This is a genomic window from Vibrio mytili, from assembly GCF_000830505.1.
GTDB classification, from domain to species: domain Bacteria; phylum Pseudomonadota; class Gammaproteobacteria; order Enterobacterales; family Vibrionaceae; genus Vibrio; species Vibrio mytili.
Map to the genome: position 1 here is coordinate 115,343 of NZ_JXOK01000026.1, position 53,351 is coordinate 168,693.

43 protein-coding genes, 6 pseudogenes and 1 riboswitch (1 of these 50 cut by a window edge) are annotated in these 53,351 nt (G+C 43.7%); of the genes and pseudogenes, 22 read left to right on the forward strand and 27 right to left on the reverse strand.

Translation table 11 applies throughout. The features are described 5' to 3' along the window. Window positions 1-361: pseudogene (locus tag SU60_RS08740) on the forward strand (LysR family transcriptional regulator) (it extends 532 nt beyond the left edge of the window). Window positions 362-498: 137 nt separating this feature from the next. On the opposite strand, the gene SU60_RS08745 reads toward SU60_RS08740, so the two are convergent. From SU60_RS08745 to SU60_RS08760, 4 genes and pseudogenes are all read right to left on the reverse strand, one after another. Further along, on the reverse strand, window positions 499-942 hold the full coding sequence (locus tag SU60_RS08745; protein ID WP_041155230.1) for a DoxX family protein: 444 nt from the start codon (window positions 940-942) through the stop codon (window positions 499-501). Window positions 943-1,176: 234 nt separating this feature from the next. Further along, entirely contained in the window at window positions 1,177-1,725 is a 549-nt protein-coding gene (locus SU60_RS08750) for a sugar O-acetyltransferase (RefSeq protein ID WP_041155231.1), read from the reverse strand. A gap of 21 nt (window positions 1,726-1,746) precedes the next feature. Next, a pseudogene (gene galM, locus SU60_RS08755) lies at window positions 1,747-2,825 on the reverse strand (galactose-1-epimerase). 288 nt (window positions 2,826-3,113) lie between these two features. Continuing rightward, entirely contained in the window at window positions 3,114-3,317 is a 204-nt protein-coding gene (locus SU60_RS08760) for a hypothetical protein (RefSeq protein ID WP_041155181.1), read from the reverse strand. A 265-nt stretch (window positions 3,318-3,582) separates the two neighbouring features. On the opposite strand from SU60_RS08760, the gene SU60_RS08765 reads away from it, so the two are divergent. After that, window positions 3,583-4,950, forward strand: coding sequence for a DNA-3-methyladenine glycosylase 2 family protein (locus tag SU60_RS08765; RefSeq protein WP_041155182.1), 1,368 nt, complete (start codon window positions 3,583-3,585; stop codon window positions 4,948-4,950). Further along, the gene (locus SU60_RS08770; protein WP_041155183.1) at window positions 4,947-5,429 is read left to right on the forward strand and encodes a methylated-DNA--[protein]-cysteine S-methyltransferase; all 483 of its coding nucleotides are present in this window, start codon (window positions 4,947-4,949) and stop codon (window positions 5,427-5,429) included. Before SU60_RS08765 ends, SU60_RS08770 begins: the two co-directional genes overlap by 4 nt. A 130-nt stretch (window positions 5,430-5,559) precedes the next feature. On the opposite strand, the gene SU60_RS08775 is transcribed toward SU60_RS08770, so the two are convergent. Both SU60_RS08775 and nhaD read right to left on the reverse strand, forming a co-directional pair. Further along, window positions 5,560-6,168, reverse strand: a complete 609-nt coding sequence (locus SU60_RS08775) for a DUF6198 family protein (protein WP_041155184.1) — start codon at window positions 6,166-6,168, stop codon at window positions 5,560-5,562. A gap of 200 nt (window positions 6,169-6,368) precedes the next feature. Continuing rightward, window positions 6,369-7,796, reverse strand: coding sequence for a sodium:proton antiporter NhaD (gene nhaD / locus SU60_RS08780; RefSeq protein WP_052481516.1), 1,428 nt, complete (start codon window positions 7,794-7,796; stop codon window positions 6,369-6,371). Window positions 7,797-8,211: 415 nt separating this feature from the next. Here nhaD and SU60_RS08790 point away from each other — a divergent pair, with 415 nt between their 5' ends. After that, window positions 8,212-8,802 (forward strand): TetR/AcrR family transcriptional regulator, encoded by a 591-nt coding sequence (locus SU60_RS08790; RefSeq protein ID WP_041155187.1) that lies wholly within the window; start codon window positions 8,212-8,214, stop codon window positions 8,800-8,802. Between the two features lie 118 nt (window positions 8,803-8,920). Next, on the forward strand, window positions 8,921-9,784 hold the full coding sequence (locus tag SU60_RS08795; RefSeq protein ID WP_041155188.1) for an alpha/beta hydrolase: 864 nt from the start codon (window positions 8,921-8,923) through the stop codon (window positions 9,782-9,784). 179 nt (window positions 9,785-9,963) lie between these two features. Here SU60_RS08795 and SU60_RS08800 read toward each other — a convergent pair whose 3' ends face one another. Further along, window positions 9,964-12,513 (reverse strand): glycosyl hydrolase family 18 protein, encoded by a 2,550-nt coding sequence (locus tag SU60_RS08800; RefSeq protein ID WP_041155189.1) that lies wholly within the window; start codon window positions 12,511-12,513, stop codon window positions 9,964-9,966. A gap of 367 nt (window positions 12,514-12,880) precedes the next feature. Further along, the gene (locus tag SU60_RS08805) at window positions 12,881-13,324 is read right to left on the reverse strand and encodes a DUF2850 domain-containing protein (RefSeq protein ID WP_052481517.1); all 444 of its coding nucleotides are present in this window, start codon (window positions 13,322-13,324) and stop codon (window positions 12,881-12,883) included. A 274-nt stretch (window positions 13,325-13,598) separates the two neighbouring features. Here SU60_RS08805 and ppnP point away from each other — a divergent pair, with 274 nt between their 5' ends. The 3 genes from ppnP (at window position 13,599) to SU60_RS08820 (ending at window position 15,976) form a co-directional block, all read left to right on the forward strand. Continuing rightward, the gene (gene ppnP / locus SU60_RS08810) at window positions 13,599-13,883 is read left to right on the forward strand and encodes a pyrimidine/purine nucleoside phosphorylase (protein WP_041155191.1); all 285 of its coding nucleotides are present in this window, start codon (window positions 13,599-13,601) and stop codon (window positions 13,881-13,883) included. Between the two features lie 225 nt (window positions 13,884-14,108). Next, the gene (locus SU60_RS08815) at window positions 14,109-14,390 is read left to right on the forward strand and encodes a hypothetical protein (RefSeq protein WP_041155192.1); all 282 of its coding nucleotides are present in this window, start codon (window positions 14,109-14,111) and stop codon (window positions 14,388-14,390) included. Between the two features lie 245 nt (window positions 14,391-14,635). Further along, on the forward strand, window positions 14,636-15,976 hold the full coding sequence (locus SU60_RS08820; RefSeq protein WP_041155193.1) for an MATE family efflux transporter: 1,341 nt from the start codon (window positions 14,636-14,638) through the stop codon (window positions 15,974-15,976). A gap of 49 nt (window positions 15,977-16,025) precedes the next feature. On the opposite strand, the pseudogene SU60_RS08825 reads toward SU60_RS08820, so the two are convergent. Then, a pseudogene (locus SU60_RS08825) lies at window positions 16,026-17,704 on the reverse strand (RluA family pseudouridine synthase). Window positions 17,705-17,953: 249 nt separating this feature from the next. Between SU60_RS08825 and SU60_RS08830 the strand changes: the two are divergent. Continuing rightward, window positions 17,954-18,757: a Cof-type HAD-IIB family hydrolase gene (locus SU60_RS08830; RefSeq protein WP_041155194.1), complete on the forward strand. Its 804-nt coding sequence runs from the start codon at window positions 17,954-17,956 to the stop codon at window positions 18,755-18,757. Window positions 18,758-18,857: 100 nt separating this feature from the next. On the opposite strand, the gene SU60_RS08835 is transcribed toward SU60_RS08830, so the two are convergent. The 4 genes from SU60_RS08835 to SU60_RS08850 form a co-directional block, all read right to left on the reverse strand. Next, window positions 18,858-20,015, reverse strand: coding sequence for a GGDEF domain-containing protein (locus SU60_RS08835; protein ID WP_084735709.1), 1,158 nt, complete (start codon window positions 20,013-20,015; stop codon window positions 18,858-18,860). Next, window positions 20,012-20,470: a putative pterin-binding protein gene (locus SU60_RS08840; protein ID WP_041155195.1), complete on the reverse strand. Its 459-nt coding sequence runs from the start codon at window positions 20,468-20,470 to the stop codon at window positions 20,012-20,014. The genes SU60_RS08835 and SU60_RS08840 overlap by 4 nt, the downstream gene beginning before the upstream one ends. A 322-nt stretch (window positions 20,471-20,792) precedes the next feature. Beyond that, a complete protein-coding gene (gene fghA, locus SU60_RS08845) occupies window positions 20,793-21,632 on the reverse strand; it encodes an S-formylglutathione hydrolase (RefSeq protein WP_041155196.1) in 840 nt (279 codons plus the stop codon). A gap of 87 nt (window positions 21,633-21,719) precedes the next feature. Further along, complete coding sequence (locus tag SU60_RS08850; RefSeq protein ID WP_041155197.1) at window positions 21,720-22,868, reverse strand: S-(hydroxymethyl)glutathione dehydrogenase/class III alcohol dehydrogenase; 1,149 nt, start codon at window positions 22,866-22,868, stop codon at window positions 21,720-21,722. A gap of 230 nt (window positions 22,869-23,098) precedes the next feature. Here SU60_RS08850 and SU60_RS08855 point away from each other — a divergent pair, with 230 nt between their 5' ends. Further along, window positions 23,099-23,968 (forward strand): LysR family transcriptional regulator, encoded by an 870-nt coding sequence (locus SU60_RS08855; protein WP_041155198.1) that lies wholly within the window; start codon window positions 23,099-23,101, stop codon window positions 23,966-23,968. A gap of 134 nt (window positions 23,969-24,102) precedes the next feature. On the opposite strand, the pseudogene SU60_RS08860 reads toward SU60_RS08855, so the two are convergent. Both SU60_RS08860 and SU60_RS08865 read right to left on the reverse strand, forming a co-directional pair. Then, window positions 24,103-24,875, reverse strand: a pseudogene (locus SU60_RS08860) (siderophore-interacting protein). Between the two features lie 187 nt (window positions 24,876-25,062). Beyond that, window positions 25,063-25,647 (reverse strand): LysE family translocator, encoded by a 585-nt coding sequence (locus SU60_RS08865; RefSeq protein ID WP_041155199.1) that lies wholly within the window; start codon window positions 25,645-25,647, stop codon window positions 25,063-25,065. Between the two features lie 653 nt (window positions 25,648-26,300). Here SU60_RS08865 and xylE point away from each other — a divergent pair. The 3 genes from xylE to SU60_RS08880 all read left to right on the forward strand — a co-directional run bounded on the left by xylE (window position 26,301) and on the right by SU60_RS08880 (window position 30,344). After that, window positions 26,301-27,728, forward strand: coding sequence for a D-xylose transporter XylE (xylE, locus tag SU60_RS08870; RefSeq protein ID WP_041155200.1), 1,428 nt, complete (start codon window positions 26,301-26,303; stop codon window positions 27,726-27,728). Between the two features lie 40 nt (window positions 27,729-27,768). Then, on the forward strand, window positions 27,769-29,259 hold the full coding sequence (locus tag SU60_RS08875) for an L-fucose/L-arabinose isomerase family protein (protein ID WP_041155201.1): 1,491 nt from the start codon (window positions 27,769-27,771) through the stop codon (window positions 29,257-29,259). Window positions 29,260-29,330: 71 nt separating this feature from the next. Continuing rightward, window positions 29,331-30,344 (forward strand): aldose epimerase family protein, encoded by a 1,014-nt coding sequence (locus SU60_RS08880; RefSeq protein ID WP_041155202.1) that lies wholly within the window; start codon window positions 29,331-29,333, stop codon window positions 30,342-30,344. A gap of 442 nt (window positions 30,345-30,786) precedes the next feature. On the opposite strand, the gene xylA is transcribed toward SU60_RS08880, so the two are convergent. Then, window positions 30,787-32,106 (reverse strand): xylose isomerase, encoded by a 1,320-nt coding sequence (xylA, locus tag SU60_RS08885; RefSeq protein WP_041155203.1) that lies wholly within the window; start codon window positions 32,104-32,106, stop codon window positions 30,787-30,789. A gap of 314 nt (window positions 32,107-32,420) precedes the next feature. On the opposite strand from xylA, the gene SU60_RS08890 reads away from it, so the two are divergent. The 3 genes from SU60_RS08890 to SU60_RS08900 all read left to right on the forward strand — a co-directional run bounded on the left by SU60_RS08890 (window position 32,421) and on the right by SU60_RS08900 (window position 36,039). Continuing rightward, window positions 32,421-33,812: a glycoside-pentoside-hexuronide (GPH):cation symporter gene (locus tag SU60_RS08890; RefSeq protein ID WP_041155204.1), complete on the forward strand. Its 1,392-nt coding sequence runs from the start codon at window positions 32,421-32,423 to the stop codon at window positions 33,810-33,812. 388 nt (window positions 33,813-34,200) lie between these two features. After that, entirely contained in the window at window positions 34,201-34,641 is a 441-nt protein-coding gene (locus SU60_RS08895) for an Lrp/AsnC family transcriptional regulator (RefSeq protein ID WP_041155205.1), read from the forward strand. Window positions 34,642-34,860: 219 nt separating this feature from the next. After that, on the forward strand, window positions 34,861-36,039 hold the full coding sequence (locus tag SU60_RS08900; protein WP_041155206.1) for a lytic polysaccharide monooxygenase: 1,179 nt from the start codon (window positions 34,861-34,863) through the stop codon (window positions 36,037-36,039). An 80-nt stretch (window positions 36,040-36,119) separates the two neighbouring features. On the opposite strand, the gene SU60_RS08905 is transcribed toward SU60_RS08900, so the two are convergent. Beyond that, window positions 36,120-36,431, reverse strand: a complete 312-nt coding sequence (locus SU60_RS08905; protein ID WP_041155233.1) for a cupin domain-containing protein — start codon at window positions 36,429-36,431, stop codon at window positions 36,120-36,122. Between the two features lie 292 nt (window positions 36,432-36,723). Here SU60_RS08905 and ompW point away from each other — a divergent pair, with 292 nt between their 5' ends. Beyond that, on the forward strand, window positions 36,724-37,368 hold the full coding sequence (ompW, locus tag SU60_RS08910; RefSeq protein ID WP_041155207.1) for an outer membrane protein OmpW: 645 nt from the start codon (window positions 36,724-36,726) through the stop codon (window positions 37,366-37,368). Window positions 37,369-37,550: 182 nt separating this feature from the next. On the opposite strand, the gene SU60_RS08915 is transcribed toward ompW, so the two are convergent. Further along, on the reverse strand, window positions 37,551-37,883 hold the full coding sequence (locus tag SU60_RS08915; protein WP_041155208.1) for a DUF4144 family protein: 333 nt from the start codon (window positions 37,881-37,883) through the stop codon (window positions 37,551-37,553). Window positions 37,884-37,898: 15 nt separating this feature from the next. Beyond that, window positions 37,899-38,435 (reverse strand): DUF924 family protein, encoded by a 537-nt coding sequence (locus tag SU60_RS08920; protein WP_041155209.1) that lies wholly within the window; start codon window positions 38,433-38,435, stop codon window positions 37,899-37,901. Window positions 38,436-38,995: 560 nt separating this feature from the next. Here SU60_RS08920 and SU60_RS08925 point away from each other — a divergent pair. Both SU60_RS08925 and SU60_RS08930 read left to right on the forward strand, forming a co-directional pair. Further along, window positions 38,996-40,090, forward strand: coding sequence for a NapC/NirT family cytochrome c (locus tag SU60_RS08925; protein ID WP_041155210.1), 1,095 nt, complete (start codon window positions 38,996-38,998; stop codon window positions 40,088-40,090). 22 nt (window positions 40,091-40,112) lie between these two features. Beyond that, window positions 40,113-42,560, forward strand: coding sequence for a trimethylamine-N-oxide reductase 2 (locus SU60_RS08930; RefSeq protein WP_041155211.1), 2,448 nt, complete (start codon window positions 40,113-40,115; stop codon window positions 42,558-42,560). Between the two features lie 159 nt (window positions 42,561-42,719). On the opposite strand, the gene thiE is transcribed toward SU60_RS08930, so the two are convergent. The 7 genes and pseudogenes from thiE to thiD form a co-directional block, all read right to left on the reverse strand. Then, entirely contained in the window at window positions 42,720-43,334 is a 615-nt protein-coding gene (gene thiE / locus SU60_RS08935) for a thiamine phosphate synthase (RefSeq protein WP_041155212.1), read from the reverse strand. A gap of 67 nt (window positions 43,335-43,401) precedes the next feature. Beyond that, window positions 43,402-44,199: a hydroxyethylthiazole kinase gene (thiM, locus tag SU60_RS08940; protein WP_041155213.1), complete on the reverse strand. Its 798-nt coding sequence runs from the start codon at window positions 44,197-44,199 to the stop codon at window positions 43,402-43,404. Between the two features lie 12 nt (window positions 44,200-44,211). Further along, on the reverse strand, window positions 44,212-44,880 hold the full coding sequence (gene tenA, locus SU60_RS08945; protein WP_041155214.1) for a thiaminase II: 669 nt from the start codon (window positions 44,878-44,880) through the stop codon (window positions 44,212-44,214). Window positions 44,881-44,898: 18 nt separating this feature from the next. Continuing rightward, entirely contained in the window at window positions 44,899-45,849 is a 951-nt protein-coding gene (locus SU60_RS08950; RefSeq protein WP_128814644.1) for an ABC transporter substrate-binding protein, read from the reverse strand. Window positions 45,850-45,873: 24 nt separating this feature from the next. Continuing rightward, the gene (locus SU60_RS08955; RefSeq protein ID WP_041155216.1) at window positions 45,874-46,674 is read right to left on the reverse strand and encodes an ABC transporter permease; all 801 of its coding nucleotides are present in this window, start codon (window positions 46,672-46,674) and stop codon (window positions 45,874-45,876) included. Then, window positions 46,667-47,418, reverse strand: a pseudogene (locus tag SU60_RS08960) (ABC transporter ATP-binding protein). Before SU60_RS08960 ends, SU60_RS08955 begins: the two are co-directional and overlap by 8 nt. Next, on the reverse strand, window positions 47,408-48,280 hold the full coding sequence (thiD, locus tag SU60_RS08965) for a bifunctional hydroxymethylpyrimidine kinase/phosphomethylpyrimidine kinase (protein WP_041155217.1): 873 nt from the start codon (window positions 48,278-48,280) through the stop codon (window positions 47,408-47,410). Before thiD ends, SU60_RS08960 begins: the two are co-directional and overlap by 11 nt. Window positions 48,281-48,379: 99 nt before the next feature. After that, window positions 48,380-48,489: riboswitch (TPP riboswitch) on the reverse strand. Between the two features lie 303 nt (window positions 48,490-48,792). Here thiD and SU60_RS08970 point away from each other — a divergent pair. Both SU60_RS08970 and SU60_RS08975 read left to right on the forward strand, forming a co-directional pair. Continuing rightward, window positions 48,793-50,178 (forward strand): TldD/PmbA family protein, encoded by a 1,386-nt coding sequence (locus tag SU60_RS08970; protein WP_041155218.1) that lies wholly within the window; start codon window positions 48,793-48,795, stop codon window positions 50,176-50,178. Next, window positions 50,178-51,520: pseudogene (locus tag SU60_RS08975) on the forward strand (TldD/PmbA family protein). The gene SU60_RS08970 and the pseudogene SU60_RS08975 overlap by 1 nt, the downstream one beginning before the upstream one ends. Window positions 51,521-51,602: 82 nt before the next feature. On the opposite strand, the gene trmY reads toward SU60_RS08975, so the two are convergent. Continuing rightward, complete coding sequence (gene trmY, locus SU60_RS08980; protein ID WP_041155219.1) at window positions 51,603-52,202, reverse strand: tRNA (pseudouridine(54)-N(1))-methyltransferase TrmY; 600 nt, start codon at window positions 52,200-52,202, stop codon at window positions 51,603-51,605. Window positions 52,203-52,358: 156 nt separating this feature from the next. Here trmY and SU60_RS08985 point away from each other — a divergent pair, with 156 nt between their 5' ends. Continuing rightward, window positions 52,359-52,883 (forward strand): DUF3087 family protein, encoded by a 525-nt coding sequence (locus SU60_RS08985; protein WP_041155220.1) that lies wholly within the window; start codon window positions 52,359-52,361, stop codon window positions 52,881-52,883. Window positions 52,884-53,351: the final 468 nt, after the last annotated feature.

Below are 53,351 nucleotides of genomic sequence, written 5' to 3' on the forward strand. Positions count from 1 at the left end.
TGAACATAAATACGTGTACGTCGACTGGGGCACTCGTTTTGCTTCTGAACACTCGGAAAGACATCCTAAAATTCCTGCGCCATATCTGCGTACCTCGACGGCCCGTATAGCCCTAGACTTTATCTTAGAGAAGGGTGGGGCGGCATACTTGCCAGTGTCACTTGTTGAGCCGTTTATTGCGAATGGCCAGCTTTACAAGGTATCTGAAGTGGAAGATTGGCAACGACCTATTTATTTAAGTTACCGCAAGGCCAGCTCTTCGGTGGATGCAATAAAGCAAGTGGAAGAAATCGTCAAAGAAATCGACCCGTTAACCGCATATAGCTTGCAACAAATAGGCTCTGGTTTGCCTGAAGAGTAAAATCTCTCGACGTTCAGATTTCTTGAACTGAAAAAGACCCTGAGTGTTGTCAGGGTCTTTTTGCTTTTACTGGTTGCTGCCAATATATTCATCAATCCTGATGTGGTAGGCAGTGATATTGATCGTTGCTTGAACGATTATGAAAGCTTTTTGTTCAGCAAGTTGTCCAGTCCTACTTTACCTGCACCTGAAAATGCCAGTGAGACGCTCGCGGCGAGTAGCGCTAGACCAAACTCGTAACCGTTGTTCGATAGGAATAACCCGTTTTCGAAGTGAACGGAGAAGATCGCAACAACCATGGTGAACGCTGTGACAGCTGCGGCTGGTCGAGTGAGTAGACCAAGCAAAAGTAATAAGCCACCAAAGAACTCTCCACTACCCGCTAAAAAGGCCATTAATATGCCCGGGCCTAAGCCAATTGAATCTAGCCATTGTCCTGTGCCTTCTAAGCCATAACCACCGAACCAGCCAAACAACTTCTGTGAGCCGTGCGCCATAAAAATGATTCCGATAGGGATGCGCAGTGCTAGTGTGCTGAAGCCCGCATTTGATGTCGTGATTGTCTTAAGTAGTGCTTTCATCATTCTGTCCTCAATGGCAATTTTGATACGTAGGAGTGATTCTCCCCTTACTGTTGAGTACAGTTTAAGCACCTTATACTTGGATAAACATAATAGGTTCCCGATTAACTAGTTCGAAAAATTAGAATATAATTATTTATTTTATTTAATCAAATAGTTAAGTTTTTATTTTTAGTTTTAATAATGACATATTCGGACTTTATTTAGGTATTAGTATTATTTTTTTGATGTTGTTTATGAGACAGGCGTGTTGAGGCTGCGCTTGGGTCTGCATGGGTTGCCTACGGCGAGCGTATCTTTTGGGATGTCTTTCGTGACTACACTTCCGGCACCAATCACGGCGCCATCTCCAATTTTTACGCCAGGTAAAATCACACAGTTTCCACCTATCCATACATTGCTGCCAATTTCTACCGGCTCTGCATAACCAATATGTTGATTTCGAGTCTGTGCATCCAGTGGATGGTGAGCGGTGTAAACCTGCACATTGGGACCGATAAAAACGTGATCGCCAATCGTGACTGGAGCACAGTCAAGGAGAGTGAAATTGAAGTTGATAAACACGTGGTTACCAATTGTCGTGTTAATACCGTAATCGATATTGATGGACTTCTCCATATGGACATCTTCGCCAATACTGGCAAAAATCTGCTTGAGTAATTGACGTTGCTGCTGACGATCGCTGCGGGCGGTTTGGTTGTATTCCGCCGCTCTATCACGTGTTGTATCTCGAACTCGAATTAATTCTTCATCGTTAATATCATAGTGCTCGCCTGACACCATTTTTTCATACGCTGTGGTCATTTATTTGTACTCGAATTGATAACTGGTTTGATATTGATAAAGGGATTGTTTGGCAATAAACCTTCGATTCTCTTTGGGCCAGTTTTCATGATTTGGGCAATCAGGCAGAAACTGAGTTTCCAGCGCTACGCCTGATAGTCATCGTACTCTCCTTGTCGAGAAGGTGTCCCTGCTAAGAAATTACCGCTGTAGAGTTGAATGGCTGGCTTATCGGTAAACACCGACATAGTGACTTGCTTGTCGGAACTCATCAGTCGAGCGATGGCTTGGCAGCCATCAGTGAGTTCGTTCGGTAGAGTAAACGCATGATCATAACCTTTCGCTCTTTTTTGGTCCTCATCTTGAAGTAACTGCTCTCCAATACGATGAGCACGATTGAAATCAAAATGAGTCCCCTTTACGGACCTCAGTTCCCCGGTTGGAATTAAGGTCTCATTGGTTGGTAGGTACTCATTAGCGCTAAGTTGCAGTTCGTGATTAAGAATGGTTTGTCCTGATTCTGCACCATCCAAGTTAAAGTAGGCATGGTTGGTTAGGTTTATCGGGCAGTCTTGATCACAAATTGCAGAGTATTCGATGCGAACCTGGTTATTGTCTGTCAGTGTATAGGCAACTTCAGCGGTTAGGTTTCCTGGAAAGCCTTGATCGCCATCGGGAGACGTCAGGCAATATGTAATCTGGGAATCACTTTTTTCTTTTATTTGCCACCGGCGCTTGTCAAAGCCTTCAATGCCGCCATGTAGACTGTTTCCATTATTGTTCAGTGTGATGTTGTGCGTTGTGCCGTTTAACTGAAACTGTCCGTTAGCAATACGATTAGCGAATCGACCGATCGTGGCACCTAGAAATGCACTGTGGGTTTGATAGTCTTTTAGTGTTTTCATCCCCAATAGGACTTCACGTGGACCTTGTTCCGTCGGAAGTTGACAGCTCAGCCATGTGGCACCAATGTCCATGAATGTGGCGGTCATGCCTCGTTGATTACGTAAAGTGTGCACGTGGGCCGGTAATTCATCAGAAAACAAATCAGCTTCAATCGAAGTCTTAATTGACTCTGGAGAGAGGTTCTTAGTCAGCATGGCTGCTCCTTATAAAGCTGTATTTACACAAATTCAAATATTGTGCCTCATAGTTGAACTCGATATTACAAGGTAACTTAGGAATGAACCGATAAAGCAATCATAAATAGGCACACACAGCTAATTTGTGCATGCTTTCAACAAATCCGTTTATATGTGAAGGTAAAGTGGCGGGTATAACTTTTTGATTTTTGTTCTTTTTTTCTTTTCAGAATACTGAGGGGTGATGAAAGAGCGCCAGAAAAGGGCTCTTTCATTGACGAGAAGGTTTGTGTGGGATTAGTGAGTTCAAAGGTTCATTAAGCTTTCAAGCGATTCTTCAACAGTGTTGTAATGGTAGGTTTGAATGTTTTTACCATCCGTTGTGTTGATTTGAATTTCTGATATTTCGTTGCTTAAGTCACGCTCTATGATGCCAATTGAGTGATCAACCGACTTGCTGGTGATGACTCTTTGATTCCTTAATACGATGACGCAGGTATGTAGATTCATGCCAATTCCCTCTAGCCTTGATGACGTTGATAATGATTTTTGTGATGTTTGGGTTCCTAGCTAAACAAGCAAACGCTTTTCCTTACATCGAAAGTGGATGGCTGCTTATCTAGACAGTCTTTAACTTTAGTGGAAAAAATCTGAGATGCCAATGTGCACCATTATTAGGTTCCGTAAATGGCTACTATTGTTTCGCGTGAGTCCTACAATATAGACATATTTCATAGTATCTTTCATCCACGAGTCGCTCGAAAGGACATACCTAATGCCATTGCACCCTTATACTTCGCTGACTTTCGAACAATGTCAAAAGGCTCGCGTTTCCAGAGACGTTCGCTTTGATGGCCGCTTTTATGTTGCGGTGAAAACGACAGGTATTTTTTGTCGGCCAATTTGTCCGGCTAACTTACCTAACGAAGAGAATGTCGAATATTTCACTGATAAAGCACAAGCACTTAAGGCTGGATATCGCCCATGCCTGCGTTGTCGACCGGATAGCGCGCCCGGCTCTTGGGCCTGGAAAGGTGTGGAAACAACATTTCAGCGAGCGATGACTTTGATCGACAATGGTGAACTTCAGCACAGCGCTGTCACCGAACTCGCTGAGCGACTAGGAGTCTCTGACCGCTATTTAAGAATGCTTTTTGAGCGATACCTCGGTATGCCGCCAAAACAATATGCCCAATATCAGCAACTCATGTTTGCTAAGCAGTTATTGCATTCGAGTTCGATGTCCATTACCGATATTGGCTTTGCTGCTGGTTTTAATAGTACACGTCGATTTAACGATGCGTTTCAAAAGTGTTTGAAGCTTACGCCGTCCCAAGTTCGGCGGCAACTCGTCCAATCATCAGGCGGTCATCAAATAGTTTTGCCATTTCGAGGTGAGTTAAATTGGCAACACATGCTCAATTTCTACCGTATACGAGCGATTGAAGGTGTAGAAAACGTGACTCAAGAGAGCTATCAGAGAACGGTGCGTATTGAGAATAGCCAAGCATGGTTCAAAGCGACAAAAAGAGACAGTCATCTTAATTTAGAGTTTGAAATCGATGATGTTACTCAATTGCAACGTTTGGTTTTAGGTGTGCGCCGTATGTTCGATCTCGATACTGATATTGACACGGTAGAGCATTACCTGAATGCCGCGGTTCCTGGCTTAGTAACTGAAAAAGGCATTCGGATTCCGGGGGTATGGAGCCCTTGGGAGGCGGGGGTCCGTGCGATTTTAGGTCAGCAAGTTTCTGTAAAAGCCGCAATTGGACAGCTCAATTTATTGGTCGAGAAACAGAGTGCTCCGGGCGCGATACGCTACTTTCCAGAACCTGATGCAATTGCCAATGCTGATATTAGTTATTTACGTATGCCGCAGAGCCGTAAAGACACCTTAATTCGTTTTGCACAATTGATGCAGCAAAAACCAAAGATCGATCCGGTACAGTGGCTTGATTTAAAAGGCATTGGCCCGTGGACGATTCATTACGTTCAACTTCGTGGGCAGTCTCTTCCTGATTGCTTGCTAGATAACGATCTAGTGGTGAAGAGAACCATGCAACGCTATCATTCGTTTGACCGACATGCCGTCTCTCCATGGGGGAGTTATGCCACCTTTCATCTATGGAACCAATCATGAAAAAAGTTTATACCGTCATGACTAGTCAATTTGGCGAAGTCACCATTCAGGCCAACGCTGATGGTTTGCTTGGCATTTGGTTTGAAACCTGCACAACGAAACCGGATGAGCTTGGTGATCGAGAAGATCATCATCCGGTGTTGAGTGAAAGTGTTGTTCAGTTGCAAGAGTATTTTACTGGGTCACGTAATGACTTTGATCTCCCACTTGCTGCAAAAGGCACCGATTTCCAAAACCAAGTTTGGCAAGCGCTAACCACAATCCCTTACGGTGAAACATGGAGTTATCAGGATCTGGCGAATGCGATTGGCAACCCAAAAGCGGTACGTGCAGTAGGGTTGGCAAATGGTAAAAACCCTATTTCTATTGTTGTGCCTTGCCATCGAGTGATTGGTAAAAATGGTAAGCTGACCGGGTATGCTGGTGGCGTGGAGCGAAAGCAAGGTTTGCTGGCGTTAGAGCAAGGTAACAGGCTTTAGTCGCAATCCATATAAGGACTTGATCAATTAAACCTCGTTTGTGTAAACCCTGCGCACTCAGAAATAGGAAGCCCCGAAACCATGGTTCCGGGGGCTTAGTTTGCTCGCGACAGTGAGAATAGGCGTCGCTTTAAGTCAACTGAGGTTTGGCTTGATATCGCCCTGGTTTATGGTTCATTGCCAAAATTAGGTTTGTAGCGACCGCTCCAATCACTGAGAGACCAATTAGGTAAATATCAACAATAAACAGAGACATTATGACAATGGCACAATCCAGAGCCATTTGAACTTTGCCTGCGCGAATGCCATAACGGTCCTGTAAAAACAACGCTAGGATATTGAATCCTCCCAAGCTCATCTTGTGACGGAAAATGACCAGCATTCCAGTGCCGATCATCCCACCGCCTATTAATGCAGCGTAAATTGGCGCGATTCTCGATATTTCCAATACATGGTGCAGGTGGTCAACGGCAAAAGAAACCAGTGACACGGCGATAAGCGTATTGATTGTGAAGCGCCATCCCATCCGTTTGACGGAAAGAATGTAAAACGGGAGGTTAAGCAGGAAGAAAACTTGTCCAAAACTGAAATCGCTGACTTTGGTAAGGAAGATGGCCAATCCAGCGGTTCCTCCTGTTAGTAGTCCAACTTTACTAAAAAATATGACGCCTAACGACACCAGTGCGCTACCGAGCATTAGCGCCAGCAGATTTTCTCTTAAGCTATGATCATTATCCATAAAACATGTTCCTTGGGTTTAATCAAGCCTTCCGCATAGGGTGAAAGTGGGAAGGACAGCGGACCTAAATATTGTCGGTCCAAAAAACGCTCAATAACATGTCTTGAAAAGTGACCAATGTCGAGTTTTCAGCCAAAATAGGTGCAATGTGAACTGTTTAACATAATGTACACATGTCGTTTATGGAAGCGCAACAGAGCCTAGAATAAACCACTATTTAACCATAAATGTGCTCCGATGCTGGTGGCATAGCCGATTGCAATGACGGGCGCCCATTTTAGGTGACCAAAAAAGGTATATTGTCCGCGAGCGGCTCCCATTAATGCCACGCCAGCAGCTGAACCAATCGACAATAAGCTGCCACCAACGCCGGCCGTCAATGTGACGAGCAGCCAATTTCCTATCGACATACTTGGTTCCATGGTTAAGACGGCAAACATAACGGGGATATTATCTACGATGGCAGAGAGTACCCCAACCATCACATTGGCCCACACCGGGTTCCACTCTGTATACATGACATTTGAAATCAACTCTAAATAGCCAAGTAAACTCAAACCACCCACGCACATCACAACACCATAAAAGAACAGAAGCGTATCCCACTCCGCCCGTGATACCCGGTGGAAGACATCAAACGGAACGACAGAGCCGATGCGTTTTAAGGCCTGTTCATCTCCATTGGCAATGGCGATTGCTGTTTTTTTTGCGAGGGATTGCTTAAGTGTCTGGCGTAGAAAATAGCCAAAGAATTGCAAATAAGCTAATCCCATCATCATGCCGATGACCGGAGGAAAATGCAGTAATGCATGGAAGCAGACGGCGGTAGCGATGGTAAGGATGAACAACAGAACAATCCGTCTCGCACCACGCTTCAACTCGATATGCTCATGTACCGTGTTTGGCTTGGTGTTAGGTACAAAAAATGACATAACAAACGCAGGAACGAAATAGTTAAGCAAAGAGGGCACAAATAGCGGAATAAACTCTGCAAAGTGGACATGACCTGCTTGCCAGACCATTAAGGTTGTAATATCACCAAATGGACTGAAAGCGCCGCCTGCGTTTGCTGCGATAACGATATTAATACAAGCAATGTTAACGAATTTAGGGTTGTCCCCTGAAACTTTCATGACCACTGCACACATGAGCAGAGCCGTTGTTAAGTTATCAGCGATAGGAGAAATAATAAACGCAAGAAAACCCGTGAGCCAAAACAACTGTTTAAAACCAAAGCCTTTTCCGACCATCCAAGCTTGCAGAGCATCAAACAGTTTGCGTTCCTCCATTGCGTTGATGTAAGTCATCGCGACAAGTAGAAACAGTAACAACTCTGCGTATTCCAGTAAGTTATGCTCTAAAGCTGCTTTCGCAACGTCGGGTTGGTTATTCTGAGCAAATGTATAGCCGATGAGAATCCAAATTAATCCAGCGGCCAATAGTACAGGCTTGGATTTTCTCATTTTTAGATACTCTTCTAGCATCACGAGAATATAAGCAATGGAAAAGAGAATGAGAGCGGTGTACCCGACTGCTGAGTTAACCAGGTTGAGCTCATTGGTTGTGGAAGCCATACTCGAGTTGGAAAATAATAAACAACAGAAAGCTATGACTGAATAAATTGGCATCGACATTTCTCCCTTGTCTTAATGGAGAAATAGTAGACACAAATGAACCGTTTAGTTGTGAGAGAGTTCGAATTAACGTTAGACGCTAATCATTAGTGTGTCTTTGAGTGCGTGGCTACTTTTTGAGTGACGCAATGCTAGCGATGCCACAAAGAATGGCGGCGGCATACAAACCGTAAGTTAACCAATGACTGATCTCTAGAAATGGAACGATTTCTTGGGGTGCCCACATACTGCCTCCGTTTAATGAGCAAGTTAATGCGCCCAATCTAAATGAAATGAACAACGTTTTTTGTGAGAAGTGACTAATTCTAGTCGCCTAGAGTCCCTATTTTCAGTGAGTGAGAGAGAGCTCTCATTTTGATGTGGGTGAACAATTCTTGCAATTTAGAACGATCGTGCTAAAAATACAGCTATGAAAAAAGGAAAAGTGACCAAAGAACTGATTCTGCAACGCGCCTTTCAGATCGCCAGTGAGCAAGGGCTCGAGAGTTTGACAATTGGTGAACTCGCTAAGCAGTGTGGCATGTCAAAAAGCGGTTTGTTTGCCCATTTTAACTCTAAACTGAATTTACAGCTTTCGGTGCTGGAGTATGCGAACCAAGTTTTTACCGAGCGAGTCATCGCACCTGTTAGAGAGTTGGGGGATGACAATATTGAACACAAAATTCGAGGGCTGTTGGATAACTGGATGACATGGAATCACTCGTTTCAAGGCAGTTGCATGTTTCTTGATGCCTGGAATGACAGTGCTGCCGATGATTGTTTGCTGCAAATAGCACTCAGAAAGTCCATTGATACGTGGTTACATTATCTAGAAATACAAGTTATTAAAGGAAAGGAAAACCAAGAGTTCTCAGAAGATTTAGAGGCAAGCCAGGCGATTTTTGATTTGTACGGGCTGTATTTAAGCGCTCATGTGTTTTACTCAATTAAAGGTGAACAAGCGAGTCAAAAGCTATTTTGGCAAGGCATCGAAAATTTATTTGCACGATGGAAAGGTTAATCTCCAGACTATCAATCTAGAATCAAACAAATAAAGAAAGAGCGACACGTTCGCTCTTTCTTATCAGCCTTAAAAGCACGACCGTTCTATTTTTTGGCTGATAACGAAGGAACAAATCATGAGTGAGAAAATTTACTTTAACACCTCGCAGCGTTTTAGTGTCAAACGTAGCCTCGTCAACATTAGCACCCGTTTACATCATACTTTAGCGCCGTCACACGCAAAAAAAAGTGCAAGAAAGTTATTGCTTACGCCAGTTCGCACGCAGCCTAAAAACGCCCAGCCGAACGGGCTTGTAAAAAATGAAATTCAAGGGCGTAGCGGAATGATTAAAACCTATTCATTGGGTGCAGGTCCGATTTGGATACTGACTCATGGTTGGTCGGGGACAGCGAGCCAGTTCTATCCACTAATGGAACATATTGCGGCAAAAGGTTATACGGCGCTTGCTTACGACCATCCTGCTCATGGCGAAAGTGAAGGGCAATATGGACACATTCCCGGTTTCATTCGTGGGCTAGAAGATGTGCTCGATTCGGTAGATGATATTGTCGGTTTAGTGGGGCATAGCATGGGGACGGCCTCTGCGTTGGAATGTCGACACAGTAAGCTAGAAGGTAAGCCTTTGCTTCTTATCGCTCCGGTTTTGAATTATGTTGAAAACCTCTTTGGTAGCATTGCACGATCTGGGTACTCGATGAAACTGTTCCATGCCGTTGTGTCAGAAGTTGAAGAACAGTTTGACTATCCGTTGCAGGCGATTAACCCAATGGAGCGACTTGCAAATCGCCCTTCTTTGACCATCATCGTGCATGACAAACAGGATAAATTCACCAAACACAGCGTGTCTGCACAAGCTGCGCATGATATCGACAATGTTGAGCTTGTCACTACACAAGGGCAAGGTCACGGAAGAGTGATGACGTGCGAACAAGTGTTTGCTAGTTTCGATCGTTTAGTTGAAATAGCAGATGGTAAGTAAGTGATTACTTATATTTTAAGTTATTAATAATAATGAAGTTAAAAAAAACAAAAGGACAGCCTAAGCTGTCCTTTTCTCATCGTGATCAGATAGGTTTATACCAATCTCCGGTATTGTTACCAGTCTTAATCAGTACGTGATTATGTCCTGATCCAGATTGATATGCCTCTTGTGATCTCTTAGTTACAGTTTGCTGTACCTACTTCTTTCCAAACACCCCATTGACCAGACTTAGATGGATCTTCTCCACGTGTCCACCATTTTGCTTCCCAAGTACTGCCTGCGTGAGTGACTTGATCGCCGCCTGTGTAGACAGTGCTCTGATCCCATGCGTTGTCACATGTCACTGGGTCAGTGACTGAGGTGTACTCTGCTACGACAACCGTTGCGGTTGCAGTCGAAGATGCTTCGCCATCGCTTACGCTTACTGCAAAGTTTAGGCTGGTGTCTTGTGGGTATTCCGCTGCAGTAAAGGTCACTTTAGCACCTTCAATTGTTGCGTTTAGGCCTTGCGGCAGCGTCCAATTGAATGTGAGTGTGTCGCTGTCCGCATCCGTTGAAGCAGAGGCATCAACGACCACTACGTCAGCTGCATTGGCTGTAGCTGGTGCCGATACTTGTGCCACAGGAGCGGTGTTTTGCGGTGGTTCAACCACGCCTGCTGGTTGTACCGTCACCACAACGAGATCCGTCGCACTTTCGCCTTCGTTATCAGTCACGGTTAGTTGGAAGGTCAACTGCTCCTCCGTCGTCACTTCTGCTACATCAAAGCTTGCTGTTGCAGTGTTTGCACTGGTCAGTACCACGGCTGCTCCTGACACTTGTTCCCAAGTGTAACTAGCGATTGTCCCATCAGAATCAGACGATTGGCTACCATCCAGTACAACACTGGCAGGACCCGTTACTGATTGGTCTGCGCCAGCCGCTGCCGTTGGTGCATTGTTTGGCTGATCAATGACAACACCAGACATACCTTCGTGCATCGCGTTGAGAATATCACCGTTGTCTGCATCGATTTCCCATGAGAATAGACCTGCTAGACCAAGTGACTTCGCGTAGTTACCTTTTGCGATAACAGAGCGTTTATCATCAAACGTGATTAACTCACCTGTTGAGCGATTCCAAACCCATGGTGCTTCGGCTTGTGCGTCATAACCGTATTCAAAACCATTGATACCTTTGTTATCGGCTCCTAGCATAAATGACTTAATGCCTTTGTAGTCGATAACGCCCGCTTCCCATACGCCTTGGGCTGTACTGCCTTTCAGTTTACCCGTTGCGGTACCTGTCATAGGATCGGTTGGATCGGTGAGTGTATCTGGTGTGACGCCTTCCCAACCACGACCGTACATGGCAGCTCCAAGGACTAGCTTGTTGGCAGGAACACCTTGTGCAAGAAGAAGTTGGATAGCGTTATCTGCTGTGTAAGCAGGCCCTTTGAACTGCTCACCGTTTTCATCTACACCGCTGCCGTCACATTGACCAGGGCGCATGAATGAACCACAGTAAAGCGCGGCTTGGTGACCCGGTACGTTGTTCCAACCGCCGTAAAAGTCATACGTCATTGCAAAAATGTAGTCCATGTATTGAACGGCATCTGCGTAGTCTACGTCTTCAATCTTGTCGTAACCTACGCCGATAGCTGACGTCAATTCGTATGTGCGGCCTGTTTCTGCTTCTAGCTCGTCAAGCATCGCGCGCAATTCACGCATTAGGGCAACGTAAGCCGGACCATCATTGACCGAGTCTCCTCTATCGGCTGCAGCACCGCCACCGCCAGGGAATTCCCAGTCAATGTCTACGCCGTCGTAGAACTTCCAAGTCTTCAAGAACTTTTTAACCGAAGCTACGAAAGTGTCACGGTTAGTTTTATCCACAAAGTCGAAGAATGGGTCTGACAGTGTCCAACCACCAATTGATGGGATTATCTTCAGGTCTGGGTTACGTTGTTTCAATGCCATCAGCATTGCGTAATTTCCCTTGATTGGGGTGCTGTACTCATGACCCGCTTGAGGGAAGCTCTTTTGGTAGGCTGCCCACGGGTCATGAATGACTACTTCGTAATCATTTACGCCATTACACGCGGTTTGCAGTGCGTTAAAGCTGTTGCCACCGACTGATTTTACTGACTCATTTGGACCACAAATTGGGATAAAACCGTAAAGGATGTGAGTCAAGTTATCGACAGGCATATTATCGACCGTGTAATCACGACCATAAATGCCCCATTCCACGAAATAAGTACCCATGACAACACTAGGATCGGTGTCGAAAGACTTGTTATTTGGATCGACATTCATTGTAAGCGGTTTTAAGTGAGAACCATCGGTGTCTGCGATCGTGATTTCAGCTGGTGAGCTTTTCGCACAGCCAGTTTCATCACATGCTTCGATTTCCATTTGGTACAAACCACCTTGACCATATTCGAATGTCGCTGTGGTTTGGCTACCAGAAATTGGACCGGTTGCGACTTTGACGCCATCAAAATAGATGTTGTATGTGTCACCAGAGGTCCCACTCCACTGGTTGAATTTTACCGTGATGGTGGCTTGGTCATGGTATTTCACCATGCTGTTGTAGCCAGATGTGGTTTCCATTGCCAGTTCAATTTTAGAAAACTGCAGGTTATTGGAACCATACAGATCGATACTTGGTGCTGTAGGCGCTGCCACTGCAGTGCCAGATAATGCTAACGCTACGCCAGCAGCACATAGATTAAATCGAATCATAACTTATCTCTCAATCCTTGGATTCGTGTTCTATAGGGAACATTAAGCTGCTCTTGCACCGCATAAATGACTGGTTTTTTTTACCCTGTCCAAAACACACACCATGTGCAAAAGCATCCTCTACAGCATTTCAGAGAGTTTTTTTTCGTCAAAAAAAAATTAAAACGGTTTTCGAGTGATATGAGGGAAGTTAAATAAAACTCACACTCTGTTGCACGGAAAATGCCATATTGAGTCAATAAACAAATTATTTTCGGCAAGAATAGAATTTAGCGTTTACTCAAAAGACCTTGAGTGAAGGTTTTTTGTGGTTATCTATTTGTTTATTTTGGTTTTTTGTCATTTTTTCGTTAGTTAACGGGTTGAATTAATCGCTATTAAAATGCTCGCTTAATGCCGCTCGGCGTTTAGATGCTGTGCCGATTTCTGATCCTTGAACTGTGTGCTCAAACCCTTTGCGAATAAAACGTTGGTCTGGAAATAGAGGCTCAATACGGCGAATCTGTGGTGATAGGTGTGAACCGGATAGTTGATAAACCGTCTTACCTAAACCGGTGTTAAGAGTCATGGTTTGTCCATCAAAGTCGAACTTGGTTGAGACCAAGCGATGGTTACGGTATACCCCTTCAGACGTAAAGTTGAGCCGCTCAGTTTGATAAGGTGGTGCGCCTATTTCGATCCATTCCCCATAAATATTAGTGGGACTAATAGATGCTTGATAGGAGAGGTGAAGTTGATAGCTGGTAAAGGCAAGAAGACTAGCACCGACAAAAGCGAAAATGATTTTTAATAGTGTGCGCTGATTCAGAATGGCCTCCCTCGGTCACGTGTGGAGCACGGTCGATCTTGCGTTTTGGTTTATTGTTGCCATGACAGTATAACGGCTTACATCATGGTGCGAGTCTTCTGACAGAATTACAAATGATCCTGTATTTACCGTTAACAAATCATGATCTAGAGAGTGTTTTTACATCCTGATACAACACTTTTGATCTATATCCAACCAAATAGTTATTAGATTTAAGTATTGAGTCATTGATAAAAACAAGGTAAAAAAGAGCGGATTATTGATAAGGAAAACAAGTATGAGCATTAAGGAAAATAGCTATTTCGCTGGTGGCGTTAAGTCACTCGGTTTTAGTCAACATGAACAGGACATCAGTGTTGGTGTAATGCTTCCTGGTACGTATACCTTTGGTACTCAAGCCCCAGAGCGTATGACTGTTGTTAAAGGTGCACTCATCGTTAAGCTTGCGGGTGAAGGCGACTGGAGAACATATTCTAGCGGTGAGTCGTTCGATGTAGACGGTAGCTCATCGTTTGAAGTTGAAGTAAAAGACGCTTCTGCTTACTTGTGTGAATATTTGTAAATTCAGTTGAGTTACGCCACTCGGCGAATTCACTTAGGTCATCTACTATGACAAAAGGCAAAGTTCTGGTGTTGTATTCCTGAGGGAATGGTGAATCCTGAATTGCGCCTGTCTATCGAGACTAAAGCCACCTTGAGTGGCTTTTTTTGTTTGCCCAGCATATCCGTAACTAACGTGTATACTTAAAGTAACCAAGTGAATTAGGTAACCACAAAGGAGGAAGTGATGGCGATACAACAAAAACATACCGATCTCCCTCCTCGTTACGAGTCTAAGGATTTCACCGACGAGCAGAGACACCGATTCACGGAAGTGGCGAATGCGGCGCAAAAGCGGCGTGATCGGTATAGACGTGCGATAGCTAATAGCTTGAGAAGAAAGAAAGCAAGTTCACGAACGCTTAATGTTGACAACACGCCTTCGAAAGATAAACCGAGACGCACCCGTCGAGTCATCGCGCTTATCATGGTATTAGTACTTGGATTGTTGGCAATGTATCTGTTTTAGGCATGTATAGAGTCGGTGTTCATCATTTGAATCTCTCCATGCTTTATCGAGAATAGTAATCTTTGATTTTACCAATGAAAAATATTTTTACTCTTAACGTGAATTTGTGTTGCTGATGCCCCCCAACAATGACTAGAATCCACAAGTGTACTTGGGTTGGTTAAACTTCAAGTTTTAATTATTATTTTTATTAACTGCCTCACATTTTTTGTGGGGCAGTTTTTCATTGTGTGAAGGTAACTACTATGCCTAATGGCCAGACAATCAACCAACGTATGTCGATCGTGACATTAGCTTGGCCCATATTTGTCGAAATTTTGCTACGGACGGCTTTAGGAACCAGTGATGTATTTATGTTAAGTGGCTATTCTGACAAAGCGGTCTCGGCGGTTGGGGTTATTACTCAGATCACCTTCTTTCTGATTGTTGTGTCTACTTTTGTTAGCAGCGGCACTGGGATTCTAATCGCGCAATACAACGGCGCTGATCGGGATAAGGACTCTGTTGATGTCGGGGTTGCCAGTATTGTTTTATCTATAGTCATCGGTGTGTTATTGAGTGTTGTAGCCGTGCTTGGCGCGATATTTTTACTGCCATACTATGGTTTAGAAGCTCAGGTAGAGCAATATGCACGTGAGTACTTACTTATTAGTGGTGCCCTGACATTCAACGTAACGATTGGCATTGTACTGACCACGATTTTACGTAGTCACGGTTATTCACGCTCGCCGATGATGGTTAATTTAATTAGTGGTGTACTCAACGTTGCGGGCAATTACATAGCGTTGTATCAACCGTTTGGGTTGCCAGTATTCGGTGTTCAGGGTGTCGCAGTGGCAACGGTGGTGAGCCAAATCATTGGCACACTGATGTTTTGGCTTATTTTGGCTCGTAGCAGCATTGCATTACCGATGTCGACGCTCAAGCAAATTCCATCGGCGATTTATAAGCGAATTCTAAAAATAGGTGGGATGAACGCTGGCGAGGTGTTGTCCTACAACCTTGCTCAAATCTGTATTGTGTACTTTGTCGTTCAGATGGGTACTGCTTCTCTGGCCGCGTTTACCTATGCTCAAAATATTGCACGATTCTCGTTTGCCTTTGCGTTAGCGATTGGTCAGGCCGCGCAGATCCAGACCGGTTATTACATTGGAAAAGGTTGGGTAACAAGCATTCTTAAACGGGTACAAATCTATTTTCTCGTTGGTTTTGCCGCCTCTACTGTGGCCACGACCGTGATTTATATTTTTAGGAATGAGATTCTTCGCGTATTCACGGAGCAGCCTGAAATTCTCGCACTTACTGGCTCGCTCGTTATGGGCTCCATCGTTCTAGAGGCGGGGCGGGTGTTTAACTTGATTTTTATTGCTGGTTTAAAAGGCGCGGGTGATATCAAGTTCCCTGTTCAAATGGGCATACTGAGCATGTGGGGACTGGGTGTGATGTTCTCTTACATCTTTGGTATTCATATGGGCTACGGGGTATTGGGAGCATGGATGGCGATTGCTCTTGATGAATGGGTACGCGGTATCATCATGGCGAGACGCTGGCGCTCGCAGGTGTGGACCAAGTTTAAAATGAGTTGATATTTTGACTCAGAAGCGATGAGAGGGCAGTGCCTGCTCATCGCTAATTTTAAAATTCGCAATCAGCCTGAAACACCATCCTCTCTTTTGTATAGGGATGGTCCAATTCTAATGTTTCGGCGTGCAGATGCAGACGCTCGGCTTTTTCGCCGTACAAACCGTCACCCACCATTGGCATGTTCAAGCCCAGATGATGCGCGCTGTGGACACGCAGTTGGTGGGTGCGACCCGTTTTAGGGTACATATATACCTTACTGCGGCCGTTCTTTACTTCAATCAACTGCCAGTAAGTCTCGGCTGGTTTGCCGTGTTCATAACAAACTAATTGACGTGGACGGTCTTCTGGATCGCCACGCATTGGTAATGAGATTTCACCCTCTAAATCCTTGAGTTCACCTTCTAGCAACGCCATATAGCGCTTTGTTACGCCTCGGGCCATGAACTGTTTTTGCAAGTTTTTATTGGCGCGCTTAGTAAGCGCAAACACTAAGATTCCTGATGTTGCCATGTCTAAGCGATGGATGACAAAAGGTCCTTCCACGTCAGGAAACAGGCTCTGAAGTCGCGTATAGGCCGAGTCTTTGATGGTTTTTCCCGGTACTGATAGCAATCCTGAAGGCTTATTAACAACTACCATGGCATCGTCTTGGTAAAGTATTTCCAGCTCTTTATCTTCTGCCCAGTTTTCGGCTAGGGGGTTGGCTTCAACATTCAAGCCTTGCATCATGTGGCCTAAAATTGGCTGGCACTTGCTGTTGCATGATGGATAGAATTTCTTGTGTTGACGCACCTCCGATTTGGGAGATTCCCCCCACCAGAACTCGGCAAGCGCTAACGGTTTTAGGCCATGTTTAAAAGCATACTGAAGTAGCTTGGGGGCCGCACATTCCCCGGCACCAGCTGGTGGTACAGGTTACTGGTCTCGGCGAAAATATCCACCAAATCACGTGATTCACCAAAGCTATTGAGGAAGCGATATTGACGGTGAAGTTTATGCTGCAGCGCGTTAGACCGCTCTTTTCTGAGTGCTTTAAACTCATTGAGTTGCTGTTTGAGTTCTGCCAATCGCTGCTCTTTTACTGCCAACTTTTCATCCCACATCATCTTGAGGTGCTTTAGTTGGTTTTTGTCGGCCACGCTTTGTTTACTTAACTCATCCAGCAATGCTTTGAGAGCGTCAGGGCCGAGTGTTTGCTCGCCTTGTCTACGCTGTTCTTTGCGTTTAGCGCGTCCTGCTATCATCACTTGTCGTTGCTGCTGTTCTGCTTGTTGGTAAGCCGCCCGGTCGGCTTGAATGTCTGCTGTTAGCTCAGCCAATTCAGGGTTAGCTGCTGCCTTTCTGTAGTCGGTATTGACCGCATTGATGGCATCAGTTTCTGCACGGAAGAAACCCAGATCGGTCAACATATCATAAACTGGTGGCACAAAGCCTGGCAGCAAGTTTTTATCCGCGATTTTTCCGGAGAAGGCGCTTAGATAACCCAGATCTCCTTGTTTATTTTTCACCAAGAGCACACCGAACATTTTTCCACGTCCTGATTTATGAGCGTCCAGGCCAAAATCATGATCAAAATCGCTTTGCGCGAGCAAGTTCTGTTGTAACTGCTCAGCGGCCAATACACAAAGCGGATGCGGTGTATAGTAGAACGGAAACGTAAACTGCTCAGGTAACGTATAGCCAGAAATATCAGCAGTAAAGCGAGTAAAACAGTGTTCAGGCGAGTGCATGGTGAATATCCGCACGAGTAAAAAATTGAGCGAGGATTGTACATGTTTGATTCAAGAATGCCATATACCTAACCCACATCAAGGTGCTCGTTTTTACGAGAGTGGTTTGAGCTGTCAGACGCAGCATCGCGCTGAGTTCTATATCTTGTAGTGACTTGATTGTTCTGGTGCGTCTTCACTTGAGATTCATTCACGATCCTGTACCTTAAACCATATTCCTATTTCTTACACCAGTTAGAGTTTCATCGTATGCCACACGCTAGTATTAAATTTATCGCCTCCGATATGGACGGTACGTTGCTTGACCAATATGGTCGCTTAGATCCAGAATTTTTCGACTTGTTTTTGCAGTTAGAACAAAAAGGCATTGTGTTTTCAGCGGCATCTGGTCGCCAGTACTACAGCTTACGTGACACGTTCGCTCCTATCCAAGACCGTATTGTTTACGTCGCGGAAAATGGTACGTTGGTGATGCACAAGGATAAAGAAATCTATAGTTGTACCATTCCTAAAGTAGAAGTCGCAGAGATCGTTACAGCGGCGCGTGACATTGAAGGGGCACACATCGTATTGTGTGGCAAACGCTCTGCATATATAGAGAATCAAGACCAAAAAACATTAGAAGAATTTCATAAGTACTACCACCGTTGTGAACGTGTCGACGATTTACTGGGTGTTGACGATGAGTTCATCAAAGTGGCTATTTGTCATTTTGACGGCTCAGAAGAGCAGCTTTTTTCCACCATGAATGCGAAGTTTGGTGATTCACATAAAGTCGTGGTGAGTGCAAAAATTTGGCTAGATGTGATGAATGCCAAAGCGTCAAAAGGGGCCGCGATAGAGTTTTTGCAACAAACCATGGGCTTTACTCCTGCTGAAACCATGACCTTTGGTGATTATTTGAATGACCTTGAAATGCTACAAGTGAGTGAGCACTCTTATGCCGTTGCCAATGCGCACGAAAAGATAAAACAGGTGGCTCGATTTTCTGCACCTAGCAATCAAGACTCAGGCGTTTTAACCGTTCTCCGGGAGCGATTTAATTTGGATTAGGTTTGTCTGTGAATATTAAAAACTCCCTAATGCTTGGAAAGGGAGTTTTTTACGACTAGGTGTATATCTTGGTTGTATCACCATAAGTAGGGCTTTGTATTTATATCTGTCGCTCTGGTACCGGTTCAGTTTGTGATTTTTGGCGACTTTCAAACGTCTTGCTACTTGCGAATTTCATTTTATACATGCGCTTGTCTGCATAGTTTATGAGCAAGTCAATATCGTCACTGTCAATTGGATAATGCGCAATACCAATACTTGTCGACAGAGAATTGGTCTGTTTTACTGCTAAAACTGGCGTGACGAATACGTTGTGAATGAGTTGTCGAGCTTGTGTATCATTGATACTTTCGCCTTCAATCACGACGGCAAATTCGTCCCCTCCCATCCTATAAACAGTGAAATGATTCATTTGCATTGCTTTTAGTCTTTTCGCAACCTCTTTAAGTACGAAGTCACCCGCCTGATGCCCGTGTGTATCATTAATCGCTTTAAAGCCATTTAAATCCAAAATGCACAATGAAAAGCTGGTGTGATTCTTTGTGTACTTTCGCAAAGTATTAAACAAAGCATTTCGATTACCAAGTTCGGTCAATGGGTCACTGAGCGCCAGCTTTCTGTGAAAATGAGACTCGCGATAAAAGAAATAAATCAGAGAGAGTGTGGATAGCACAAAGGTAGCAAACAACATGTATTGCGCTCGCATTAATCGTTGCGTTTCTCCTTGCTGGGCTTCGTAGACCTTACTGCTTTGACGAAAGTTTTGGTTTACGAAATCAACCAAATTTAGATATAACGTTTGGGTAGACCGATAAAATATCGCTGCCGCTTGACTGTCGCCTGTCTTTGCTTCAACAAGCTGTGGCTCTAATGCTTTATATTGTTCAAACAGATCTAAAAAATAATATTGGATGTTGTTGCGCTTAAAAAACTCAAAGGCGTCATGACTGTTAATCAGTAGGTCGAAACGGCTCCAAGCGAGTTCATATTGCAGTTCCGCCCCTTCAATATTCAAAACGTTTTCATCGAGTCTCCTGGCTTCACTCACTAACTCAGAGAGCTCTTTCGAGAGTTGAAACAAAAACCAAGTGGCTTGTTTTTGTTCTTTAGTAAAATTTTGTGCCAAATCGCGGGTTTGTTGCAGTAGAAATACGTTCGCAAGTAATAAAGATACCGCGAAAATGACCAGCAACAGTTTATTCAATGACGAGTAATGCCATTTTTGGGCTTTGTCTGAAGACGTGTTTGCGTTGGTCATTTTTTCATTTCTATCTGACTGACTTGCCAAACCATCTGTGCATGATACTCAGTCCGATCTATTTCAGGGTAACTGCTTAATGGGTACACAACCCAATAAGGCCCTTTATCTCGTATTTTTATATATTGACCATCTTTCTTGAAAGCCAAGATTGGTTCATAACGAAGAATATCTTGACGAGGTAATATTGAGTGATAATTGTTGAGACCAGCGATATCAGTATATTCAGGGATACTGCCGTAGATCTGGGTAAGTAGAGTACTGAGCTTTACACCATCAAATTTAGCTGGTGCAGAAATCCAAGGTAAATTGGTTGTATAACTGGTAATGGGTAAAGCCTGAAGTTGTTCTAGCGTTACCGAAACATCGGTTTTTTGAGAACCACTAAAAACGATTTCACGTGCAGAGATAAATGTTGAAAAAACCAACAAAATCAAAGCGATTATCTTCTTCATTATAAGGCCTTGTTATATTTTATTATTTTGTTCTGCTTATGCAACCATGACTGATAGTCATAACTAATTTGTGGTCTTATTAATATAGTCAACCTAAATGCATTATATATCAGATTTTGGTTCAAAAGTAACGACTGGTTTGTTGAAGGTTAATGCTATTCAGTGATAAGGCGTAGTATTTGGCTGAGGGATATTAATACTAAGTGATTAAAATTTAAACGCTTGCTGAGTTTTTGAAACGTTTTATTTTATTAGATAAGAAAAGCCATCGTGAGAGGATGGCTTATCAGTCAAGCAATGGTTTCTGAAGAAAATGGAAGCATTATCCAAACAAATGCTTAGCGTGGAAGTTTAAGTGATCGTCAATAAAACTGGAGATGAAGTAGTAGCTGTGGTCATACCCAGATTGCATACGCAAGCTAAACGGTGAATCATGTAGTTTGGCAGCAGACAATAACGCTTCTGGCTTAAGTTGTTCACTTAAGAACCCATCGGCATCACCTTGATCGACCAGTATCGGCAGTGGTGATTGTGCTCGTTTTAAAAGCTCACTGGCATCGTATTGCTTCCAGCTTTCGATATCTGTGCCAAGGTAAGCGGTAAATGCTTTTTTACCCCATGGACACTGCATCGGGTTACTGATAGGACTGAAGGCTGAAATAGACCGATATTGTTGGCTATTTTTTAATCCGATGGTTAAAGCACCATGCCCACCCATACTATGGCCTGAGATAGATTTTACATCTGAAACAGGAAAATTACTTTCAATAATGCTAGGCAGCTCTTTGGTGATATAGTCATACATTAAATAGTGTAATGACCAAGGCGCTTGTGTCGCATTTAGGTAGAATCCTGCCCCTTGACCTAAGTCGTAACTTTCATCATCCGCAATCCCTTCTCCACGTGGGCTGGTATCGGGCGCAATGAGCGCGATGCCGAGTTCGGCAGCCATGCGAAACGCGCCGGCTTTCTGCATGAAGTTCTCATCGGTACAAGTTAATCCTGACAACCAGTACAACGCGGGTACAGGCTGTGTCTTGGTTGCGTTTGGCGGTAGAAAAATAGCAAAGCGCATCGTGCAGTTCAAAGCGGTGGATTCGTGCGTATATTGCTTATGCCAGCCTCCAAATACTTTAGTTTGGCTAACGTTTTCAATCATCATAATACACTCTCAAGAGACATAAATTTTAAGGAAGTGGTTGGGAGTTAGTTAATGAAAAGGCCCTCCTATGGAGAGCCTTCACAGAAATTATTTGTCCATGTGGACAACGCTTCGAATACTCTTACCTTCGTGCATCAGATCAAACGCTTCGTTGATTTCCTCTAGCCCCATAGTGTGAGTAATGAATTCTTGTAGACCAAATTCACCCGCCAAGTATTGCTCAACAATGCCCGGTAGCTCTGAACGACCTTTAACACCACCAAACGCACTACCTCGCCATACACGACCTGTGACGAGCTGGAATGGACGAGTAGAAATCTCTTGACCAGCACCTGCAACACCGATGATGACCGATTCACCCCAACCTTTGTGGCAACATTCAAGGGCTTGACGCATTACATTGACGTTACCAATACATTCGAATGAGTAGTCGACACCACCATCTGTCATTTCAACAATGACTTCTTGGATTGGTTTATCGAATTTTTGAGGGTTAATGAGGTCAGTTGCACCAAGTTGCTTCGCAAGCTCGAATTTGCTCTCGTTGATGTCGATACCAAGAATACGGCTTGCACCAGCCATACGAGCACCGATAATTGCCGATAGGCCGATACCGCCTAAACCGAAGATTGCAACGGTATCACCTTTCTGAACTTTTGCTGTATTCAGTACGGCACCCATGCCAGTTGTCACGCCGCAGCCAAGAAGACATACTTCTTCCAAAGGGGCTTCTTTGTTTACTTTTGCTAGCGAGATTTCAGGAAGAACGGTGTACTCGGAGAACGTTGAACAGCCCATGTAGTGGAAAATGGTTTCACCGTTGATAGAGAAGCGGCTAGTACCATCAGGCATCAGACCTTTACCTTGCGTTTCACGTACAGCCTGACACAGGTTCGTTTTACCTGATTTACAGAATTTACACTCGCCACATTCTGCCGTGTAAAGTGGAATCACGTGATCACCCACCTCTACGCTGGTCACACCTTCACCTACCATTTCCACAATACCGCCACCCTCGTGACCTAAGATTGCTGGAAAGATCCCTTCTGGATCATCACCTGAAAGTGTAAAGGCATCGGTATGACAAACGCCTGTTGCTACGATACGGACTAACACTTCGCCTTTTTTAGGCAGTTGTACATCCACTTCTTCCATTTTTAGTGGTTCACCTGCTGCCCAAGCGACAGCGGCTTTCGATTTGATCGATGTTTGACCTGGTTTGATTTCAAGTGCCATTAGGTTTTCCTTATCTAATCAATAGGTAGGCGTTGTCATTAAGCGTAGTTGAGCTTTGCATTTTCGCCTGATGTTTTACTAATACGCATTTTATCTATTTCAATAAAAATGATAATCCGTCCTTTTTGAAAATGATTTTTACGTTTGTGTAATAATTAAAGGTGTAACATAATGCCGCTTTACACACGCGCTCATTTTTGAATGCTAATAAATATTGATAGGATCAAGCGATGGCGAATTGGGAAGGTGTCAGTGAATTTGTTGCCGTGGCAGAAACCAATAGCTTCACCGGGGCGGCCGCTAAGCTCAAAACTTCGGTGGCACAGATTAGTCGTCGTGTTTCCGCTTTGGAAGCGCGTCTTGCGGTAAAGCTGCTGCATCGTACGACCCGAAAAGTCTCCCTTTCTGAAGCTGGTAAACTCTATTATCAACAATGTAAACATTTGGTTGAAGGTTTGGAATTAGCTGAGCTCGTAGTGACGCAAATGCAAACTGAGCCCAAAGGTGTGCTTCGTGTCACCGCGCCAGTAACGTATGGTGAACAAACCTTGTCGCCGCTTTTGCATCAGTTTTTAGAAAAATATCCGCAAGTGAATTTGGATTTAATTTTAACCAATCAGCGACTGGATCTAATTGAGCAAGGTGTGGATCTGGCGATCCGTCTGGGTCGTTTGCAAGATTCTAGCTTGGTTGCAAAACGGCTTTCATCTCGACAAATGTATGTTTGTGCCAGCCCTTTGTATCTCGAACGTTTTGGCGAGCCTCATACTCTATCAGAGCTCGGGCGCCATCAATGTTTGGTTGGATCGGTCGATTATTGGCACTTTAAAGAGCAAAACAGAGAACGGTCTTTGCGTGTGTCTGGGCGGATTAAATGCAACAGTGGATTTGCGTTGGTTGATGCTGCAAAACGCGGCTTGGGTCTGGCGCAATTACCCGATAATTATGTTCAAGAGGCTTTAGACAGCGGTGAGCTGGTCGAAGTATTGAGTGATTATCGCGACGATCGTGAAGGGATATGGGCTTTGTATCCGCAAAGTCATAATCTCTCACCAAAGGTCCGGTTGTTGATCGATTTTTTGGCTCAAGAGCTTTGTTAATTTTGCGGCGTTTTTAATCTGCTCTCTTATGTCGAGCACAGACTATATCCATATTGATTTTAATGGCCACATTATAACCCTCGTAATGTGCGATAGTTTACTGCAGCCATTATAGTTATATTTTTTATGAGTGATCACTGATTCGATTCTGCATCGTCACGCTTAATCACTTTGTGCCCGTCTTCTGAGATACCGTTTTTCCAGTAGCTACTGATATAAATGTTTTCGCGCTCGACTTCTTTTTCATTGCGGAAGTATTGACGTAATGCCCGCATCGAATCGAATTCACATGCACACCAAACCGCAGCCGTGCCATCTTGCCACTTCAGTTCACGGACTGCTTCCGCTAAAGGTTGTCCCTCTGTTAACCAAATTAATTCCATCCCTGCTGGCGCGTGTAAGGTTGAATGTCTGAAGAAGACAGCACACTGATGACCGCGTAGCCTTTGGCATCTTCAGGTAGCGTGCGGATTTTTGCTGACAGGGCGGGTAGTGCCGTCATATCTGCAGCCATAAAGAACCAGTCGGCATCGGTGTTGAGGTTAGAAATGCTGCCTGGGCCAACGATGCTGATGGTATCCCCTGGCTGCGCTTTTATCGCCCAGCGAGCGGCAAAGCCGCTTTGCAAGTCGTTGCTTTCGTGGCGCACAAAATCGACTTCGATCGTACATGCTTGAGAGTCATAGCGACGAATGGTATAGGTGCGAAGTATGGGTTTATCTTCTTCCGAAACGGATTCCAACTGGGTACTGCCAGATTGATTAAATAGCAGCTTAATGTAGCTACCTTCACAATCTTGAGGGAAGTGACTAAGCGCATCGCCTTGTAAGGTAATGCGCTGCATGTTTGGTGTAATGCGCTCAGTATGGGTGACAGCAAGCACCTTAGGCTGTGGTTTATTTTTCATTACTACAATTCTCAATAATAATTCTTTTTCTCATTTAGATTATCAGTATTGCTAAAGAGAGGGTAGTAACTTTATATAAATTTACACTGTTAATTTGTGTGAAGAAGAAGGTAGGGCCTGATGAAAAATGGACCTTCTTCTTCCTTACTTACGGGGTTGCGTTTTTTGCGTTGATTCAGTTAATGACCTATATCATTGGGAAAGTGGACAAAAGAAGCAATGCAGCCATACCATAGTTGAACCCTTTTGTACGCTTAGGTGTGGTTAACCAGCGTTGAAGTTGCATCCCTGCAGCGGTCCAAAAGGTGACGGATGGAATATTTGCTAAGCAGAATACGCCTGCAATAACTGATAATTCTATCCACATACCTCCACTGCTGTAGACGGTAATCGCTGTTAAAGCCATAGACCAGCCTTTTGGGTTGACCCATTGAAACGCGACGGCGCCTATAAAAGACATCGGGCGAAAGTCATGCTTTATGTCGGCGTTAGAACTGGTCGCTATTTTATACGTTAGGAACAATAAGTAACTTAAACTGAGGATTTTTAAAATCGTATGGCTAAACGGATAGGCATGAAACAAACTCATCAAGCCAATACCTACCAGTATTAACATCACACCGAAGCCAAAAGTAATGCCCAACATGTGGGGTATAGTGCGTTTAAAACCGACATTAGCACCGGATGTCATTAGCATGATGTTGTTTGGTCCAGGAGTGAATGTAGAGACAAACGCAAACAGTGCTAATGCGCCTAATTGATGGTATTCCATAGCGTAATCCTTCGTTCTATGCTTCCAAATTGAAGCCGCTCAGTTATATAAGTAACGTAGAAACAACTATAAGTAGAAATGCCAGCAACATTGTGCTTTTATCGAGCTATACTCATTTTTATTCACAATAAAACGTTATAAATTTCATATTTCTAGCAATAATATTGCTTAAGTGTCGGTTGGAAGAGAAAACGTCGTTGTTTAGCTCTTTGCTCGAACAGGATTCGCACTTCTGCTAACCATGTGCCAGTGTATTAATTAGATTAGGCAAATACTTTAAGCAATTTTTGGAAGTAGTTTCACTAGATTCGATTGGTGAGTATTTAAAAATTAACATTTATCTATAAATATTAACTTATAATTTTTTCGGTTAAAATAAAAACAGTGATCGAAAGCAAAATATTAATATTACTAATGTTTATAAAACGAAATTTATTGAAAATTAAGCTTAGAAACCTTTCCGTAAAGTACAATGTTGATAACTATTTACATATAAAAATTAATTTCAATTCAATATCATAAACATGGGAACTTTGCTATATAGGTCACACAAGTGATATTTTATAAATTGATTGTTTTTTTTTGTAATTTTATGTAAATCCCCTCTTATTTATTATCGAATGGTAGTTAACGATAATAAAAAAGGGTAGAACATGTACAATACAAAAAGCATAACGCAGATTACGATAGTCGTTGCTTTAGGGGGGCTCCTCTTTGGTTATGATACTGCCGTTATATCTGGAGCAACCGAAGCTTTACAATACTTCTTTAACCTATCACCTGCTGAACTGGGGTTTGCAGCATCATCAGCATTGATTGGCTGTGTCATTGGCTCTATCGTGGCTGGCCCAGTTAGCACCAAGTATGGCCGTAAAAAATCGCTCATTTTAGCGGCCGTTCTTTTCTTCATTTCTGCCTTTGGGTCAGCGTTACCAGAAACGCTGAACTTCATAGCTGGTACAACATATTCTAGTTTCATCATTTATCGAATTTTAGGGGGCATTGGTGTTGGTATTGCTTCAATGGTATCACCAATGTATATCGCAGAAGTTGCCCCACCAAGTAAACGAGGAAGTTTAGTTTCTTGTAATCAATTTGCCATCATATTTGGTATGTTGATAGTTTACTTCGTAAATTATGGTATTGCGCTATTAGGTTCTGATGAGTGGTTATTCTCAATTGGTTGGCGCTATATGTTTGCTTCCGAATGTTTACCTGCAGGAATTTTCTTTATTCTATTATTTGGTGTGCCAGAAACACCACGTTGGTTGGCAATGAATGGTTACTTTCAAGATGCTCGTAATTTGATCGCAAGCTTTAATAAAGGTGATGATTTTGATAAGCAATGGGCAGAAATTAAAGCGTCATTAAATGATAAAGCAAAGAATGTAAGTGTATTTTCACATGGCATTTTCTTTATTCTTTTACTTGGTATCACTCTGAGTGTTTTGCAACAAATTACCGGGATTAATGTTTTCTTGTATTACGCGCCGGTTATTTTCAAGAGCTTTAGTTCCTCGTCCACCGATGTCGCCATGCTGCAAACCATCTTAGTTGGCGCTGTGAATCTACTGTTTACTGTTATTGCTATTTATACCGTTGATAAATTTGGCCGTAAGCCATTGATGATGATTGGTGCTGCTGCAATGGCAATCAGTATGCTTGCCATTGGGACCGCCGCTTACCTAGATGCAATTGGTGGCTACTTGATCATCTTTGTATTGATGTACATCGCGGCATTTGCTTTATCGCTTGGTCCGGTCACCTGGGTATTACTATCGGAAATGTTCCCAAATGCGGTTCGCTCTAAAGCGCTGTCGATTGCTGTATTTGCCCAATGGTTTGCTAACTACGCTGTTTCACAAACTTTCCCAATGATGAACGCGAAAGACAGCTTTTTATACCAAGAATTTCATGGCGGTTTTCCATTCTGGTTATACGGTGCGATGGCCGTTGTTACGGTGTACTTCATTTATCGCTGGATCCCAGAAACCAAAGGCAAGTCTTTAGAAGAATTGGAAAAACTGTGGGATCAAAAAGGTGAAGAGAAAGAACTGTCTGTTTCATCCGCAAATTCATAAATATTTTTAACATATTATAAGTTTATATCTGGAGTCTATTATGATTAATTTACCACAAGTAAAAATGGGTATTGTGGCAGTAAGCCGAGATTGTTTTCCTATTTCTTTGTCTGAGCAGCGTCGTCAAAAAGTAGTTGCTGCATGTATTGAGCAAGATATTGAAATCGTCGAATTGCAAACGGTTATAGAAAATGAAAATGATATGCTTAAAGCGCTCGCTGAAGCCGAGCAAGCGCAATTAAATTCGTTAGTCATTTATTTAGGAAACTTTGGTCCAGAAGGGCCGTTAACTCAAATGGCGCAGCGTTTTAATGGTCCTGTTATGTTTGCTGCTGCGGCAGAAGAAGCAACTTGTGGTTTACAAGATGCGCGAGGAGATGCTTATTGTGGAGTTTTGAATGCGTCGTACAGCGCTAACTTACGTCACATTCGTCCTCATATTCCTGAGAATCCTGTTGGGACTGCAACCGAAGTTGCTCAAATGATCGCAGACTTTAAGCCAGTAGCTCGTACCATTTTAGGTTTAAAGGGGCTTAAAATATTTAGCTTTGGTCCAAGACCTCAGGATTTCGTTGCTTGCAATGCACCGATCAAAGCATTGTTTGATCTCGGAGTGGAGGTGATGGAGAACAGCGAACTTGATTTGTTAGACATCTATCAGCAAGCTGAAGGTCACCCTGATATTCCGAAGATCATTTCAGAAATGGAATCTGAACTAGGCGACCATAATCCTTACCCTGATTTGTTACCTAAACTTGCTCAGTATGAAGCCGCATTGTTGGATTTCTATCAACAAAATTTAGGTGCTTCCACATTTGGCATTTTCGCAAACAAATGTTGGCCTTCTTTTGAGAAGTTCTTTGGCTTCGTACCTTGCTATGTGAATGCAAGGTTAGCTGAACGTGGTATTCCTGTCGCGTGTGAAGTGGATATTTACGGCGCTTTATCTGAATATATGATTACTTGTGCGACCGATCACCCAGCTACCCTGTTGGATATCAACAACACGGTTCCAACAGATATGGTTGAAAATAACCAAGATAAGATGGGAAGTTATACGGCAAAAGATCTCTTCATGGGATTCCATTGTGGTAACACGGCTTCAAGCTGCATGAAAAACTCCCAATTAAGATTTCAAAAAATCATGCATAGCTTAATGGAGCCGGGACAAGAGCCAGATATAACTCGCGGCACTCTAGAAGGGCAGATCAAAGCTGGTGAGGTCACTTTGTTCCGCTTACAAAGCACTGCAGATACTCAATTGCGTGCTTATGTTGCACAAGGTGACATTTTAGAGATTGATCCTCAATCCTTTGGTTCGATTGCCGTGTTCGCTATCCCTGAAATGCAGCGATTTTATCGTCATGTCTTGGTTCAAAAGAACTACCCACACCATGCTGGCATTGCTTTTGGTCATGCGGGTAAGACCTTATATCAAGTTCTTAATTTATTGGGTGTTACTGATATTGACTATAACCAAGAAGCTGGGAATAGATATCCGTTTGAAATTCCGTGTGCGTTTTTAGGTTAACCAATTAATAGAGTCGGGAAGCTTAGATTAAAAAACAAGCTTTCCGACTTTTTGTATTTAGGAGTAGGCTGATGAAGAATCAAAAGTGGGGAGACTTCTCCCTGTATACGCTAGTGAACGATTTGGGCAGTAAAATTGTTGTTGCTGATTTAGGGGCGACGGTTGTTGATTGGTGGGTAAAAGATAAGTCGGGTACGTTGACGAATATTGTCTTAGGTTTTAAAACACCTGAGCAATATTTAGAGACTAGCGCTTACATTGGTAGTGTTGTCGGCCCTTGGGCGAATCGTATTTATCAAGGTAAATATCAAGTGAATGGTGTGGACTACGAGCTTGACCTCAACGAAGGCGTGAATCACTTACATGGGGGCAGTGTGCAGCTTGATAAGCGACGTTGGAGTGTTAAGTCTTACTCTAACAATAGCATTGTATTTACCATCAAAGTCACGCAAGGAGAGGCTGGATACCCCGCGAACCTTGATATTGATGTATCTTATATGCTCACAGAGGACAATAAGCTAAACGTCGAATATACGGCAAGTGCTGACAATGTAGTGCCTATCAATTTAACACAACATACGTATTTTAATTTCTCAGGAGGCAGTGAAAGTATCGTCAACCACGAGGTAAGAATTGATGCAGATGAATTTTTAAGCATTGATGAACACTCCATTCCATTCGAGGCAACCCCAGTAGCGAATACTGCCATGGACTTGCGTCAATTTTGCCAATTAAAAGAACGGTTAGCAGCAGATGATCAACAAGTGAAGTTGGTTAATGGCTTTGACCATTGTTGGTGTTTAAATACAAAAGGGATGGGATTAGCTGCGCAAGTTTACAATCCGAGCAATGGGATTTATATGGATGTTTATACGGATCAAGATGCGATTCAGCTTTATACAGGTAATGCTTTGCCAGCAGAAGTGTCACGTACAGGGCAGTCTCTTTCTCCCTATGATGGCTTGTGTTTAGAAACTCAGCACTATCCAAACCAAGTCAACATGCCCCAACATGCAGAAGAATGTATTTATGGGCCGGATAAGAGTTATACACACAAAACGGTATTTGAGTTTGGTTCGCGTTAATTAATCTTATTCTAAAAAAAGCATCACATACGAGATTGTGATGCTTTTTTTATCTGATGTGACTATATAAACCTGTGACTGAACACTATTTAAACTTTCTCTCACATTATGAGTAGTACTACTATTATGTATTAAAGTAGGGGCAGATTAACCCAACTCAGACTCTGAAACTGCCTCTTATGCAGTGTTAACGATTTTTGATTTAGAACCACTAGATCTTCAAATCGATGCCGCGCCTGTGAACCAAGTCATTCTCGCTGAACCTAGCACCTTGAGGTTATTTGGGTATACATTAAAAATAGTACCTTACCTAAGAGCGAGTAAATTCTCACGGAACAAGCATCTTGAAGTAACTTGAGTATAGAAGTAAAAAGCCCAAGTATATCCATGTTTATGAACATACTTGGGCTTTAATTGGATGTTTTATTTTATAAGTTAGCGCTTATTTATAAATAAATCCGTTGATAATATTTTCTAAGTACTCTTGGCGGCCTGATTCTTTTACTGGAGACAAGTTGTTGCTGACGGCAAAGTTAGCCAATTGTTCTAGGTTAAGCTCACCGTTTAAGATTTGCTTGCCTAGATCTTGGTTCCATTCTGCATAGCGTTGAGCGATGTTTTTTGCTAGTACATCATTTTCTATCATAGCCGCTGCACGCTCAAGAGAAAGAGCCATAGTGTCCATACCTCCAATATGGCCATGGAAGAGATCTTCTGCGTCAATAGACGGGCGACGAAGGCGAGCGTCAAAGTTAAAGCCTCCAGTTGTAAATCCACCTGCTTTCAAGATTTCATACATGACTAAGGTGTTTTCTTCGACACTGTTTGGGAACTGGTCAGTATCCCAACCAAGCTGAGCGTCGCCACGGTTTGCATCAACTGAGCCAAAGATACCTAATGATGTTGCTGTCGCGATTTCATGATGGAAGCTGTGCCCTGCGAGCGTTGCATGGTTAGCTTCAATATTGACTTTTATTTCGTTCTCTAGCCCAAACTGTTTTAAGAAGCCGTAGACCGTCGCAGTGTCGTAATCGTATTGGTGTTTGGTTGGTTCTTGTGGCTTAGGCTCGATTAAGATCGTACCTTTAAAGCCAATTTTGTGTTTGTGTTCAACTACCATTTGCATCAATCGACCAAGCTGTTCACGTTCTTGTCGAAGATCGGTATTTAGTAAAGTTTCATAGCCTTCTCGACCGCCCCATAGTACATAGTTTTCGCCGCCTAGACGCTGAGTTGCACCCATGGCATTAAAAATTTGAGTCGCAGCGTAGGCAAATACTTTTGGATCAGGGTTGGTCCCAGCACCAGACATGTAACGTGGGTTGGAGAAGGCATTTGCTGTACCCCAAAGCAATTTGAGGCCAGTTTCCTCTTGTTTCTGCTCTAATACATCGACCATGGTTTGGAAGTTGTTTACGTATTCTTTAATGGAATTACCTTCTGGCGCTACGTCAACGTCATGGAAGCAGTAGTAAGGAATGCTTAATTTTGAGAAAAAGTCGAACGCATGATCCGCTTTGATTTTTGCCATTTCCATGGCATCACCAGAACTTAGCCATGGACGTTCAAAGGTGCCGGCGCCAAATACATCTGAGCCTGGCCAACAAAAGTTATGCCAGTAACACGCTGCAAATCGCAAATGCTCCTTCATACTCTTACCTAAAATCATTTTATCTTCATCATAATGACGAAATGCAAGAGGGTTGGTTGAATCTTTACCCTCAAATTTTATTTTATTTATATTCTTAAAGTATTCAGTCATAGTCGATATTCCGGTTAAATTTCAAAATAATCACGTTCTATAATAATATTTACCAAATATAATTTTCTTACAATTATGATTTTTTATTCTTAAATTAACCTATTTTTTAACTGTGCTTAAGATCTCATTTTTGGGACTGTATAGAGCTAAAAGTACGGGCTATCTATTAGTTTATTTAGCTCTATTATTCCAATTTCTGATTGTGTTCACATTTGAGAAATATCATAACTTTATTATGAATTTGGACAAATTGTAGATCTCCATATTATCGATAACATTAAAAACGGATAAAAATTAATTGGAGAGCTATGTATATGAATACGATAAAGTTATCTGTAAAAGAAAAGGTGGCATACGGTCTCGGCGATACAGGGTGTAACTTTGTATGGCAGACGGTAATGCTATTCCTTGCTTACTTTTATACTGATATCTACGGTCTATCACCGGCGCATATGGGGACCATGTTCCTATTGGTGCGCTTCATTGATGCGGTAACTGATCCTTTAATGGGATCCATTGTTGACCGCACAAAATCTAAACATGGTCGCTACCGTCCATACTTGTTGTGGATGGCGGTACCATTTGGTGTTGCTTGTATGATGGCGTTCTTTACGCCAGACTTTGGTCAAACGGGAAAAATTGTATACGCTTACGCTTCTTATATTTTCTTAACTTTAATGTATACCGCAATTAACGTCCCGTATTGTGCAATGGCAAATGCTCTAACCAATGACTCGAATGAACGTACTTCGCTACAATCTTACCGATTTGCATTGAGCACCGCTGGTGGGCTCGTAGTGGCGATGGTCGCTTTACCTTTAGTCGATATTATCGGTCAAGGAGATACGCAAAAAGGTTATTTAGGTGCAATGGGTGTAATGGGGCTGTGTGCAATAGCGCTATTTTTCTTTAGCTTTAGCCAAACCAAAGAGCGTTGTGTCCCTCAAGAAGACGAAGTAAAGCAATCTGTTTGGAAAGATTTACAACTACTGTTTAAGAACAACCAATGGAGAGTGCTGTTCATTCTGAATGTTGTGTTGCTAACTGGCGTGGTATTGAAAGGTGCTTCAACCATGTACTATGTTAATACAGTAATGGGACGCAGTGACTTAGCGACTATCTTCATGGTAAGCGGTATGCTAGCGAATATTATTGGTGCCATCCTTTCCGCTCCACTTTTAGGTAAATTTGATAAACCTAAAATCTATCGCGTGCTAATTTTAGCGTCAGGTGTATTGTCAGCCTTGCTGTATTTGGTAGAGCCTAGCAATGTGTTTATGATTTTCGCTCTTGTAATTGCATTGGGTATTGTACAAATGAGTACAACCCCGATTCTTTGGAGCATGATGTCAGATGTGGTTGATTATGAAAAAACACGCAGTAATCGTTCATTAAGTGGCATGGTATTTTCAACGAACCTATTCGCTATCAAACTAGGTATTGCGGTAGGCGGTGCGGCTGTAGGTTGGGTGCTAGCTGCTGCTGGATATGTAGGTGGAGCAGAAGTCCAAACAGCAGAGGCAGTAACAGCAATCAACTTACTCTTCACCGTGATTCCTGGGATAATTTTCATGTCGTTGGCAGTGATCATGTTGTTCTATAAGTTAGACAACCAACGCTTGGCACAAGTAAAAGCACTATTAACGCTTGATGCGAAGGAACAAGAAAAACTGAAACCAGTTAACCATAATGTTGAACTAGGCTAATTCGTTTGTTTCGATGGATAAAAAGCCCCAATTTTGGGGCTTTTTTTGTTTAGAATTATGGACTGAAAACTCTCGATAGTGTCTGATTTTTCTATATTGTCACAATGTTATATGAATGATTTTATTTTTATTCAATCTAGTCTATATATTTCAACAACGGTTAATAAAACAATAAAAATTTATTGTGGTCATTTTCTTATGAGATTGATATATCCAAAAAGAGAATGTTTGATCAACTTTGATGCTTTTACGTACTCTTTTACATAGGTGATTTTTGCCAATGCCTTAACTTTTTTAAGTAGAAGGTGCGACAACTAATGGTAGAAATACCGGCATTATTGTGTTGTTATCAAGTCATGTTTACTTTTTTTGGCAATAAAAGGTTACCATGGACAGGTTTGACGAAAGGATATTGCAGGAGCTGAAAGCAGATGGAAGAGTGTCTAATGTTGAGCTTTCTGAACGCGTAGGGTTATCTCCTTCCGCAACGTTACGTCGCGTTCAGGATTTAGAGCGCAAAGGGGTCATTAAAGGCTATCGTGCGGTGCTAAACAATGAGCAACTCGGTGTCGGTTTTATCGCTTACGTTTCGATTGGTTTATCGTCACATTCAAAAAAAGCTCAGCAAGAATTTGAGGAGCACGTTCGTTTTGTTAAGCAAGTGGTTGAGTGTCATAACATTACGGGGGTCAACGAATATTTATTGCGTGTTGAAACTCAAGACTTAGCGACTTACAAAGCGTTTCACGCTGATGTATTAGGCGAGTGTGAACACGTCAAATCCATCACAACGATGGTCGTGATGGATACATCGAAAGATGTTCGATGATGAGTAAGTTACTAAGCCCTCGATTATGTAGCACGTCAATTTGAAGTGACTCGAAATACTCCGTCGAGTATGAGAAGGCTTCTCATGGAATTCTGGCAAGCGCTTGGCACTCTTGCAATTCTAATCGTGATTCTTACCTGCTAAGTAATTTCATCCTGCTAGTTTTATGCACACCGCTTTTGTTGTTAAGCGGTGAGTCAGATAATTTAAGGATGAATAATGAAATCACATCTTACAATTCCACTATTGAGTGTCGGTGCGATTGCAGCACTGAGTAGTTTCAATGTTAGTGCCCATGGTTGGGTTGAGTTTCCGAGCGCACGTCAACACACGTGTTACTTAGATGGTGGGTTCTGGACAGACGAAATACCAAACCAAGCGTGTCAGGCTGCCTACGATGAGTCCGGTGCCTTCCCGTTTGTCCAGCGCAGTGAAATTTCTGCGAATGTCGCCAATTATCGCGACATGACACACGTTCAAGCAGTCATTCGTGACGGTGAGTTATGTTCTGCCGGCAGTGTGGCGAAAAACGGGCTTAATCTTCCGTCTCCACATTGGCAACGAACCAATGTAACGCTCGATGAAAATAACCAAATCGAATTAGTGTTTTACGGTAAAGCCCCTCATAACCCTTCTTATTGGGAGTTTTATCTTACTAAACCAAGCTATGATGCGACTCAACCTTTAACGTGGAGCGACTTGGAGTTGATCGATACGGCTGGTGATGTCTATACCGATGAAGAGAAGCGTTATCGTATCCAGGTTACTTTCCCATCGGATCGTTCAGGTGATGCCATTTTATACACTCGCTGGCAGCGAATTGATCCTGCGGGTGAAGGCTTTTATAACTGCAGTGATATTACATTAACCAATTCTGGAGGTTCGACGCCAGTTGATCCTGTCGACCCGGTTGATCCGGTAAACAACCTAACAAGTCTTGGTTATTTCGTCCCACAAGGTTTTGGTCCAGTGGCGTCGGGAGATACGATTCGTTTTCGTACATTCGATGCAACAGGTAGTGAGATCGTAGATATTTCACTGCCAATTAATGGCAACAATACGATCACTTGGGCAGCCGAGTTGGCTGATCAATTCAACTCACAACAAACTGGAGACTGGTATGTCGGTATATGGCATCAGGCGATGAGCCATTATATGTTTGATAGCGAAAACGTGAATGCAAACCAAGTGTTAGCGCCAAGCGCAGATTTCAGTTACGCCTTATCGCTAATCAAAGCGGACGTCCCACCTCCCGTAGAGCCCACTAACTTATGGGATAAAACTGCTGTATATACTCAAGGTGACATGGTAACTCATAACGGCCAAGAGTGGACCGCGCAATGGTGGACGCGTGGTGAAGAGCCTGGCACGACTGGCGAATGGGGAGTGTGGCGTTAATTCACCTGCAGGTTATATTTAGTCGCCTAATTTTCATTGATTAAATGTAAAACCCTTCTCATATCGTTATGGGCAGGGTTTTATTGATAAAATACCGCCAGCCAAATTGTTTCCTTGTCTGGCGTTGTCCAGTTCACTCTATGCTTAGTGTGTGCAGGGATGTTGATATGATCGCCTGCCTCAAGTCGTTTAACGGGCCCATTTTTAAATTCAATTTCTCCTGCCCCCTGAATGATCACAACCCATTCATGCTCCTCTTGATCGTACCAGCCTTCTTCTGGCGATACATGACCTCTTGAGACGATCCGTTCGATGCGCAATGTTTGATAATTCAAAAGCTCGTCAAACATCTCCTTACCAAGGTCGTGGGGTAAGTCTTTATATAGGTTCATCAGGTCTCCGTATATTTTTAATAACATATCTCGCAAACGCACAATATAAATTACAAAATTGCGTCCCATTTGCATATTTTTTTGATCAAATATACATTTCTTCATACAGAATAGACATGATTTTTACAAATTGATTTCCATCAAAAATGTAGGGTTTTTATGTGCTAGATTGCGCACAGCTCAGAGAAATAACGATATCCGCGTGCTTCAGGCTTGTCCTCTAACTTGTTGGCAGAACAGGCGAGAAGCAGAGTGGTGTCAATATAACGAAGCCCTATAAAGGAAAGATAAAATGAAAAAAACAATCTCCAGTTTGGCAGTGGTTGCCGCACTCTTGTCGCCTAGCGTTTTTGCCCATCAGCAAGGAGACTTCGTGTTACGTGTCGGTGCTGCCTCGGTGGTTCCCAATGATAGTAGCGACAAAATATTAGGCTCAAAGGAAGAGCTAAAGGTAGATTCAAACACCCAACTTGGTTTGACATTAGGTTATATGTTTACCGACAACATCAGTCTGGAAATATTGGCCGCAACGCCGTTCAGTCACGATATTTCAACGGATTTATTGGGGCTCGGTGATATCGCAGACACCAAGCATTTACCACCGACTCTGATGGTTCAATATTACTTTGGTGAGCCAGAAAGCAAGGTGCGACCTTACGTTGGCGCAGGCATTAACTACACCATCTTCTTTGATGAAGGCTTTAATAGCAAAGCAAAACAGGCGGGTCTTTCTGATCTTGAGTTAGATGACTCTTTCGGTCTGGCAGCAAATTTTGGTGTCGACTATCAGATTGATGAAAAATGGTTTGTCGGCGCGTCTGCATGGTATGCAAATATAGAGACGGAAGCGACCTACAAGTTTGCTGGTGATAAACAAAAAACCGACGTCAAAATTAATCCTTGGGTCTTCATGATTAGCGGCGGCTATAAGTTCTAACGTTATGATTTTCCTACCAACGATTGTCAGTATCGACACTCGGGTAGGCTGTTTAGATGACCATGTTTGGCCTGGCTATTAAGTGCCTCGGAAACTGACTTTAACGATTGCGCCCGATAGCTTAATTGGGCGCTACTTATTCTAAGCATCGGCTGTGTCTGTATTAATCATTGAATGGTCACCTATTGACTGGATAGTGCCAAGACCGCTTGTTGTACTGACGCGAATTGTATTTTAATGATACATCGTTGCGCCTGACTGAATTCATGGCATTGAATCAGGGCTGTCACTTCCTCGACGGATAATACGTTGTCTGTTGGGTTCAATGTGATGCGCTTGTCGTTGTCATATCTCAGTCTAAAAGAGCGACCTTCGGAGTCAACAACGTAATCTTCTTTGCTCCAAATCAGCGACTCGCATTCAGTGTGTAATTCTGTAATGGAGGGAAGATAAATGAGTTCATCATCACCTTCTAGTTTTAGTAGGCATGGCCATAATACCGTGTTTTGAGTCATTCTTGTGCCTTGTTGTTAGAAACTAGAGTGTGGTGTCTTTAAAAACTCAATTTCCTCAGGAGTACTCTCTCTTCCCAAAACCGCGTTGCGATGTGGATAGCGCCCAAACTGATCGATGATGGCTTTGTGTTTTAGCTCAAAATTGTAATTGTTTTCAAGTCCCGGAGCTCGAAATAGCTGTTCTGCTTGCACATGAATAAGGTGAGATTCACTGTGCATGAATGGCATGTACAAAAAGCTTTGTTTTTCTGGAGCAAGTTTTTTATCAAGACCTAGTCGAATCGCCTCTTGCGCTAACGCTAGAGCAAGTGGGTCTTGCGCAAATGCTTTAGGCGAATTGCGATAGATATTGCGTGAGAATTGGTCGAGCACGATGATTTCGGCTAATCGTCCTTGTGCGTTATCGCGCCAGTGAAACAGTTCACAACAAGCGGCTTGTTCTAATAACGTGGCAAAGCGTGATTGGATTTCTGCGTCCAGATCGGGATTATTTTCAAACCAATTTTCAGGTGTCAGTTCTTCAAACCAGAAATGAATGATCGACTGGTACATAGCGTGTCCTTTTGTTTTTTGTTGCAAAGAAGCAGTAACGAAGCGCCGACTGAAGGTATTGGCGCTTGCCTTTATTCACGACCGTAAGTTTCTACTATATAGCGTTCTAACTCATATCGTTCAAACTCATTACACATCTGTGTGTCGGAAACCGTATTGCTAGTCAGTTCTTTATTGCTGTCGACTACTTTGATGTTTGCGTTAGGTCTGTGGTTGATTATTGCACGGTTGAGAGGAAGAAAGGAGCCATCTGGTCATCTACGGTTTTATTAAACGTAAATGTCATTTTACCAATGCGTTACATTTGTATAGTTTGCCAAGTTGTTTACCAGTTTTGATGTGACAGACTATTTCACTCTTTTGTGCCGAGAGCAAATGAATTTGAGCTATTCATAAATAAGATAAATGTCACTGGTTGTGATTGGTAAGGTATTGTCACACCTTGGTTTACTCTACCAAGCAATAACGCCTGTCACCTATGATATTGATCAAGTACTAACTACTCACAAAGTGTTAATTTGCAATCTATAATTACAATTTGTAAGCAAGTGTAGCGAGTTATTAAAATGAAAAAACGATATATTATTTTGCTATTAGTGGCCGGGATAGGGGTTGGCTGGTTAACCCTCGGGGGAACGGCAGCCGTCATGCACTACACCTCATCTACGGAGTTTTGTGTCTCATGTCATACTATGGAAACCCCTCTTAAAGAGTATCAAGGCTCTGTTCACTTTAGCAATGCTAAGGGTATTCGCGCAGAATGTGCGGACTGCCATATACCTCATGAACCTTTGGATTACTTGATAACTAAAATACGGGCATCTAAAGACATCTACCACGAATTTATAACTGGCAAAATTGATACTCCAGAAAAATACGAAGCACATCGCACAGAATTAGCAGAAATGGTGTGGGAACAGTTCCGTAAAAATGATTCTGCGACCTGTCGCTCTTGTCATGAGTTTGATGCGATGGAAGGGTTTGAGCAGTCCCGTGACGCAGTGAAAATGCACGCTTACGGTATCGAAAATAATCAAACTTGTATTGATTGTCACAAGGGGGTCGCACACTTCGCACCAGAGGCTGAGCTAGATAGCAAAGCGTTTGATACCTTAATGAGCTTTACGACTAAAACGTCACCAGATGCGAAAGTTGTATACCCAGTTACTACTATTGATATGGGTGAAATGGGAACCATTAATCCAACAACTGAGTTAGAAGTGGTGAGTGCTGAGGGTGATAATCGAACTGTTAAGTTACGTGCTTTCCAAATGAAGGGTGCCGAGCAAGTGCTTTATATGGGGGAAGGGCAGCGTGCGATAGTCGCGACGTTGACAGAGCAAGGTCAACAAGCGCTTGAGGGCGGTGACTTTACCGCTGATGTTTACGGCAACGAATGGCGATCTGTTTCATTGACAAGCACGATTGACTCTCCAGTTGTGGATACACTCGATCCTGTTTGGTCATACGCAGAAGAGTTGGACAATGTTTATTGTGCAACGTGTCACGCGAAGATTCCTTCGAATCACTTTACGGTGAACGCATGGGGACCAGTTGCGAAGAGTATGGGTGATCGTACGGATATTACTGCTGAAAATCTAGAAATTCTGACTAAGTTCTTCCAGCACCACGCGAAAGACGTGGTTGGTCACTAACGATAAATAGAAGGATAATACTATGACGAAAATGACCCGCCGCGGATTTTTAAAAGGTACCAGTATGGCGGCTGGTGCAATGGCATTCACTTCATTCGCGCCAATGTCGGTTGCGTCTTCAAATGAACGTGGTAAAGGCATTTTAACTGCAGGTCGTATGGGACCGTTACTGTGTGAAGTACAAGATGGCAAGCTGGTTTCTACAACCAATGCACTTGCTCAGACGGTACCAAATAGTTTGCAAAGCACTGGTCCTGATCAAGTTCACACTAAGGCTCGTGTGAAATTCCCAATGGTACGTAAAGGCTATTTGGCGAACCCGTCTTCACCTGAAGGCGTTCGTGGCCGCGATGAGTTTGTTCGAGTCTCTTGGGATGATGCGTACAAACTGATCCATGAGCAACACATGCGTATTCGTAAAGAATACGGCCCGACATCTATTTTCGCAGGTTCTTATGGCTGGCGTTCAAGTGGTGTGTTACATAAAGCGCAAACCTTGTTGCAACGCTACATGAGTATGGCTGGTGGTTATTCTGGCCACTTAGGTGATTACTCAACTGGTGCTGCTCAGGTCATCATGCCGCACGTTGTTGGTTCCATTGAAGTGTACGAGCAACAAACCACTTACCCTGTGGTTCTTGAACACAGTGATGTGGTGGTGCTTTGGGGTTTGAACCCAATTAACACCTTAAAAATTGCTTGGAGTTCAACAGACTGTGCTGGCTTAGAGTTCTTCCATCAACTGAAAAAATCGGGCAAAACCGTAATCGCGATAGATCCGATTCGTTCTGAAACCATAGAGTTCTTTGGCGATAATGCAGAGTGGATTGCCCCTCATCCAATGACTGACGTGGCAATGATGATGGGTATCGCGCATACATTAGTGAAACAAGGTAAGCACGATAAAGCCTTCCTCGATAAGTATGCTACTGGCTATGAGATCTTCGAAGCTTATTTATTAGGTGAAGAAGATGGTGTTGAGAAGTCAGCAGAGTGGGCATCTCAAATTTGTGGCGTCCCAGCGAAACAGATAGAGCTATTGGCTGATATCTTCAGCAAAAACCGTACTATGCTAATGTCTGGTTGGGGCATTCAGCGCCAGCAATACGGTGAACAACGTCATTGGATGTTGGTGACACTTGCATCTATGTTGGGGCAAATTGGCTTACCGGGTGGTGGCTTTGGTTTATCTTATCACTACTCAAATGGTGGTAACCCTGCTCGTGACGCAGGTGTACTTCCCGCGATTTCTGCTTCTATAGGTGGTGGTTCGTCTGCTGGTAATGACTGGGCGATCACGGGTGCAATACAAAGTTTCCCGGTTGCACGAATTGTTGAGGCACTGGAAAACCCAGGTAAATCATTCCACCATAATGGTCATGAACTCACGTTCCCTGACATCAAAATGATTTGGTGGGCTGGTGGTGCGAACTTTACTCACCATCAAGATACAAACCGTTTGATAAGAGCATGGCAAAAGCCTGAACTGATCGTGATTTCGGAACCTTATTGGACAGCAGCAGCAAAACATGCGGACATCGTGCTGCCAATTACGACATCGTTTGAGCGTAATGATCTGACGATGACAGGTGACTACAGTAACCAACATTTGGTACCGATGAAGCAAGTGGTTGAACCGCAAGGTGAAGCGCGGAATGACTTCGATGTCTTTGCTGACCTCGCTGAGTTTCTTGCACCTGGTGGACACGATGTCTACACCGAAGGCAAAACTGAGATGGAGTGGCTATATGGCTTCTATAAAGTGGCGCAAAAAGGTGGCCGCGGATCTCGTGTAGCAATGCCTAACTTCAGTAAGTTTTGGGAAGATAACCAACTGATCGAAATGAAGTGGAACGAGAAAAACGCTCAGTTTGTTCGCTATGCTGACTTCCGTGAAGATCCGGTTATGAATCCATTAGGCACACCGAGTGGTAAGATCGAAATCTATTCGAAAACGATTGCAGGTTATCAGTTAGAAGACTGTCTGCCGCATCCTGCTTGGTTCGAGCCAACTGAATATACGGGTAACGCGCAAAGTGGTGAATTGCAGTTAATGACAGCGCATGCCGCGCACCGTCTACACAGTCAATTTAACTACGCGAAGATTCGTGAAGAGTACGCGATTGCAAACCGTGAGCCGATTTGGATTCACCCTGAAGATGCAAAATCTCGTGGCATTAATACTGGTGATCTCGTTCGTGCGTTTAACGGCCGTGGCCAAGTGTTAGTTGGTGCAGAAGTTACAGATCGTATCAAACAAGGTTCTGTGTGTATTCACGAGGGAGGTTGGCCTGACTTAGATCCGAATACTGGTATCTGTAAAAACGGCGGTTGTAACGTACTGACATTAGATATTCCTACGTCGAGACTCGCTAACGGCTGTGCGGCCAACTCAGCACTGGTCCGTATTGAAAAATACACAGGACCAGAGTTAGAACTCACAGCGTTTGAACCACCTAAAAACGGTTAGATAAATAACGTTTGAAAGTAAGAAGCCAGCGATTCGTTGGCTTCTTTTTTATCGAGAAAAAATCAATTTTTATTAAGCAAAAATCAAACAGGTTGATACAGAATTAGAGAAGCAAATGACCTTTTTCTGTATAGCCAAAAGTAACGATGATTTCATCGCTCAGTTCATTAAGCTAAGTAAGTACTCACATTTGATTTTTGGATCGTCAGCATGACAAATCGCAGATACTAGTGCTAAACCCTGTACCCCAGTTGCGCTGAGTTCTGGGATAGTGGCTTCGTTAATGCCACCAATCGCGACGATCGGGAGAGATGTGGTATTGAGTGCCATTTTTAAACCATCTATACCCCAGTGTTTTTGGGTGTTGGTTTTGGTCGGTGTCGCATAGATAGCGCTTAAGCCGATGTAATCTATCGGTAGGGTGTCGACTTGCGCGAGTTGTTGCTCATCCTCAATGGATAAACCGAGAATTTTATTTGGACCAATCAGCTCGCGTGCGATATGAGCAGGCATGTCCGATTGACCGAGGTGCACGCCGTCAGCATCGACTGCAAGTGCAACATCGACTCGATCGTTGATGATTAATGGCACATTGGTATGTTTCAGGAGTTCTTTGACTGCCAGAGCTCTTTCGATAAAAGCACGTACGTCACCATGTTTCTCACGAACTTGCACCATGGTCACGCCACCTTCCACTGCTTTACTGACCACATGCTTGAGCGTGGCAAGATCTTGTTGGTCATCGGTGACCAAATACAAACGATAGGCGTTCATTTTGTTTCCTTTATGCCTCCAACTCTTCGCTATGAGCCGGAGGCATCGATGTTAAGTTGCTCTGTTGTTAGTCTTTAATGACGGTAAGCTTGAGTCGTTTTGCCAGTGTTTGTTCATCAAGCTGATACAACTCGTCAAGCAAGGTTAATTGTAAGCTGCCCGGACCGCGCGCTTGTTCGGCGGCGATTTCACCCGCGACACCAAGTATGGCAGCGGCGGCTAAACCGGTTTCATCACCCACCGCGGCAAATGCGCCAGTGAGTGCAGATAACGTACAACCCATTCCCGTTACGTATGGCATCATTTCGTGGCCATTGCCGAGTGTTACGGTCTGCGATTTCGTCACGATGAAGTCTGTTTCGCCAGAAATTACAACGTTTGCCCCGTACTCTGCAACGAGACACTGCGCAGCGCCTAATGCAGCTTCACTATTGTCGAGAGCGTCGACCCCTTTGCTCTGAGCTTGTTCACCCGCTAAAGCAATGATCTCAGAAGCATTACCACGGATAATCAATTTATCAGCCAAACGTGCAATTTGGCGTGAAGTTTCGGTACGTAGCCCACTTGCACCGCAGCCGACGGGATCAAGCACGATGGTTTTGCCGTTTGCGTTGGCTTGTTCAACGGCGTAGATCATACGAGGTATCCACTCGCTGTCGAGTGTGCCAATGTTGATCACCAGCGCGCCAGAAAATGACATCATTTCGGCCATCTCTTGTTTGGAGTGCGCCATGATTGGAGAGGCACCGATTGCCAGCAGAGCGTTCGCCGTGTTGTTCATTACAACGTAGTTCGTGATGTTCACAACCAATGGCTTTTGTTGACGTACAGCGGCTAATGCTTGAGTGATATTTTCAATTAACATGGGCGTCTCCAATTAATTTTGCTGAGCATTTAAGCCTTGTTGCCAGAAAGCGACTTCCATACGCGTTGCCGTTTTGAATACCTGAATTAGGTTCTGGCCGCGCTGGCTGTTGATATCGATTTCAGCTAGTAGCTCGTTAAAGTGCGCCGCGCCCTCCGCAACACCTGACTGGAACTCTTCACCGCCATAGAGGGTGATCCAGCTAGCGTACGGGTTACCTTCAATAATGGTGTTTTCATCTTCCATCAACATTTTGCCAATAACCGCATAGCCGATAGAGCAAGGCGCTAATGCCGCATACAGGTCAACCAAATCACCCGTCATACCTGCATCTAGCACATAGCGTGTGTAGGCTACGGTGCCGAAATCTTCCGGTTCGTTTTCCAGATCGGATTCAGTCAAGCCCCATTGACCACAGTAAGTCACATGGTGAGCGATTTCTGAATCCAACAACGCATGAACGCTCGGCAGTGCGCGACGCATGTCATACAAAGTACGTGCTTTATAAATCGCTAATGCATAAGCGCGAGCGTATTGCTTGAGAAATAAAAAGTCCTGTTTCAAATAATGCAGAAAACAAGGTTGAGCAAGCGTGCCTTGCGCTAATTGCTGAACGAATAGGTGCTCTGTATATTCCTGCCAGTCTTGACGGCAAGCGTCGATCAAATCTTGGTATTTCATAATGGGATAACCTCAGAATTAGTCAAAGCTAGGCACGTAATCTTTCGCTTTTGGTAGCGTTTCGATGATTTTTTGTGAGTACATGAACTCGGCGTAATCGTCGTAACGTTTTAGATCAACTGCGGATGGGCGAAGCGCAAAACGAGTCAAGGTGTCATTCCAGGCTCGTTGGTTCAGTTCGTTGTTCAGCGTGTCTGGTGAGTAAGCAACAAACTCTTTCCAAGATGCTTTGGGATGGTTCACGATGTAAGTGGTGGCTTGCTCAAGCGCTTTGTTGAAGGCTTTGATGGCCTCTTTGTCGTATGTTTTTGCATTCGCGACAAACACAAGTTCGTCATATGCTGGCACGCCGTGTTCTTCTGGGAAGAAGGCTTTAGCTTGGTAACCCTCTAACGCAAGCTGGTTAGTTTCGAAGTTACGTAGTCCACCCCAAATCGCATCCACTTTGCCTGATGCCAGAGAGGAAGATAGCGCCCAGCCAACGTTGATGATTTGTACGTCAGAAAACTTCACATTCTCTTCTGCCAACATTGTGCCGATGGTTGCTTCTTCATTACCAGCGATGGAAATGCCGATCTTCTTACCTTTTAGATCGGCAAGGCTGTCGTTCTTACCGTTGTCGAGTACCATCATGGTATTCAGTGGCGTTGCAATAAGTGTTGCGGAGCGAATCAGTGGTAGACCTGCTGCAACGTCAATCGTCAGGCTTGGCTGGTACGAAATTGCCATATCGACTTTGCCAGCAGCAACCAGCTTGGGGGGCGTACTTGGATCGGCAGGTTCTTGAATATTGACTTTTAAACCTTGCTCTTCAAAGTAACCTCGCTCTTGCGCGATGACAATAGGACCATGGTTAGGGTTCACGAACCAGTCCAGCATTAACGTCATTTCCTTATCCGCTGACAATACGTTTGTTGAGACGATTGAAGTAAGCAGAGTGACGACGCTCATTCGTTTATTTTTATTCACGGGTAATCTTCCTTTTCGTTGTCCCTATTTGTTTTCCCACGGGATGGTTACTTTTAATAGTTTGTCAGTAATGAAATAGAGTGCGATAGATAGAGCGGCGAGGATAAATAGCGCTGCAAACATCTCATCGATAATCATGCGAGCATTGGCTTGTAGCATTAGGTAACCCAAACCTTCGCTGGAGCCTACCCATTCGCCAACTACTGCTCCAATTGGTGCGATGACGACGGCAACACGAATACCAGAAGCTAAGGTTGGCAAAGCCGCAGGCAGTTGAATATGACGTAGCAGTTGCCATTTAGATGCCCCCATTGTTTTAGCGAGATCTAGGTAGCCACTTGGGGTATTACGCAAACCGTCATAACAGCACGTTGTCACTGGAAAAAAGATGATGATCGCCGCCATGACGACTTTTGATGCGATGCCGTAGCCAAGCCAAAGCATCAGAACGGGTGCAATGGCAAATACCGGAATCGCCTGGCTAGCAATCAGAATCGGTAGCAGCCAGCGTTTTAGTGGTTCGAACAGCAACATCTGTAGAGCAAACAACAACCCCATCGATAAGCCCAGAGTGAGCCCGAGCAAGATTTCTTTTGCCGTGACCCAAGTATGTGGGAGCAACACATCGTATCGCGACACCAATCTATCAAGTACTTCTATCGGGGCGGGTAAAATGAAGCTGGGCAGCTTGAATAGTATTACGGTCAATTGCCACAAACTTAAAATCACCGCAGTGCTGACCAATAACCGGGTTATAGGGTGTGTCACCCGTTCTTTTTTTCTGATGCGTGTGGAGACGCTCTGGTACTGAGTCATATCACTCATAATCTATCTCCAACTGCTCTAAGATCGTTTGCTGCAAAGTGGCGCACTCACCATCAATCGCGCGAGGCGGTTGGGATTCCGGTACGACTAGATGCTGAGCGCGTGCTGGTGTTCCTTGCAGAACATAAAGTTGATTCGCCAAGCGTACGGCCTCTTGTGGATCATGCGTAATGAGTATGACGGTTTTTCCTTTCAGCATGGTGGCAGAAAGAGTTTGCAGTTTATGACGGGTGACGGCATCCAGTGCGGAGAAAGGCTCATCCATTAAGATCAGTGGTTTGTCTTGCATCAGCGTGCGAGCTAGGGCGACTCGTTGTCGCATTCCACCTGAAAGCTGGCTTGGTTTTGCATTTGCGTATTGGCTCAAGCAACCTGCTCAAGCAATGTCATCGCACGTTGCTTGTTACACTGGTGTTGAGCGTGAGAAAATCGTGCGCTTAAACAAACATTATCTAGTACATTGAGCCATGGTAAGAGCAAATCCTGTTGTGCCATATACGCGATACGACCATGCAGATCGAGTTTATCCGTTGTAATTATTTCTCCCTGCCATTTGATTTGATCTTCGAGTAAACCTGCCAAATAACGCAAAATAGTGGTTTTTCCACTGCCACTACGACCGAGTAATACCGTCCACCGTCCAGCAGGGACAGTCATATGCAGTCCTGACAGAGTGGGCGCTTTGTTGTCGTTGAACTGTAGACAAGCGTTAGTTATCTGAATACCAAAGGCATTAGGATTCATTATTACTTGTCTCCAGACTTGCTCTGACAAAAAAGTGATGAACTGGGCCGTGTCCTTTACCTACCGCCAGTTCATCAGCGTGAGCAATCGCGCGGGAAATATATTGCTTACCCAAACGCACCGCTTGGTGCAGGTCATTACCTTGCCCTAGGTAAGACGCAATGGCAGAAGAAAGGGTACAACCCGTCCCATGAGTGTTTTTGGTTAGCAGACGTTTTGCGCTGATCAATGTCGCAGAGTCTTGCGTGATAAGAAGATCGTTGCTGTTCTCATCTGTCTCTAAATGTCCCCCTTTCAGCAATATTGCTTTTGCGCCAAGCGCACGAAGATCCGTAATCATTTCATTCATTTCGGCTTCAGATTCTGGAACAGGTCTGCCCGTTAACGCCGCGCCTTCCGGAAGGTTTGGGGTGACGATGTCTGCGAGAGGAATGAGTACTTCTTTTAAAGTATTAATCGAGGAGTGTTCCAATAATAAATCACCGCTAGTGGCGACCATTACCGGGTCAATGACCAAATGCTTTGGTTGGTACTGCTTAATTTTGTTCGCGACGACTTTAATGATATCGGAGTCCGCCAACATACCGATTTTTACTGCCACGATATTAAGGTCGGTAAAGACGGCATCGAGTTGGCTTTCAACATGTTCCAACGGGATAGGAAAAATGGCGGAAACGCCTAGGGTATTCTGTGAAGTGATGGCGGTAATGACAGAGCAAGCAAAACTGCCTGTTGCTGACATGGCTTTGATATCAGCCTGTATCCCGGCACCGCCACCGCTGTCAGAGCCAGCAATAGTTAAGACAACAGGAATTATTGATGATGACGTAGTACGAGATTTGGGCTTGAATTGTTGTGTCATGGTCGCTCCTATAACAAGACATATAGGAACTGACTTTGACTGATATTGGGCAGATCGACATTGAGATCTACGGTCGCAAGCCCTGGAAGTTAGGCTAAAGGCAAAGTGTATATAGTTCCCTACGTCAGTGCTAACTGAATCAGGTTCAACGGGTCTCGAATTTCGATCGCAGCCAGCGCACAATGACGCGGGCCCCCCGACTATTTGGTAAAGATGATAACAGGACACTAACCTAAGCGGTATGCTTTTTTGTAAGATTTATGATTGAGTGCCCGATGATGAATGCTAAAGTAGCATGTAAATCCCGTGCTTAAACGGTTTTAATAGTGTAACCCACTGCTTTTTTAATGAAATTTAGAATAATTAATAATAGCCCGTAATCTGATTTGGCAAGGATTAGTACAAAAATAGGTTAATAGAATGTTAAAATAGCTTCCGTTGCCAATGTAATGTTACGTACTGCTAGTAACGTTATTTAGGAAGGCTAAACGATCATCTAGCAAGGAGACTTCATGCTTAATTCTACAACAGCGAAGTCAGTGATCGATCATGCTCTATTTTTAGGGGCTGATTTCGCTGAGCTATTCGTTGAACATCATCAAACCAACACCGTCCAGATCGCCTCTGGTGAAGTGGATAAGGTGAACTCAGGTATCGACTTTGGTATCGGTATTCGCCTTTTCTTCGGCCATAAAGTGCTTTACGGCTATACCAACAGCACCAATGAGACTGAACTAAAGCGGGTCACGTCATTGCTTGCGGCAAAAGATAAGCGAGAGCAAATTGCATCTGCAGGAGCTTTGAACTTGAATCGCTACCCTATTCAGCATGGCTGTGCTCTGCCACTGAGCAAAGATGCCAACCTGGATTCTAAAATTGCGTTTCTACTTAACGTTGACCAAGCGGCTCGTTCTGAAAGTGAGTACATCAGTCAGTTTATAGGCAGTGTGCTGCAACGAGAACAGCAAGTTTCTATTTTCAACTCTGAAGGCTTGAACGTTGAAGATACTCGTCACTATATTCGAGTGGCGGGGAATACGGTGGCTCAAAAGGGCAATGAGCAATCTTCCGGAATGGAAGGGCCTGGTGCGCTAGCCGGTTGGGAGTATAGCGAACAACTGGATACTCAAGATCTAGGCCAAACTATCGCACGACAAGCGCTGGTTAAGCTTGGTGCAGATGTGTGTCCATCAGGTGAGATGCCTGTGGTGATTGGCAATGGCTTTGGCGGTGTCATCTTCCACGAAGCGTGTGGTCACTTACTCGAAACAACGTCGGTCGCGAAGAAAGCGTCGGTGTTCCATGACAAGATGGGCGAGATGATTGCGCATTCTGCCGTTAGTGCTGTCGATGATGGCACGATGACGAACGAATGGGGCTCAATCCACGTTGATGATGAAGGTTTGTCAACGCAGCGTACCCAACTGATCAAAGACGGTAAGCTAACTAGCTTTATGGTCGACAAAATGGGTGGCATGAAGACGGGGTACGAACCAACGGGTTCTGGTCGTCGTCAGAACTACAAGTTCGCACCAACCTCGCGTATGCGCAATACCTTTATCGAAGAAGGAGAGCATTCACTCGATGATATGCTTGCGGGAATCGAACGCGGTATTTATGCCAAAAAAATGGGTGGTGGCTCCGTTCAACCAGGGACCGGCGAATTTAACTTTGCTGTTCGTGAGGCGTATTTGATTGAAAACGGCAAAATTACCAAGCCTTTGAAAGCGGCGACACTGATCAGTACTGGACCTAAAGTATTGAAAGAAATAAGTATGGTCGGTAAGGACATGGCACTTGCTCCAGGTATGTGTGGTTCAGTGAGTGGCGCAGTACCTACAACAGTCGGTCAACCAACCCTTAAAGTAGACAATATTCTGGTAGGAGGTGGTAACTAATGAGCCAAGAAAAACAACTTCTTAATGCAGTTGATTACGTCCTGTCAGAAGCCAAACGCCAAGGTGCGGAAGCGGATGTGATTGTGAACCGTAACAGTAGCTTTTCGCTAAAAGCAAACCAAGGCAAGCTGGATGAGTACAAAGTTAGCTCAAGCCAAGTGCTGGGTGTTCGAGTCATTAAAGACGAGCGTGTCGCGACAAGTTATTCTGAATCACTAGAGCAACCAAGTTTAGATTTGATGCTCACAAACGCGCTGCAAAGTGCTCGCTTTTCTAAACAAGATGAACATCAAACTATCAGCTGTGTAAACAGCAAAATCACTACTGATATTGCAGAAATTGCGCAAGACGATACCACATCGGTCGATGAGAAAATTGAATTGTCTCTCGCGCTTGAACAAGGTGTTGTGGCTCTGCCTCACGCTTCAAGCTCACCATACAATGGTTATAGCGATGGTGAATCTCAGCTGATCATTGCGAATACTCAAGGTACTCTATGTCAGCATTTTGAACGCTCTTTCAACTGTTATGCTTATACGCTTTTCGAAAAAGACGGTAAGCAATCGATGGCGGGCAAAATTTCGGTTGGTCGCCGTTTTGATGAGTTGAATCCAACTTACTGCATTGAAGGCGGTTACCACCTTGCTCGCGACCTCCTTGATGGAGCACCAGTTGCGACAGGTAACTATCCGGCCATCTTCCACATCAATGCGTTAAGCAGCCTGTTTGGTGCATTTGGCAGTGCGTTTTCTGGTGTGAGTGCGATGAAAGGCATCTCGCCACTGGGTGACAAGCTTGGTCAAAGCGTAGCAAGTGAACTGATCACCTTTACTGATGCGGCATACATGCCAAATGGTATGGCTATCACAGGGTTTGATAGTGAAGGTTTTGCCACCCAAGACAATGTGTTGATAGCCAATGGCCAACTGAATACGCTATTGCACAATAGCCAAACAGCGAGTTATTTGGGTGCAGTGTCGACGGCAAGTGCATCTCGCAGTGCAAAATCAAGCCTAGATGTTGCAGCGAATCATAAAGTGATCGCTACGGGTGGAAGTAGTGGTGCTGAAGTAAAAGCTGGTCAGTATCTAGAGCTTGTGGAGTTGCAAGGGGTTCATTCTGGCGCAGATGTAGTCAGTGGTGATTTCTCTTTTGGCGCAAGTGGCTTTTTATGCGAGATGGTAAACGAGTTCAGCCAGTGCGTGGCATCACGGTCGCGGGAAACTTTTACAGAATGCTCCAAGAAGTGGAAGCGGTTGGAGATGTTCAGTTGACCAATGATAGTCGAACCTTTTTTGCACCAGATGTGCGTTTTTCACGTTTAAGCATTGGTGGCAAATAAGCCGAGCATTAGCAATACAGAAATAAAAAGAGGACTCAATGGAGTCCTCTTTCTTCTATACTACTTGCTGATACTCGGAGAGTTAAAACTCTCGGATGTCCAATTCATTGTGGATCAGCACCACACACTGAGACGCGAAAAGCATCTTAGGGCCAAGGCTTATTTTCTCGGTGCCAAGGCGCTTCAAGCTGTTGAATGACTTCTTCGGCATAGGAATGTGGTCGGTGAGCAAAAAACATGGATTTGGACCAATTTCTGTGTCGCGCACGAACTCGCCTTTCTTGTCTAACATATAAAGCTGATGGTCTTCAGCAAGTTCTTGAACCAAGCGTTCGAAGCTTACTGTACGAACGATAATTCCCGGCTCAACTTCGCGAAGCTGTTCTTTACCCATACCTACAGATGCATCCAACGCGCGAGCAATTGCTGCGATTAGCGTCGATTCATGAAAACCGCCAATATTAGTGATGTCGTTTGAACGGATGGTAATTGTGCGTGAGTAATCTTTCGTGCTCTCTAGAACTAAGTGAACCACAACATCTTCGCGATGAGATTGAGCGACAAACATCGTGTTCATCATGGTATGAGCAAGGATTTCAGTATGCGCTTCATTACCAACACCTTCTAGTAGTGCTTTGCTGGTGGTCGGCGCCGCGCGAGCTCGTAAAACAAAAGAGCGCATGAATTTAGCCTCTAATAGGAAGAGTGAATGCGCGAAGTATATACCCAGACGGCTCCTTGGTGCGAGTTTAATAGTAAATGTGAACTTACTTACAAAGCTTTTATTGTGATGAGTGCACTGACCGTTAAAATGGCCTTAGCCAATTAGGAGTAGTCCATGGAAATTAAAAATATAGATAAAGTAGTCTATCGAAAGAAAGTTAACCTTGTTATAGGCGGCTTTATTATTTTACTTGCCGTATCGTCTTTGGCGTTTAGTACTCTACTCATTAGTTTTTTTGGAAATACTAATATTCAGCCAGAGCAATCGACTGGTAACTTTCACTGGAACTTAATCGGTGTCATTTTAGCACTGACTACGTCACTTTCGTTGCTGAATCAGATTAAAAAAAGCCCGTTTATGTTAGAGGTATGGTACGTCTGGAAATTAAAGCAGTTGCACAACAAGATTTACCGCAAGCTAAAATATATTAAGGCTGCCGCGAGTTCTGATGATCTCAAAGCGCTAACCATTCTTAAGTTCTACTACACCACACAAAGACAAGTATTTGAGTTGGATAACAACACAATCACCATCAGCAGTGTAAATAAAGAAATAGAAACGATTGAAGAAATCGAAGCGAGTAAATCATTATTACTTGATATTACGAGTTTTGAAGAGGCGTGGTTAGACACATATTGATCGCTAATTTGCTACGTTTATATAACATTTAACTGCTAAAAATAACCGTTTGAATAAGATTTCGTCACTCAACGTGTAGAACTGAATTTTTTATTAAAAAAGGGTTGCCAAGAAAAATCATCTCCCTATAATTCGCCTCCGTTGTCAGGGCAAAGCAGAAACGCAAAAGCAGTTGGCAACGAGGCGAAATAACACTTCTAAAAATTAACTTAAAAAGTGTTTGACACTGAAAATTAGTTCATTAGAATACGCCTCCGCTTTGAGAGAAAACTTCTCGAAAAGCAAGCTCTTTAACAATATAGACCTATCAATCTGTGTGGGCACTCGTTGATGATAATCCAATTAGAAACTTCGGTTTCAAATAAGGTTTCAATGATACGAAGTGACCATTCGAATTGGGAAGCAGCCTTGAGCTGTTTTGTTTTACTTCTTTCTTTAAAAATAGAGAGGAAAGTGAAAACCAATAAG

Coding starts and splice junctions, on each gene's coding strand:
- SU60_RS08820 (WP_041155193.1), top strand. CDS start 14,636: ATGCCTAATGGCCAGACAATCAACCAACGTATGTCGATCGTGACATTA.
- SU60_RS08855 (WP_041155198.1), top strand. CDS start 23,099: ATGGCGAATTGGGAAGGTGTCAGTGAATTTGTTGCCGTGGCAGAAACC.
- SU60_RS08875 (WP_041155201.1), top strand. CDS start 27,769: ATGATTAATTTACCACAAGTAAAAATGGGTATTGTGGCAGTAAGCCGA.
- SU60_RS08985 (WP_041155220.1), top strand. CDS start 52,359: ATGGAAATTAAAAATATAGATAAAGTAGTCTATCGAAAGAAAGTTAAC.
- SU60_RS08865 (WP_041155199.1), bottom strand. CDS start 25,647: ATGGAATACCATCAATTAGGCGCATTAGCACTGTTTGCGTTTGTCTCT.
- SU60_RS08970 (WP_041155218.1), top strand. CDS start 48,793: ATGCTTAATTCTACAACAGCGAAGTCAGTGATCGATCATGCTCTATTT.
- SU60_RS08815 (WP_041155192.1), top strand. CDS start 14,109: ATGGCGATACAACAAAAACATACCGATCTCCCTCCTCGTTACGAGTCT.
- SU60_RS08955 (WP_041155216.1), bottom strand. CDS start 46,674: ATGAGTGATATGACTCAGTACCAGAGCGTCTCCACACGCATCAGAAAA.
- thiM (WP_041155213.1), bottom strand. CDS start 44,199: ATGTTAATTGAAAATATCACTCAAGCATTAGCCGCTGTACGTCAACAA.
- tenA (WP_041155214.1), bottom strand. CDS start 44,880: ATGAAATACCAAGATTTGATCGACGCTTGCCGTCAAGACTGGCAGGAA.
- SU60_RS08900 (WP_041155206.1), top strand. CDS start 34,861: ATGAAATCACATCTTACAATTCCACTATTGAGTGTCGGTGCGATTGCA.
- fghA (WP_041155196.1), bottom strand. CDS start 21,632: ATGATGATTGAAAACGTTAGCCAAACTAAAGTATTTGGAGGCTGGCAT.
- xylE (WP_041155200.1), top strand. CDS start 26,301: ATGTACAATACAAAAAGCATAACGCAGATTACGATAGTCGTTGCTTTA.
- SU60_RS08915 (WP_041155208.1), bottom strand. CDS start 37,883: ATGACTCAAAACACGGTATTATGGCCATGCCTACTAAAACTAGAAGGT.
- SU60_RS08850 (WP_041155197.1), bottom strand. CDS start 22,868: ATGGCACTTGAAATCAAACCAGGTCAAACATCGATCAAATCGAAAGCC.
- SU60_RS08835 (WP_084735709.1), bottom strand. CDS start 20,015: ATGACCAACGCAAACACGTCTTCAGACAAAGCCCAAAAATGGCATTAC.
- SU60_RS08930 (WP_041155211.1), top strand. CDS start 40,113: ATGACGAAAATGACCCGCCGCGGATTTTTAAAAGGTACCAGTATGGCG.
- SU60_RS08750 (WP_041155231.1), bottom strand. CDS start 1,725: ATGGTGTCAGGCGAGCACTATGATATTAACGATGAAGAATTAATTCGA.
- SU60_RS08775 (WP_041155184.1), bottom strand. CDS start 6,168: ATGGATAATGATCATAGCTTAAGAGAAAATCTGCTGGCGCTAATGCTC.
- SU60_RS08830 (WP_041155194.1), top strand. CDS start 17,954: ATGCCACACGCTAGTATTAAATTTATCGCCTCCGATATGGACGGTACG.
- SU60_RS08790 (WP_041155187.1), top strand. CDS start 8,212: ATGAAAAAAGGAAAAGTGACCAAAGAACTGATTCTGCAACGCGCCTTT.
- SU60_RS08800 (WP_041155189.1), bottom strand. CDS start 12,513: ATGATTCGATTTAATCTATGTGCTGCTGGCGTAGCGTTAGCATTATCT.
- SU60_RS08770 (WP_041155183.1), top strand. CDS start 4,947: ATGAAAAAAGTTTATACCGTCATGACTAGTCAATTTGGCGAAGTCACC.
- trmY (WP_041155219.1), bottom strand. CDS start 52,202: ATGCGCTCTTTTGTTTTACGAGCTCGCGCGGCGCCGACCACCAGCAAA.
- ompW (WP_041155207.1), top strand. CDS start 36,724: ATGAAAAAAACAATCTCCAGTTTGGCAGTGGTTGCCGCACTCTTGTCG.
- SU60_RS08760 (WP_041155181.1), bottom strand. CDS start 3,317: ATGAATCTACATACCTGCGTCATCGTATTAAGGAATCAAAGAGTCATC.
- ppnP (WP_041155191.1), top strand. CDS start 13,599: ATGAGCATTAAGGAAAATAGCTATTTCGCTGGTGGCGTTAAGTCACTC.
- SU60_RS08905 (WP_041155233.1), bottom strand. CDS start 36,431: ATGAACCTATATAAAGACTTACCCCACGACCTTGGTAAGGAGATGTTT.
- xylA (WP_041155203.1), bottom strand. CDS start 32,106: ATGACTGAATACTTTAAGAATATAAATAAAATAAAATTTGAGGGTAAA.
- SU60_RS08895 (WP_041155205.1), top strand. CDS start 34,201: ATGGACAGGTTTGACGAAAGGATATTGCAGGAGCTGAAAGCAGATGGA.
- SU60_RS08890 (WP_041155204.1), top strand. CDS start 32,421: ATGAATACGATAAAGTTATCTGTAAAAGAAAAGGTGGCATACGGTCTC.
- SU60_RS08920 (WP_041155209.1), bottom strand. CDS start 38,435: ATGTACCAGTCGATCATTCATTTCTGGTTTGAAGAACTGACACCTGAA.
- SU60_RS08795 (WP_041155188.1), top strand. CDS start 8,921: ATGAGTGAGAAAATTTACTTTAACACCTCGCAGCGTTTTAGTGTCAAA.
- thiD (WP_041155217.1), bottom strand. CDS start 48,280: ATGACACAACAATTCAAGCCCAAATCTCGTACTACGTCATCATCAATA.
- SU60_RS08745 (WP_041155230.1), bottom strand. CDS start 942: ATGAAAGCACTACTTAAGACAATCACGACATCAAATGCGGGCTTCAGC.
- SU60_RS08840 (WP_041155195.1), bottom strand. CDS start 20,470: ATGAAGAAGATAATCGCTTTGATTTTGTTGGTTTTTTCAACATTTATC.
- SU60_RS08880 (WP_041155202.1), top strand. CDS start 29,331: ATGAAGAATCAAAAGTGGGGAGACTTCTCCCTGTATACGCTAGTGAAC.
- nhaD (WP_052481516.1), bottom strand. CDS start 7,796: ATGCCAATTTATTCAGTCATAGCTTTCTGTTGTTTATTATTTTCCAAC.
- thiE (WP_041155212.1), bottom strand. CDS start 43,334: ATGAACGCCTATCGTTTGTATTTGGTCACCGATGACCAACAAGATCTT.
- SU60_RS08765 (WP_041155182.1), top strand. CDS start 3,583: ATGCCATTGCACCCTTATACTTCGCTGACTTTCGAACAATGTCAAAAG.